The sequence below is a fragment of the Natronococcus sp. A-GB7 genome (assembly GCF_029688865.1).
Taxonomy (GTDB): domain Archaea; phylum Halobacteriota; class Halobacteria; order Halobacteriales; family Natrialbaceae; genus Natronococcus.
Map to the genome: position 1 here is coordinate 54363 of NZ_JARUKV010000016.1, position 53950 is coordinate 108312.

Consider the following 53950-nt stretch of genomic DNA (forward strand, 5'->3'; position numbering starts at 1 on the left):
CGACGATCGCGTAGTCGGGCGCGAACCCGTTCTCGATGGCGTGGCGGGCGCCGATCCCTCCTACCTCCTCGCCGACGAAGCTCGCGAAGACGAGTTCGTCGGCAGGTTCCGCATCGCGGAACGCGATCGCCGCCGCGGCGACCGCTCCCTTCATGTCCGCCGTTCCCCGACCGTACAGTCGGCCGTCTCGCTGTTCGACGACGTACTCGTCGCCGCCCGGGCCGACCTGCGAATCGGCGGGCTCGACGACGTCGTGGTGGCCCACGAGCGCGAGCGAGTCCTCGCCCGTCCCCTTCCTGGCGAGTACGTTGCCGACCTCGTCTCGCGTTACCTCGGCTGCGGTCTCGCGACGGAGCCACTCCTCGAGCAGGTCGCCTGCGGCCGTCTCGTCCTCGTGGCTCGGGGTCCGTACGAGCTCCCGGGTCAGATCGATGACCGACATGGGCGTCCCTTTCACCTCCGGGAAGTTGACTGCATCGCAGTCGTGCGGTCGGTTGACGCGCCTTTCGTGTGCTTGAACACCCTTATTGGCGTTCGGGACCCAGTAGACGGTATGAATGTCGTGCCGGATACGAGCGTGGTCATCGACGGCCGCGTCTCGGCGACGATCGAAGACGGGCAGTTCGAGGGAGCGACGATTTCGGTGCCGGAAGCCGTCGTCGCGGAACTCGAGGCGCAGGCCAACGACGGCCTCGACAGCGGCTGGGACGGCCTCTCCGAGCTCCAGCGGCTCGCGGACCTCGCCGATGAGGGGCGAATCAGCCTTGAGTACGTCGGCGACCGACCGAACGCCATCGAGCGCGGCCACGCCTCCGAGGGCGAGATCGACGCGCTGATCCGCGACATCGCGGAGGACCTCGGCGCTACGTTCCTGACGAGCGACATCGTCCAGGCCGAGGTCGCCCAGGCGAAGGGTCTCGAGGTCGAGCACGTCTCGCCGGAGATCCGGGAGGTCGGCACGCTGACGATCGAGGAGTTCTTCGACGACCAGACGATGAGCGTCCACCTGCGGGCCGGTGCCGTTCCGAAGGCCAAGCGGGGCGAACTCGGCGAGATGCGCTACGAGGAGATCGCGGACGAGCCGCTCGACGAGGAGACGATCGACGAGTACGCCCGCGAGATCGTCGACGGCGCCAAGGAGTCCCACGACGGCTTCATCGAGCTCTCGGAGCCGGGGATGAAGATCGTCCAGTTCCGGGACTACCGGATCGCGATCGGTCGTCCGCCGTTCTCGGACGGCATCGAGATCACCGCCGTCCGCCCGATCGCCCAGACCGACATCGAGGACTACGAGAACGCCGACGAACTCAAAGAGCGGCTGCTCGAGCGCCAGCGCGGCGTCCTCATCTCGGGGGCACCGGGCGCCGGGAAGTCGACGTTCGCCCAGGCGGTCGCCCGCTTCATCTCGAACAACGACTACGCGGTCAAGACGATGGAGAAACCCCGCGACCTGCAGGTCGGCCCGGAGATCACCCAGTACACCGAACTCGCCGGCGAGATGGAGAAGACTGCCGACGCCCTGCTGATGGTCCGGCCCGACTACACCATCTACGACGAGGTCCGCAAGACCGACGACTTCGAGGTCTTCGCGGACATGCGTCTTGCCGGCGTCGGCATGATCGGTGTCGTCCACGCGACCCGACCGATCGACGCGCTCCAGCGACTCGTCGGCCGGGTCGAACTCGGGATGATCCCCCAGGTCGTCGACACCGTCGTCTACATCGAGGCCGGAGAGGTCGACACCGTCTACGACGTCCGCACCGAGGTCAAGGTCCCCGCGGGGCTCACCGAGGAGGACCTCGCTCGACCCGTCATCCAGGTCACCGACTTCGAGACGGGCGAACCCGACTACGAGATCTACACGTTCAACCGCCAGGTCGTCACCGTCCCGCTCAACGACGAGGAGGGCGGACCCGGCAGCGAGTCGGGCGTCGACCGCATCGCCAAACAGGAGATCGAACGCGAGATCCGCTCGGTCGCGCGAGGGTACGTCGACGTCGATCTCAAAAGCCAGGACAAGGCGATCACCTACGTCGAAGAGGACGACATCTCGAGCGTGATCGGCAAGGGCGGCGGCCGAATCACCGACATCGAGAACCGGCTGGGGATCGACATCGACGTTCGGACCCACGACGAGAACCCGAACTACGGCGCCGGAAGCGGCGGTAGCGGCGGCGGGGCGGGCGGAAACGTCGCCGGTTCCCAGCCCGGCGAGATGGTCACGCCAGAGATCACCTCGAGGCACATCGTCATTCCCGTCGACGGCAGTCACGGCGAGACCGTCGAGGTCCAGGCCGGCGGCGACTACCTCTTCACCGCGACGGTGAGTCGCGGCGGCGAGATCCAGGTCTCGCGAGGCAGTGCGATCGCCGACGATCTCGAGCAGGCGATCGATCGGAAGGATCCGATCACGGTCGTTCCCTCCTAAGACTCCGACCGCGAGCGAAGCGAGCGGCTTTTTAATGAAGATTTTTGCGCGAGCGGTCGGCTTGCCGACCCGAGCGGAAAAAGGTCCGTGCGTGAGACCCAGGACTCGCGCGGGAGCGCGATCGTCGACGACCTCGAGCAAGCGATCGATCGGAAGGATCCGATCACGGTCGTCCCCTCATCGTAGAACCGCGAGCGACGCGACCGGATCGAGATGAGCATCGGACTCCGTCGACGCCTCCGTTTCGAAGAGTGGGAGTGGGGTTTCCCAATCCCGAATTGGGGTTTAGATAACCAAATTCTATAGCGTGTATGTTCATATTCTGCCGATCTGTTCCGGCAGCAGTCCGTGATACCTGCACCCAAACCGAGACTACTAGCAATATAATCGCAAAACACTTAACGGAGACAAATGTCTGGCTAGTCGTAGATCAACACCACGTGATTCAACTATGGGTGCTAAAAGGAAAACGTTCGTCTACTCGGAGCTCGAGAACGGTGTCGGACCGTTCATTACTGATCGTGACGCCCTCGAGGCCGTTCGGGATCGGATCACCGACGACCTCCGCCGGACCGTCGCCGACGCCGGCGCGGACGGCGTCGTCGTCGCGATGAGCGGCGGAATCGACTCAACGGTGACCGCCGCGCTGGCCGTCGAAGCGCTGGGCAGCGATCGGGTACTCGGGCTCGGCTTGCCCTGTCACAAGAGCGACCGCACGCAGGTCAACGAGGCCCGGACGATCGCCGACGGGCTCGGAATGGAGTTCCGCGAGATCCAACTCCAGCCGCTTCTGGGTGCCTTCGAGGAGACGGTCGCGGCCGAGTTCGAATCGGAATCAGCCGATCGGCCCAACGAGCGAAATCACGCGATCGGAAACGTTATCGCGCGGCTGCGGATGTGCTGTGCGTACTACGCCGCAAACCGCGACTCGCGGCTCGTCGTCGGAACGGCGAACCGCTCGGAGCTCCTGGTTGGCTACTTCACGAAGTACGGCGACGGTGCCGCAGACACGTATCCGATCGGGGACCTCTATAAAACCGAAGTCTGGGCGCTCGCCAAGCGACTCGGCGTGCCGCGTCGCATCATCAGCAAGACCCCGACCGCCGGCTTCTGGGCAACTCAGACCGACGCCGGCGAACTCGGTGCCCCGTACGACGTCATCGATCCCCTGCTCTACCGCCTCGTCGACGAGGGCCAGACCCTCGAGGAGGCGGTCGCCGCCCTCGAGATCGACCCTGATCTCGCTCGCGAGATCGTCTCGCTGTTCGCCGGGACGGCGCACAAGCGGACGACGCCGCACACGCCGGGAATCGCGAACCGCGACGGGTTCGCGTCGGTCGATCCCTGACCGCTACTCGAGGTAGACGTCCGGGTTCCGCCACCAGAACAGTCCCCACGAGAGCATGAAGCCGACGGCCATCGCGACGATGTCTTGGACGATCTGGGGGAGCCCGAGGTCGACGATCGCGACCAGGACGATCGACGAGCCCAGTGCCGCGCCCGCAACGACGAACGCTACGTCGCCCGCGATCTGTTCCTGCGATCGGTCCCAGTAGTGCTGGCGACTCTCGTCGTACCAGACGCCGACGTAGATCAACACCGGCGACATGAGCGTGATGACCGTGATCGACTGGTACGCTTCCGGCAGTCCGACCGGAAACAACACGAGCTGGTTGAGTATCTGTGCCAGAATCGACATGACGAACAGTCCGGCCAGCAGCCACCCCCACCGCGGCAATCGCTCCTTGTCCATACACGGAGGCGATCACCACTGAAAAATAATCCTGCCGCTTCCGGTCTACTCCGCGCAGCAGGCGTCTTTCTTCGGGGATTCCTCGACGCCGCTGCCGTCGGCTGCGACGGGTTCCTCGAGGCGGTAGAGGCTCTGTCTGGCGTCCGCGAAGTAGATATCCTCGTCGACGATGCCGATATCTTCGAGCCGCTCGAGGGCATAACGGACGGTTCGAGCCGAGAGCATCGACTCCTCGACGATCTGTTTCTGCGTGAGCGGACCGTCGTACTCGAGAACCTTGAAAACGAGTTTCGCGCTCGGTGGCAGATCTTCGAGATCCTCGCCGTCAGTCGCGGTCATATTACGTTTCGAAAGCTCCCAGTAGTATAAAAGTTGAGCCTTACAGGGATAGAGATCGACATAATATATCGTCCACTCGGAGCGAGTAAAATGGAGTTGTGGCTTCTATCGCCCGAAATCTCGACTATTTGACCGACCAGTCAGTCCGGTCCGGTGACTCCTAAAAACGGGTAGCGGGAGCGGGAAGGCCGACCGCGGCTCGGTCGATCGGTGACTCAGATCCGTTCCCAGGCGTCGTCGTCGTCGGGATCAGGAAGTTCGCCGACCGATCCCTTGGCGGGAATCGTGGATCCGTCGCTCGTCTCCGCAGTCTCGTTGCCGAGTTCGAGTTCCGGCCAGGCGGTTCTCTCCCATTTTCCGCGCTCGGAGTGATAGTAGACGACGTCGTCGTTGACGACCGCGAACAGTCCGCGCTGTCGATCGTGGACGACGCGTGCGTTCGTGTCGATGGCGACGTCGACGACGTCCTCGAGGGTGTCGAGTTCGACGTGGTAGTCGCCGACCCACATCGGGATCGATCCCTCCGAGATCCACTCCGCGTAGCGGCGTTCGTGGACGGACCGGCGAGCCGACTCGGCGTCGATCGGACGTCGCGTGTGAACGACTCCGGCTCCGCCAAGCGCGAGCAGTCCGATCGCCGCCAGTCCGGCGACGACCGCCCCGTTCGGCGACTCTCCGACCTCGACCTGTGCCGTCTCGCTGTGGTCGGTCGACTCCGCCAGCTCCGTCTCCTCGAACCAGTAGGCGTCCTCGGTCAGCTCGAGCATACTCGACAGCGTCTGCTCGTCGGCGTGGGTTCCCGTATCGTAGACGGCGACGACCTCGAGCACCGTTCGAACGGTTCCGACGCTTTCGAACTCCGCCTCGACGTCGGCTCGTTCGGCCACGAGTGAGTCGATATCGATCGTCGTTCCCGACCGTGCGACGTCGTCCTCGATAGTTGCGGCGGTCCGCTCCTCCCGTACCGTCTCCTCCCAGAAGACCGCGTCCTCGTGTTCGGCCTCGTGGCGGACGCGAACCTCGTGGACGACGTCGGCGTCGTCGCTCGGAACCGACGTCTCCACAGTGAGGGTCAGCTCCGGCGCCTCGGGCAGCGTGTAGACCGGATTCTCCTCGAGTTCGGTACCGACTTCCCAGGCACCCTCCTCGACGACCGTCGCGCTCGTCGTCGCTTCGGTCGCGACGCTCTCCTGGTCGATCTCCTCGGTCGTCGTCGTCGTTCCCGGCGTCGCTGCAACCCAGCCGGCGCCAACGAGTGCGAGCACTCCCACGAGCGCGAGAGCGATCGCGAGGGATCGACCGCGATCCGCGATCACCAGATCCAGACGCGGGTTATCGATCACGCTTTCCTCCACCCGTCAGCCTCCCCCGGTTTTCGTCACGTGTTCGAACCCGAGTATCCCTCGAGCGAACAGGTCGTTCGGGAGAACTGTTCATACACACGGGAAGAATCCCGATCGTGATAACGGTAGTGGCCCCCCGGATGCCTACCGCCACCGACGCAGTCGACGCCGAAGACGCGTCGAGAGCGAGACGTGGTCGCCGGGACTGCGGATCCGGAAGTCCCCCCGCCCGAACAGGAGTGTGACGACGCCGACGACGACGCCGACGAGGACGAGATCGACGGCGGCGATCGCGGCGAGGGGATGGATCCCGTGTAACCAGACGAGCAACGAAGGGGGAAGAACGGTCAGATAGCGGTACTCTCCGACGTGACTGGTGTACTCGCCGGTCTCCTGGGGAGCTGACACCGACAGCGTCGTCGCGTCCGCCGAGCGGGGACCGAGCGTCTGCGATCCGGGCTCGGCCTCGAGTCCCCCGCCGGCTTCGTGGACGACGACCACCGGGGCGTAGCCCGCGTTCTCGACCTCTCGAGTCAGTTCGCTCGTCTCGCCCGGAGCCAGTATCTGGGGATCGTCGGTCGGCGACTCCGTGACCGCGACCTCGTACTCGTAGGTGCCGGCGGGAACCACCATCGCCGCGGTCGCCAGTGCGACGATCACGAACACTACGAGCGCGACGGTCCCCCAGAACGCGTAGACGTTCTCCCGGGAGGTCGATCGCACCGTCTCGCGTCGCGCAATGCCCGCGTAATCGAGGAGGATTCCCACACCGAACAGCGCCACGCCGAGTCCGACCAACACCGAACCCACGCCGTGGCTGTCCCCCGTCGAGACCCCGATGATCGACGCGGCCGTCCCGTACGCCGACTCGAGTGCACCCTGAACGCCCATTATGCCAGTTCCGAGGTGGGGGACCGTCACGACTTCGCCGCCCGGCTGCCAGGCGACGGCGACGATCTGCTCGTCGCTCACCGGCGGCTCCTCGCCGCCCTGATCGGTGAAAGGGTTCGCGTCGCCCGCCGTCACGTACCCCTCCGGCGTCTCCTCGACGATCCGGTGGGTGGTCAGTTCGCCGCCGTGGAGCGCTTCGGCGTCGAAGACGACGACGTCGCCCTCGCTGGGCGAGCCGGCGACGGCGTCCGGTACGGCGACGAACCCGTCGCCCGCGTCCATCGTCGGCTCCATGCTCCCCGTCGCGACGTAGCCCAGCAGGATCGGCTGGCCGAGCACCTGCCCGACGACGAGCAGGGCGACGGCGAGAACGACGAGTCCGGCCGCGCCTCGAGCGAGGAGCGTTCGCATTTAGTATCTGTCTCCTGTAGCGAGTGTAAAGATATTAAACCTGTCTTGTCGATCGGGAGCGTGTCGAAAGAAGTTGCAACATCGTCAACCCCAGATACGGTTGGTCAAGCCGGGAGCGGGCGGCTCGTCGGCCGGATGAGTCACGATCATAACGGTTCTGCTCCGGAATCACGCCCCTTCGGAGAGGCGAACGGGTCGAGAGCGGTTTCGGTGGGAAGAACTATCCAATGAACTAGTCTCCGGAGTCGTCTTCCGCTTCAGCGACAAACGTCACCTCGCTGTCTTCCGTCGGCGCATCCCCGTCGATGTCAAAGATCACGTCCAGATCGAGATCATCATCAGCGTCGATACTGACCGTCGCTTCCCCGTCAGACAGATCCGTCTCATCGTAGTTGATACGCATATCGTCAGGAACGTCTTCGATACTCAGCTCGACATCGTTCTCACCGTTGTTCTCAACCGTAATCGCCTCATCGAACCTCGTCTTGGCGTCCTCGTTCAGGTCCTGAACATCGATTTCGATCTGTCCGTCGTTGCCGTCTTCTCCCTCGAGCGTGTCGCTGTTGACCTCGAAGGCCAGTAACGCGTCGGCGTCACCCGTCGTCCCGAAGTCGACCGTTCGATCCGCCTCGACGGTACTGAACGCGCCGGTACCAAGTGCTGCGCCGCCGCCGGCGACGATCGTTCCGAGTCCGATGAGCGTGTTTCGTCTATTGAGTTTCATAATAGGATTCGCTTGGTCCGGCCGGCGACTGATATCTCGAGCGAAGTCGCGGGCGGTTCCTGTCTCGATCTATGCCACCCACGCACTTTGTATTTGTGATCCTGAAAGTCTTCTTAGTAAGTTATTAGGGATTCAGGCCGCCCCAGAATCGACTCTCATCCGGCGTCGTACCGTTTCAGTTCCGGAACGAACGGTGAAACGAACCCGTTGGCCAGTAGGCTTATCTATCGGTAGTCGGTACTGTGCGCTGTACTGACGTTCTAATGGCGACGAACACGGCCGCCGATGAGACGCAGACGGATCTCGACGAGCCGACGCCGGACCGCGGCGAGATCTTCGGTTTGCTCTCGAACCAGCGACGCCGGTACGCGATCCACTACTGCAAGCGCGAGGACGGCCCGGTCGAACTCGGGGACCTCGCCGAACACGTCGCCGCCTGGGAGCTCGAGAAGGAGATTCCGGAGCTGACCGCCGCGGAGCGAAAGCGCGTCTACACCTCCCTCCAGCAGAGCCACCTGCCGACCCTCGAGCGGGCCGGGATGGTCGTCTTCGACGACCGAACGATCGAACTCACCGAGGAGGCGGCGGAGCTCGACGTCTATCTCGATATCGTCCCGAGCGACAGCGTCCCGTGGGGGGTCTACTACCTTGGGCTCTCCGCGCTCGCGTCGATCGTGATGGCCGGGTTGTGGCTCGGGGTCGTTCCGACCGAGACGATTCCGGCGCTCGGCTGGACGACACTCGTGGTCGGGCTGTTCGCGGCGTCGTCGATCGTCCACGTCGTTCAGAACCGACGGATGCGGCTGGGGGAGATGGAGCACCCCCCATAGTATGCGAACGACAAAATCTCTGGCCGTACTCTGTGTCGTTCTCGGCGTCGTCTTGCTCGCCGTACCGACCTTCGGATTCGTCACGATCTCCGCCGATCGGGGCGTCTCTATCGGGACTGCCGACGACGAGGAGGCGTACCTCGGCCTCGAGGCGGTCGATACCGTCGTCACCGATCAAAACGACGCCGAAACGGTGCTCGTGATGACGAACAACGCCGACGAGGAGCTGTCGATCGACGCCGACGTCGTGATCCACGAACCGGGCCTCGAGGAGGCGAGCGACTTCGGTGGCACGCTCCCACCGGGCGGGGAGACGACGTACGCGGTGACCTGCGAACCCGGAACTGGTGCCGGAGAAACGAAACTCGAGGTCGCGGTCGACTCCGGTACCGGGGACGGGATCTCGATCGAAGAGTTTGAGCGGACGGTCACGATCGAGCGAGACTGTCCCGGTCGATCCGATCCGGGTCCGCCCGGCGGAGCCGATCCTGGAAACGGGTTCGACTCGGTCACCGTCGACGACGTCTCCGGATCGGTGAACCCGGGCGAGGAGCGCCAGCAGTTCCGGTTCAGACTCGCGGAGAACCGGAAACCCAACGAGGAGATCGAAATTGACCTGAGTAATCCTGAAGGGGGTGGTGTCGACTACACCGAGACGTTCCGAGACGACGACCTCGAGGTCCTCGAAGGCGCTGGTGCCGTCCAGGAGAGCGACGGGACGCTCGTCTACCAGGTCGCCCCCCAGGACGGTCACGACGACGAGATAGTTCTCGAGCTTGGCGGGTACGCGACCGACGGCGACGGTGGTCCCTACGAGGTGACGTTCACGCGAACCGACACGGACGAGACGGCGGTAGAGTCGTTCGAGATCGAGTAGCTCGATCGTTCGCTCCGCAATGCGAACCCCTTTTCACCACCGACGACAGACTTCGAGCCATGTCGACCGAATCGATTAGCGACCGACGCGAGCATATCCGCTCGATCAGCGTAACGGCGCTGTCGGCGCTGCTCGGCGTCGGGGCAGCGTTCGCCTCGCTGGCGATGGCGGGTGACGTGTCGTCCGTCGAGGCGGCCAGCGCTGCCGCGACCGATACGCGGGGGCTGTTGCTCGTTCTGGGGGCGATTCTCGTCCAGTTCGTCCTCTACGACTTCACGGACATCTACGGCGAGGACGAGTTCGGCGTGAAACACTACCTGTTCATCACGTTCATGACGTTCTCGTTCTGGTTCGTAGTTCTGGGAATCCTGCTGACGACGGAGGCGATGGGTTGAGATGGCCGACGACAGCATCGCCGTCGTAGACCTGGATCGGTGCCAGCCCGACCGCTGTAGCTACGAGTGCAAGAACTACTGCCCGCCCAACCGCACGGGCAAGGAGTGTATCACGCTCCGGGGCGAGGAGGCCGACCAGGGCCAGCCCGACCAGATCCACATCTCGGAGGAGATCTGTCTGGGCGAGACCTGCGGGATCTGCGTCGAGAAGTGTCCGTTCGACGCCATAGAGATCATCAACCTGCCCCAGGAGCTCCAGGACGACCCCGTCCACCGCTACGGCGAGAACGCCTTCTCGCTGTACGGCCTGCCGGCACCCCAGGAAGGGAAGGTCACCGGGATTCTGGGCCCGAACGGGATCGGGAAGACCACCGCCGTCCGCATCCTCGAGGGCGAACTCGAGCCAAACCTCGGCCGCGAGGGCGAGGTCGGCTGGGACGACGTCCTCGAGGCCTACCGCGGGACCGAACTGCAGGACTACATCGCCGACGTCCGCGACGGCGAAGTGACCGTCGCCCGCAAACCCCAGTACGTCGACCAGATCCCCGAGAGCTTCGACGGCAACACCCGCGAACTGCTCGAGCGAACGGACGAACGCGGGGCGCTCGACTCGCTGGTCGAACGCCTCGAGATCGGGCCCGTGATGGACCAGGCGATCGAGGACCTCTCGGGCGGGGAGCTCCAGCGGGTTGCGATCGCGGCGACGCTCGCTCGGGACACGGACTTCTACTTCCTCGACGAAGTGACGCCCTATCTCGACATCGGCCAGCGCGTGACTGCGGCACGGCTGATCCGCGAACTCGCCGAGGAGGAGAACCGATCGATGCTGGTCGTCGAGCACGACCTCGCGATCCTGGACCTGCTCGCCGACACCCTCCACGTCGCCTACGGTGAGCCCGGTGCCTACGGCGTCATCACCTCGCCGAAGTCGGTCCGCAACGGGATCAACGAGTACCTCTCCGGGTATCTCGACAACGAGAACATGCGGATCCGACAGGACCCCATCGAGTTCGAGGAACACGCCCCCCGGACCGCGACCCACGGCGACGTCCTCGTCGACTACCCCGACCTCACCAAGAGCTACGGCGACGGCGAGTTCAGCCTCGAGATCGAAGGCGGGGAGATCCACCGTAACGAGGTGCTCGGGATCGTCGGCCCCAACGGGATCGGGAAGTCGACGTTCGCACAGCTGCTGACGGGCAACCTCGAGCCGACCGAGGGCGACGCCGACCTCGATCTGGACATCTCCTACAAACCACAGTACGTCACCATCGACCAGCACATGCGGGTCGACGCCTTCCTCTCTTCCATTACGGACCAGTTCGGCTCCTCGTACTGGAACACCGAGATCGCCCAGCCGCTGCAGCTCGAGCGGATCATGGAACAGAACCTCTCGGATCTCTCCGGCGGGGAGCGCCAGCGGGTCGCGATCGCGGCCTGTCTCTCCGAGTCGGCCGACCTCTACCTGCTCGACGAACCCTCTGCCCACCTCGACGTCGAACAGCGGGTCCAGGCCACCAGCGCGATCCGGCGCTACGCCGAACAGCAGGACGCGACGGTCATGGTCATCGACCACGACATCTACACAATCGACCTGCTCGCCGACCGCCTGATGGTTTTCGAGGGCGAGCCCGCGATGCACGGCCACGCCAGTGGCCCCCAGCCGATGCGGGAGGGGATGAACGAGTTCCTCTCGAACCTCGAGATTACGTTCCGGCGGGACGAGCGCACTTCGCGTCCGCGGATCAACAAGCCGGAGTCGCAGCTGGATCGCGAGCAAAAACGGGAAGGAGAGTACTACTACTCGCCGTAGGTCGATTCGACGGCGCTACTCGGCGTCCGACTTCGAGAGCACGTCACCGAACTGTTCGTCCTTTCGCGTTCGCAGCTCGTCGAGTCGGGACTGGGCGCTCAGCCGGCTCTCGCCGACCGTCGCGCCGACGAGGGCGCCGATCGCCGCCCCGGAGCTCGCGGCGTTTTTGTTGACGAGTCCGCCGAGACCGCCGCCGACGGCGGCACCGATGGCTGCGTACCGTGCACGACTGAGCGCGAGTTCGAGTTGCTGTTTTACCATACGGACAACTCTATCCGGAACGGAAATAAACGTGTTCCCGGAGAATCGCAACCACGAACACGTACGGGGGCCTGAACGGCCGTTCAGCGGTTTTTCCAGTACCGGGCCGAGAATCGTTACACTCGACGACCGTTCCGGAACGCTGGATCGAAACTAGTGATACGGGCCGATCGAGAACAAGGGCGGCTCCCGAGGACGTGGACCGAGTCCTCAGTGAACGTGTCGCTGGCAGCTTCCACAGAGGTTCTCCTCCTTGATGTCGACCTCCCGAACGGTCGGCGAGAAGTTCATCACACAGCGGTTGTTGTCGCAGTGTTCGAGGCCGTAGGTGTGGCCGATCTCGTGGACGATCTCCTTGCGGACGCGGTTCTCGAAGATCTCGCTGGCGCTCTTGTTCGAGAAGCCGCCGTCGCTGGAGGTCTGCAGGCGGTACGTGGAGACGACGCTACCGCTGCCGTCGAGGTAGGCGAGCCCGAAGACGTAGTTGCGACGCCGGTAGAACAGGTCGTGGGGCGTGATGGCGATGTTCTTCTCGCCGCGGCCGACCCGCTCGGCGAGCTGGATGAACGTCTCCGCGCAGTACTGGTTCCGGCCGGAGTCGTACGCGCCGGTCGGAACCGACTGCGAGTCGTTGACCGTGACGTCGCAGTCGTAGACCGATCGCAACGCGGAGGAGGCCGCCCGCTTGACCTCCGCGGAGACGCTGCCGACCGGCACGATATCGACGAGCATGGCAACTGCTATGGTCGCGGGTAGCATAAACGTCCCGCCGTGACTAGTTTCCGCGAGAATCGAGCGACGCTCGAGGAACACCTCGCCACCTACGGTCGGGTCGTCGAAGTGGGGATCGGACGTCGAACCGAGCTGGCAGCGGCCCTCGCCGAGGCGGACGTCTCGGTGACGGCGACGGATATCACCCCGCGAGCGGTCCCCGGAACCGTCGAGTTCGTCACCGACGACGTCGTCGATCCCGATCTCGAGGTCTACGAGGACGCCGAGGCGATCTACGCCCGGAACCTGCCCCCGGAGCTTCATCGGCCGACCCTCGAGGTCGCCGAGCGCGTCGGCGCCGACTTTCTGTTTACGACCCTGGGAGGCGACCAGCCCGCGGTACCGGTCGAACGGCGGACGGTTCGCGAGGGGACGCTGTACGTCGCCCGCGGTGGCGCCGCGCCCCGCTAGAACGGAAGGAGTTACACGGGTCCGCGAGAGTAGCGAGAACGATGGCCGTCGAATCGCTGCCACCCGCCACCACCGTCCTCGCCGTTCTCGCGCTCCTCGTCGCGCTCGCGGTCGTCCTGCGAGGGCTGGGATTCCTCCTGCGGATCGCGATCTCCCTGTTCGTCCTTCCGGGCGTCGTCGTCCACGAGTTCGCCCACGCGACCGCCTGTCGGCTCGTCGGCGTCAGGGTGATCGAGGCCGTCTACTTCCGGTTCGGAAACCCGCCGGGGTACGTCCGCCACGCCACCCCCGATCGGTACCGTCAATCGGTGGTCATCAGCGTCGCCCCGTTCCTACTGAATACGCTCGTCGCGTTTGCCGCCTTCGTCGGCGCCGTCGTCGTCGTCTCGGCGGCGGGCGGCGTTCGGACGGCCCCGATCGAGTACGCGGCCGTCGCCGGCGTCCTCGGCCTGATCGGGCTCTCGGTCGGAATGGCCGCCTTCCCGAGTACGACCGACGCGCGGACGCTGTGGACGCGCTCCCGGCGGGAGTGGCGTCGATCCCCGGTCGTGTTGCTCGGCCTGCCGGTCGTCGCGCTGATCTACGTCGTCAACGTCCTCTCGTGGCTCTGGGCCCACGTTCTCTACGCCGTCGGCCTGTTCGTCCTCGCACTCGTGGCCGTCGGCGCCGTCGCGATCTGAACCGTCCGGCTTTATTTCCGGGGCCACGTTCGTCCCCGTATGAACGCAGACGCAGTCGTCCTCGACATCGACGGCGTGCTCGTCGACGTCGCCGACTCCTACCGGAGAGCGATCCTCGAGTCGATCGAGCACGTCCACGATCGCACGATCCGCAAGGAAGACATCCAGGCGTTCAAAAACGCCGGCGGGTTCAACAACGACTGGGAGCTGACCTACGCCGCAGCGCTGTACGTCCTGGCGACCGGGGAGGGGTACCGCGCGTCGATCGACGAGTTTACCGACGGGATCGCCGAGCGCGGCGGCGGGCTCGAGGCCGCCGAGGCCGTCGTCCGCGAGGCGATCGGCGCCCGGGCAACCCAGCGCGTGACCGATCGATGGGACCGCGAGGGGCTCCGGGACGTCTTCCAGCAGCTGTACCTCGGCAGCGAGCTCTACCGGGGTCTTGAGGGTGGCGAGCCCGACCTCGAGACGCGGGGGTTCATCCACGACGAGCCCGTCGTCCTCGAGCCCGAGGTGCGGGATCACCTCCTCGCCGAGTACGACGTCGGCGTCCTGACCGGGCGTCCCGCCGCGGAGGCCGAGATCGCCCTCGAGCGGGTCGGCCTCGAGGAGGCGGTCCCCCTCGAGCACCGCTTTACGATGGACGACTGGGAGGAGGGGAAACCCCACCCCCGGGCGCTGACCGTCCTCGCCGAGCGCTTCGGCGCGGACGACATCGTCTTCGTCGGCGACACTCTGGACGACGTGCGGACGGCGACCAACGCGAGCGAGGCCGATCCGGACCGAACGTACCGCGGCGTCGGCGTGCTGACGGGCGGGCTCACCGGCGAGGAGGGGCGTCGGGCCTACGAGCGCGAGGACGCCGCGGCCGTCCTCGAGTCGGTCAACGAGCTGCCGGAACTGCTCGAGTAGCGGTTGCCCGACCGAGCGTCCGAGACCGCGCGGCCTGCAGCTCCCCCCATCCGTTTTTTCCGCGCGTTCGGTGTACTCAGTGCAGATTCCGATGTCCGACTTCGAAAGCGGTGACCTCCCCGGTGAGGCGACCTCGGTCTGGCTCGCGAGTACCCGCGAGGACGACCCCGACCCCGAGCCCCTCGAGGGCGATCGAAGCGTCGACGTCGCCGTCGTCGGCGCCGGGATCGCCGGGCTCTCGACGGCGATCGAGCTGCGCGAGCGGGACCTGACCGTCGCCGTCCTCGAACGGGACCGCGTGGCGACGGGGATCACGGGAAAGACGACCGCGAAACTGACCAGCCAGCACGGGGCGATCTACGACCACCTGCGCCGGGAGTTCGGCCCCCAGCAGGCGAGCCGGTACGCCGCCGTCCAGGAGGACGCGATCGATCGCGTCGAGCGGCGGATCGAGGAGCTGGGGATCGACTGCGGGTTCGAACGCCACCCCTCCTACCTCTACAGCAACGAGCCCGACGAGATCGAACGGGAGGTCGACGCCGCCCGCGCGGCAGGACTCGAGGCCAGTTACGTCACCTCCGTCCCGCCGTTCGAGCGCGCCCAGGCTGCGGTCCGGTTCGACGACCAGGCCTGGTTCCATCCCCGAAAGTACCTGCTCGCGGTCGCCGACGAGCTCCGGGCCGACGACGGCGCCCACCTCCACGAGGAGACCCGCGTGACCGATCTCGAGGACGGGACGCCCTGTTTCGTCCGAACCGAGCGGGGAACCGTCCGGGCCAAGCACGTCGTCCTCGCGACAGGTTTTCCGATCCGTGACCGGGCTGGCTACTTCGCCCGAATGCATCCGAAGCGGTCCTACGTCCTCGGGATCCGTCTCGACGGCGAGCCGCCCGAGGGGATGTACTACCGCAGCGGCGACCCCTACCGCTCCGTTCGCACCTACCGCGACGACGGGGAGGAGCTGCTGCTGGTCGGCGGCGAGAACCACAAGACGGGCCAGGGCGGCTCGACCGCCGACCGCTACCGGCGGCTCGAGTCGTGGGCCCGCGAGCGGTTTCCCGTCGACGAGATCGCCTACCGGTGGTCGACCCAGGACTACAAACCGGTCGACAAGGTGCCCTTCATCGGCCGCGCCGGCGCCGGAACCGAGAACGTCTCCGTCGCGACGGGCTTTCGCGGCTGGGGGATGACCAACGGCACCGCCGCGGGGCGACTGCTGGCGGCCGAGATCGACGGCGAGCCGGTGCCCGAACTGGATCTGTTCGACCCGCTCCGGCTGACGCCGAAGGCCTCGCTGGGCAAGACTCTCACCGAGAACGCCGATACCGCGAGCGAGTTCGTCACCGACTGGTTCCAGACGCTCGTCACCCCGGACCTCACCGCCCTTGAGCCCGGCGAGGCCAAGATCGTCCGCAAAGGTGGGAAGCCCATCGCCTGCGCCAGAGACGAGAACGGGGAGGTTCACGCCGTCTCGGCGGTCTGTACCCACATGTACTGTCTCGTCGAGTGGAACGACGCCGAGGAGAGCTGGGACTGTCCCTGCCACGGCTCGCGGTTCGATCCCGACGGCGAGGTCCTCGAGGGGCCGGCGAACGAGGACCTGCCCGCTCGAGAGGGGTGAGCTACCGGGCGGACCCTGTCCCTGCCCGCGCCTCGAGCCCGGGATAATCGGCGACGATCCCGTCGACGCCCGCCGCGGCGAGGTCGTCGAACTGAAGCCAGCTATCGACGGTCCAGACGTTGACCGCCCGTCCCTCCTCGTGGGCCGTTTCGACGATATCGAGGGGCGGCTCGTCGGTCGGAAGCCCGTAGTACGGTTCGCTCGCGAGTGCGGTCCCCGCGATCGCGTTCCGCGGCGGGTGGATCGCCTCGCAGTCGTACCGGCGGGCGATCTCGAGACCCGCCTCGAGGTCGTCCCAGACGAGCGGCGCGGCCGCGTAGTCGGTGGCGTCTCGAAGCGCGGCGAGTGCGCCTTCACAGAACGAGGAAAAGAGGAGTTCGCCGTCGAAGGGCTCGCAGTCCTCGAGGACGCGCTCGACGAACGGCCGCCACAGCTCCCGCCGTTCCTCCCGGGCGTCCGCTGGCAGTGACTCGCCGATACGAAGGTCAGACGCCCCCGGATTCTTCAGTTCGACGTTGATCCCGACCGTCTCCGGGACGGCCTCGAGCAGCGCCGACAGCGTCGGGATCGGTTCGTCGGTTCCCAGCACCGACAGCGACTCGAGGGTCTCGAGGGACGTCTCCCAAACGAACCCCGAGGCATCGGTTACGGGTCGGCCGTCCCGCGTTCCCTCGAGGCGCTCGTCGTGGAAGACCATCGGAATTCCGCAGGCGGCGGGCTGGACGTCGATCTCGAGCATCGCGGTCGCGTCGCGCTCGGCCGCGGCAACGGCCGCAACGATCGTGTTCTCGGGGGCGACGCCGGCGTAGCCGCGGTGGGCGATGAGAGCGGGACTGCGCATACCGACGCCCACGGCTGCGACCCCTATCAGTGGTTGGCAGTGCGGTTCGGTCGGTCGCTATGCAGCTTGCGTTCAGTACAGGCAGAGGCGGTATCACTGCGGTAGTGCAACAACTGCAGCACCCGCGAGCGACCATCGGGAGCGAGCGGCCTTTTTAGCGTAGATTTTTGCGCCCAGCGCGGGACCTGCGGTCCCGCGTGCCATGCGAACGAGCACATAGTGCTCGTGAGCAGAGAGCGGTTCCGAACGCAGTGAGGAATCCCGAGGCCGAAAAAGGTACGTGTGCGTAATTACCGGATCCTACTCCTTGCGCACCGATTCACTGCGACGACGACGCTCCTAGCGTTCGCCTGCCGGGTCGCCTTTCAATACGCTCCCCCTCGAATCGAGGGCGTATGACTGATACGACGCTCGACGACGTCGAACGGAACCTGGGCCGCGTCGAGGACCTCGAGCAGGAGGAGGCGATCTCGGTGCTCCAGACGGCAAAGCGGGACCTCGAGGCGATGAGCACCGACGCCGACGTCGACGAGGAGCGCCGGCAGGCCCTCGAGGACCGCCTCGATCAGCGGATGCGGGAGATCGAGGAGCGCGACGCCTACGACGGCAACGTCGGCGAGGCGATGAACCCGGAGGACCACGACGCGCCCTGATACCAGGGCGTCAGCTGCCGGGCGAGCGCACTTGCCGCGAGCAACCGCAGTGGTCGATATGGCTCGCTATCCCCGCGGAGTGGCACACGTCGGCGTCACCGTTCCGGACATCGAGGCGGCGCTCGAGTGGTACGAGGACGTCCTCGGCTTCGAAACGATCATGGGTCCCGTCGAGGTCGACCACGGCGAGGACCACATCGGGAAGCTCTGTGCGGACGTACTGGGCGAGTTCGACACCGTCTCGATCGCCCACGTCGCGACGGGTAACCAGGTCGCGATCGAGTTCTTCGAGTTCGACGCCACCGAGTCGGGTCCCGATCCGGAGCCGTCCGACGCCGGCTACTTCCACGTCTGTGTCATCGACCCGGAGATCGAGGCGCTCGCGGGCGAGATCGCCGACAGCGGCGGCGAGCACCACACTGAGATCTGGGAGCTGTTCCCCGACCAGCCGTATCGGATGACCTACTGTAAGGACCCGTGGGGCAACATCGTCGAGATCTACACTCACAGCCACGAGCGCATCTACAGCAATCAGAGCGACTACTGATCTCGAGCTGGCGCCCGAGAACCCGGCGAGATCGGCCGACCCCCACCGTTTTATTCGGCTGCCGTCCCGAGAGAGGCGTATGCGAATCGCACTACTGGGCGGCACCGGCGACATCGGCGAGGGGCTCGCGCTTCGGTTCGCGCGAGATACCGACCACGAGATCCTCATCGGCTCCCGGGACCCCGAGAAGGCCCGCGACGCGGTCGCGGAGTACGAGGACGTTCTCGAGGCGATCGGCACCGAGTCGAATCTGAAGGGGTTTGTCAACGAGATGGCCGCGGACCGGGCCGACGTCGTCGTGCTCTCGGTCCCGCCGTACTACGCGGGCGACACGGTCGAGGCCGTCGCGGACGTCCTCGACGAGGACACCGTGCTAGTGACGCCTGCGGTCGGCATGCAGGGCGACGACGACGGACTCCACTACCACCCGCCAAGCGCCGGCAGCGTCACCGAGCTCGTCGCGAAGCGCGCGCCCGACGACGTCCCCGTGATCGGCGCCTTCCACAACCTCGCGGCCGGCGCGCTCTCGGAGCTCGAGCTCGAGCTGGATCTCGATACGCTCGTCGTCGGCGACGATTCCGACGCGAAAGAACGAGTGATCGCACTGGCCGAGGAGATCGAGGGGCTCCGGGCGCTCGACGTCGGTCCGCTGGCCAACGCGGCCGAGGTCGAGAGCGTCACGCCGCTCGTGATCAACATCGCTCGGTACAACGACGACCTCCACGACGTCGGCGTGACGTTCCACTAACGGGCGGGTTCGGATTCGGACTCGGTCGCCGACGCGGGTTCGGTCCCGAGTTCGGTGCGGGACCACGACGCGTCCAGCGAGCGCAGCGTCTCGAGGAACCCGTCGGCGTCGACGGGTTTCGTGATCGCGTCGTCGATGGGAAGCTCGTCGAGTCCGAGCACCCGGTCCTGTGCGGGGTGGCCGGTGAGCACGACTAGGGGAATCTCCTCGATCGAGGGCGTTCCCTCGATTTCGGTCGCGACCTCGTCGCCGTTCAGCCGCGGCAGCTTGAAATCGAGCAGAACGAGATCGGGGCGAGGCGCGTCGGCGAACTCCCCGCGGCGGTGGAGAAAGTCGAGCGCGTCGCTCCCGTCGGTGACGACGTGGAACGTATGGTCGATCGGCGTCGTTCGCAACGACTCCTTCGTCAGCCGCACGTCCCCGGGGTTGTCCTCGACGAGTAAGATCTCCAGCGTAGCTGGCAATCCACCGGCACCATCCGACATGTACGTAGCTGTGAACGCTATCCCCATCCAGTCACGGCCTGTTATTTCAGGCATTGAAATGCCCCCGGCAATCTGGCGGCGGCTCGCCGTCTCCCGTCTCGGCAGAGTCGAAGCTCCACGCCGCGCTATCGACCGAAAACGGTGAAGAAACGTCCGCTTGTCGACGGACTACGCGCCGGCGTCCTCGAGGGCGTCCTCGAGGTCCTCGCGCTGGGTGACGCCGACGAAGCGCTCGACGACGCCGTCGTCGTTCTCGATGATCAGGGTCGGCAGCGAGCGAACCTGGTACTCGTTGGCGACGTCCTGCTGTTCGTCGACGTTTACCTTCTCGACATCGAAGCGCCCCTCCCAGTCGTCCTCGAGCTCCTCGAGGATCGGGTCCTGGGTCTTGCAGGGGCCACACCAGTCTGCGTAGAAGTCCTTGAGCGTGACGGACATGTGATCAGGGGTACTTGCCACGCGCCGCGCATAAGGGTTTCCCACTCGGGGGTTCGCGCCGGTGTCGCGGACGCCGCGGGCCGATCCCCGCCCTCGTCACGCGATCAGTCGGCGAACGAGCCCTCGAGCAGCACCTCCCCTGACGGTCGACTCGGCGAGCGAGCGGCTGTCTCCTCGAACCCGTTCGATCGTCGAAAGCTTTAGTTCAGCCCGACCCGATGGTGTACGTATGGACAGAGGACAGAACTCCGGCGGGCTGATGTCCAGTGCCGGACTCGTCCGGTACTTCGACGCAGAGGACTCGAACGCGATCCGTATCGACCCGAAGACGGTCATCGCTACGGGGATCATGCTGGGCGTACTCGTCCAGTTGCTGATCTTCGTCTCCTGATCCTCACGCCCGCCGTTCTCGACGAGCGCCTCGGTAGCCGCGGCGCCGGAGCGCTCGAGCCGCCTCCGTGACGCGGCGTTTTTGCCCGTCCGCTCCGTACCCGACAGCCATGTCACTGACCGCCGGCGTCGTCGCCGTTCAGGGCAACGTCGACGCACACGCCGACGCGATCGAGCGTGCCGCGCGAGCCCACGGACGCGAAGTTACCGTCCGCGAGATCCGCGAGTCCGGAATCGTCCCCGACTGCGACCTGCTGGCGATGCCCGGCGGCGAGTCGACGACGATTTCGCGGCTCGTCCACGGCGAGGGGATCGCCGGCGAAATCCGCGGCCACGTCGCGGCCGAGAAACCCCTGCTCGCGACCTGTGCGGGCCTGATTCTCGCCTCGAGCGACGCGAACGACGACCGCGTCGACGAGCTCGGGCTGATCGACGCGTCGATCGAGCGCAACGCCTTCGGGCGACAGAAGGACAGCTTCGAGGCACCCCTCGAGATCGACGGACTCGCGGAGCCGTTCCCGGCGGTGTTCATTCGTGCGCCCGCTATCGAGGACGTCGGCGAGGTCGACGTCCTCGCACGCTGGGAGGGACGACCGGTCGCGGTTCGAGACGGCCCGGTCGTCGCGACCGCCTTCCACCCCGAGTTGACCCCCGACAGCCGCCTCCACGGGCTCGCGTTCTTCGAGAACGAGGAGTCGATCGGGCCGGCGCTCGAGGGTCCCGCGTAGGGCCGAATCGATCGGTACGATCGCTCGCCCGCACTCGGTCGTGCAAGCATGTGCGACCGAACACGTTTTTCCGCTGCCCCCCGTCGAACCGAACATGAACGCAGCGATCGACGCCGTCCGCGTCGCGGGAACGCCCCAGGGACCGGTTCCGGTGGTCGTTCTCGAACTCGAGAGCGAAGACGACGTCATCCCGATCTTCATCGGGTTCAACGAGGCCGTAAGCATCGATCGCGGCCTCGAGGCCGAGGACATCGGGCGGCCGCTGACCCACGACCTGTTGCTCGACGTCATGGAGGAGCTCGGTAGCCGGATCGAGCGCGTCGTCGTCAGCGAGATCGAGTCCGGGGCGAACGACCGGGGCGGAACATACATCGCCGACCTTCACCTCCGGACCCCTCGCGGCGAGACGGTGATCGACGCGCGCCCGAGCGACTCGCTGGCGCTTGCCGCCCGGACGAACGCGCCCATCGAGGTCACCGAGGACGTCTTCGAGGACGGCCGAGACGACAGGGAGAAGTTCGAGCACCTCGAATCGATCCGTGACGTCTCCGGTGAGTTCTGAATGGACGACACGCTCGAAGCCCTGTTCGCCGTCATCGAGGATCGCAAGGAAACGCTACCCGAGGACTCCTACACCGCCTCGCTGTTCACCCACGAGAAGGGGGAGAACGCGGTGCTCGAGAAACTCGGCGAGGAGAGCACCGAGCTCGTGCTCGCGGCCAAAGACGACGACCGCGATGAGATCGCGTACGAGGCCGCCGACATCGTCTACCACCTGCTCGTCCTCCTGTCGATGAAGGACATGGATCTCGAGGAGCTCGAGGCCGAACTCGAGGCGCGGCGCTAGAGGGGCTCAGCACCCGACGGCGCGGACGCTTGCAGCCGCCCGGCCCAGATTGATTGTCCCGATCGGTGTGAGAGTGCCTGCATGGCAGTCGAACAGATCGAACACGCCGACGACCACATGCAGGAGTGTATCGACAACTGTCTCGAGGCCGCGCAGGTTTGTGAGTGGTGTGCCGACGCCTGCGTCGACGAGGGCGAGGAGATGGCCCGCTGCATCCGGCTCTGCCGGGACGTGGCCGACATCGCCTCGCTGCACGCCCGGTTCATGGCCCGCAACTCGAGCTACCACGAGGAACTGGGCGAACTCTGTGCGGACCTCTGTGAGGAGTGCGCCGAGGAGTGTGAGGGCCACGACCACGACCACTGCCAGGCCTGCGCCGAGATCCTCCCGAACTGCGTCGAGAGCTGTCGCGAGATGGCCTCCGGCTGACGCGAACGTCGGCGAGGGTTACGCGCCCAGCCAGCTTCCAGTCGAGATCTCGTGGTCCCGTTCTCGACAGATCTTGGCACCCCGTTTTCGGACGTTCCGTGCGGTCGGGAACCGGTTTTTGTCCCGAGTTCGTCCTGAATCCAGTCAGCCAGCCCCCGTGCGGCGTCCTTGCCCGCGACGTCCCGTACCTCGCGGATTCCCTTCTGGTAGGCGTTCCGCCTCGAGCCCTCCTTGCGTTTCGCCGCCTCTCGAGTACCCAGGTCGAACTCCTCCTGGGCCGTCCGATCGATCTCCGCGAGCAATTCTTTGGTGAACTCGCTCATCGCGCCGGGACGGTTGGATCGCAGGCGTCAAAACGGTCTGCGCTCGTACTGTCACGATCTTCGAACCGTCGCTCGAGCGGCCGGTCTATACGCGACGCCCCGGGGCCCCCGGGTCGCTCGAGGAGCCGGAGTTGAAGAGGCCGCCGATAGCCCCGGCGATCGCGCTCTCGAGGGCCATGATAAACGACAGCGCCAGCGCGACGAGGAAGATCCCGAATCCGGCGAGGCCGCCCATGGCGCCGCCGATCGGTCCGCCGGCCCAGCCGGCGACGCCGACGACGAGTGCGACGAGCACGCCGGCGACGATCCCGCCGAGGGCGCCGGCGAGCAGCCCGTGCCAGAACCCGCGCCCGAGCCCGCCACCGGCGAGGTAGCCGGCGACGAATCCGCCGATCAGTCCCGCCGCGAGCTGGCCGACCCCCGGCAGCGTGAGCCCGACGATTCCGAGGACGGTGATGACGAGAAAGCCGATCACGACGGAGCGCCAGTCGGTCATACCGATCCGTCGGACGCGAGGGGACATAAGCCCTCGGCGTTGATATTGCGGGGTACGACCCGTCGAATCCTCGGACGGAAGTTCTCGCGAGGGTCGCGCCATAACGAACGACCTTTTACGACCGCGGGTTCTAGCTGGAGGCATGATTTTCGAAGACCTTCCGACCACGCCCACGTCGGAAGAGCTGATCGACAAGGCGTTCTCGCGGGCGGCGCGGGCCGGCAAGGCCAAGGGCGGCCTCGAGGCCCAGCAGTCGATGCTGCAGACGGCGGCGAACATCATCTCCGACAACCTGGAGAACGTCGTCACGGCCTGGCCCGACTTCGCCTACGAGGACGACGTCGATCCGTTCTACTACGAGATCGCGGACGCGATCGTCGACGTGGACCGCCTGCGCCAGAGCCTCTCGGAGACGATGTGGGCCAGTCGCAAAGCCCGCGAGATCCACCAGGAGTATCAGCCGAAACTGCGCAAGACCGACATCGACACCGCGCGCAAACACCGCAAGCAGGCGTTCGCTCGGCTCGCGGACATCGTCGAGCAGATCGACGACGAGCTGCTGTACATCAACGAGTCGCGCAACGACCTGCGGGACCTGCCCGAGATCAACCCCGACGAGCCGACGATCGTCGTCGCGGGCTACCCGAACGTCGGGAAGTCGTCGTTCGTCAACGACGTCACGAACGCCCGCGGCGAGACGGCCTCCTACCCGTTCACGACGAAGGGGATCGGACTGGGTCACTTCGAACGGGACCACATCCGCTACCAGATCGTCGACACGCCCGGCCTGCTCGACCGCAAGCCCGAGGAGCGCAACGAGATCGAATCGCAGGCGGTCAGCGCGATCGAACACCTCGCCGACTGCATGCTCGTCGTCCTCGACCCGAGCGGGGAGTGTGGCTACCCCCTCGAGTCCCAGCTCGAGTTACGGGACGCCATCGCCGCGCAGTTCGAGGACGTGCCCGTGTTCACGGTCGCGAACAAGGTCGACCGCGCCGAACACTGGACGGCCGACGTCGAGACCGACTACGAGATGAGCGTCGAGACCGGCGAGAACGTCGAGACCGTCCTCGACGCGGCCGTCGAGGCGATCGGCTACGAACCGGAACTGCCGTTCGAGGAGTGAGGACTACGGGACGATGAAGGGACCAGGAATCCTCTGGATGTTACAGACCGCGGCCGGCTTCTCGCTTGCCGGGCCGCTGTTTTTCCTCGCGGCGAACTACCTCTTCGCGGGGCGTTACGCCTGGGGTGTGAGCTTCCTGTTTTTCGGGCTGCTCGTGCTCTACTTCCCAACCTACCTCGTCAACCGTATCGGCGGGCCACGAGCGTGGGTCCGACGGCGGCTCGGACGGGGTGGCGACGACGAAACCGAGGACGAGGACGGGACCGCGACAGACGACGGATCGGAGGCCGACCGATCGTCCGACCTCGATCCCCGGTCGACGCTCGAGCGGCTCCGGAGTCGTTGAGAGCCGGAACGCTTCCGGAGAAGCAGACGTCCGACGGCGGAGTGGGCAACGCTCACTCCTCGACGATACTGACGTATCGGATCTCGATATCGATGTCGCCGTCAGCGTGTTGCTCGACCCGTTGATTGAGTTCCGGTGCCAGTCCGGGCGCGGTCTCACCGGGTGGCCCCCCTATCGTGACGATCACGCGCTCGGGACTCTGGATCGGATAGTCCTCGTCCATGATCACCTCGATCTCGAGCAGGCGGTACTGCTCGAACTCCTCCTCGTCGAGCGCGAGCGTGATCTCCTCGCGGGCGTTCTCCTCGAAGTTCCCCGCCTGGTACGAGGAGTAGGTGATCGCTCCGAGAAACACCGAGAAGACGAGCACGATCACGACGAGTCCGACGACCCGTTTCCGCACCCGCTGTTCGGTCTCCCCGAGCGCGAACAGGTTGTCGGGACGGTAGCCGAGATACCACAGCGTCAACAGCCCGGCGAGGTTCACCGAGAGCACGTTGACGAACACGAGCGCCGTCGAACCGATCGCAGCCGAGGGCTGGCCCCAGGCGATCGCGATCCCCGCAGCCGCAGCGGGCGGGATCAGCGCCGCGGCGATCATGACGCCGACGAGCGCGACGGAGATCCCCGTCGCGATGCTGACGATCCCCGCGACGCCGGCTCCGAGCGCAACCGCAAGCGAGAGCAGATCGGGCGCGAGCCGTTCGGATATTTCGTCGACCTCCGCGAGTTCGAGCCCGGGCGGGACGATGTTCGTGACCTGTACCGACCAGGCAAAGACTGCCGCGGCGCCGATCGCGAAGACGACGCCGATGATCTGGTAGGTTAGGCTCTCGACGAACAGCTCCTCGTCGTCGATCACCGAGCCGACGCTGGCGCCCAGTGCCGGGCCGATCAGCGGGGCGATCACCATCGAGCCGACGACGACCGCCGGCGAGTCGAGCAGCAGTCCGGCGGTCGCGACGATCGCGCTGATGATCGTCATCGTCGAGTAGACGCCGAACGTCGGCGTCAGCGACTCCGCCTCGGTCTGGAGCTCCTGTCTCGAGATCCGATCTGACTCGACGTCACCCTCCTCGTACTCCTCGCGCAACGCCTCGAACCGTCGAGAGACGACCGTTTCCGCGTCGACAACGACCGTGTAGGCGTCCTCTCCGATCCCCGCCTCCTGTAGTTCGTCGAGCACCGGTTCGACCGCCGGCGCCGGCAGCGGAAAGTAGACGACCGCCGTGTAGTCCCGGTCGCTTTCCTCGTCGGTAACGACGTAATCGATCTCCCGATCGTCGAGCGTCTCGAGGATCGTCTGTCGCTTTCCCGTCGGAACCGTCAACTGTACGAGCCGCACAGCAGGTAGGTAGACCCCAGGGGTCATAACTCCGGGCGCTTTCGGTATGCTGTCGGTCGGTTTCGCCGCTACGGCGGCTCCCTGATCGTGCGGTTCGAAGACCGGGGCGAACGCCCGATCGTTCGTGAACTATACCCGTCTCGCGTTCCTTCCGGACGCTATGGCACACCGCGTCACCGTCTCGCTCGACGACGAAACGAAGGCGGCCCTCGAGACCCTCGCCGGCGAGACTGGAAAGGGACGGAGCGAGCTCGTCCGACGCGCGCTCTCCTTCTACGCCGCCAACTTCGAGGCCGCGAGCGAGCGACCGAGCGACAACTTAGAACAGTACTACCAGATGCTCTCCTCCGGCGAACACGTCCTGCTCGACGTGGACTTCCTGCACGCCTTCCTCGAGCATCTCTACGCGGGCGGCGATCCCGATCCGGCGTTCGTCGAGGCGGCCGACCGGGTCTCGGACTATCACGCCCGGGAGTACGAGGAACGGTTCGAGGGCGTCGGCGAACTCCTCGAGTGGCTCTCCTTCTGTGGGTTCCTCGAGGTCCGTGACGAGGCCGGAGGGGTCTACCACGTCGTCTTCCCCTCGGAGGCGATCCAGTGGTTTATGACCCGCTTCATCGAGCGCAGCACCGTCTCGATGCCGTTCGAACTCGACATCGAACGCGGCGTCTCGAAGACGATCGTCGCCGAGCGCTCGAGCGCCGAGTAGCCGGCTCTTCGTACGGGATCATACTCGATCATACAACGGACCGCTCGAGCGACCGCATCGACGAAACCGTATGAGCCGCGCTCAACAACCCTTATGCCGCTCTCGGAGAGCGGATACTGTGTACACTCACCATGGGTATAGTAGACAGGCTGAAAGCGATCGGACCGGGCGCGCTCGTCGCGGCGGCGTTCGTCGGTCCGGGAACCGTTACGACCGCGAGCGTCATCGGCGCGGAGTACGCCTACGTGCTCGTCTGGACGATCGCCTTCTCGATTCTGGCGACGATGGTTCTCCAGGAGATGAGCGCGCGGCTGGGACTGATCTCCCGCGAGGGGCTCGGCGAGGCGCTCCGGGACGAGTTCTCGAACCCGCTCGCGAAGTGGGCGTCGGTTCTGCTCGTCGTCAGCGCGATCGGAATCGGCACGGCGGCGTTCCAGACCGGGAACATCGTCGGCGGCGCGGCCGGCCTCGCGACGATCACCGGCGTCAGCGAGAACGTCTGGGGACCGCTGATCGGGATCGTCGCGGGCGCCCTGCTCTGGTCGGGCAACTACAAGCTGATCGAGCGCGTCTTCGTCGGCCTGGTCGCGATCATGGGTGGGGCGTTCCTGCTCAACGCGGTCATGGTCCGACCGGACCTCGGCGCGCTCGCCGGCGGCCTCGTCCCGACGATCCCGGAGGGGTCAGCGTACCTGATCGCAGGCCTCGTCGGCACCACCGTCGTCGGCTACAACCTCTTCTTGCACGCCAGCACCGTCCAGGAACGCTGGGGCGGGCCCGACGACCTCGCGGAGTGTCGCACCGACACGATCGGGATGGTCGTCGTCGGCGGACTCATCACGACGGCGATCGTCGTGACCGCAGCCGCGGTGTTCCCCGAGGGGACCACGATCGCCGACGTCGGCGAGATGGCCGACCAGCTCGAGCCCGTCTTCGGCGGCTACGCGCTGACCTTCTTCGCGATCGGCCTTTTCGCGGCCGGCTTCACGAGCGCGATGAGCGCTCCACTTGCAGGGGCCTACGCGACCGCAGGTGCGCTCGGCTGGGAACGCGACCTCAAATCGACCCGGTTCCGGGCGATCTGGGTGACGATCCTCTCCGTCGGGGTCGTCTTCTCGGCGATCGGCTTCGATCCGGTACAGGTGATCGTCTTCGCACAGGTCGCCAACGGCCTCCTGTTGCCGATCATCGCCCTGTTCCTGATCTACGCGATGAACAACGAGGGGCTGCTCGGCGAGTACACGAACAGCACGCTCCAGAACGTCCTCGGCGGGCTCGTCACGCTCGTCGTCGTCGCGATCGGGATACAGACCCTCTACGACGTCCTGATCGTTCAGGACGGACTCGAACTCATCTTCGGCGTTCTCTAGCGACCACGTGCCCTCACAAACACGATGAACGACACACCGACACCCGACGAACGCACGGACACGCAATCAACGCGCGCCGACGCCACCCGAGTGGGCGTCGACGTCGGCGGCACCTTCACCGACGTCGCGCTCTCGGTCGGCGACCGCCTCGTTACGGCCAAGGTGCCGACGACGACCGACCGACAGCACGTCGGCGTCCTCGAGGGGATCGCGAAGGCCTGCGACGACGCGGGGATCGACCCCGGTGAGATCGACGCCTTCGCCCACGCGATGACCGTCTCGGTCAACGCCCTGCTCGAGCGCGGCGGCGCGAGGACGGCGCTCGTCACCACCGAGGGGTTCCGGGACGTCCTCGAGATCGGCCGCCAGGATCGGCCCGATCTGTACGACCTCGAGGCGGAGAAACCCGAGCCGCTGGTTCCCCGACGGCGGCGCTTCGAGGTCGACGAGCGGACCACCGCGGCGGGCGTCGAACGGGCGGTCGACCCCGAGGAAGTTCGGGATCTCGCGAGTACCCTGCGCGAACACGACGTCGAGAGCGTCGCAATCTGTCTGCTCCACGCCTACGCCGACGCCGAGAACGAACGGCGGGTCGCCGAAATCCTGCGCGAGGAGCTCGAGATACCGGTATCGGCCTCCCACGAGGTGCTCGCGGAGTTCCGCGAGTTCGAGCGGACCTCGACCACCGCGGTCGACGCCTACGTCCGCCCCGCGATCGACCGCTACGTCGGCCGACTGGTCGACGAGGCCGAAACGTCCGGGATCCCGGCACCACGGATCATGCAGGCAAACGGCGGGATCGCCGACCCCGAAACGGTTCGCGACCACGCCGTAACGACGACGCTCTCGGGGCCGGCGGCGGGCGTCGTCGGCGCCGCCGCCACCGTCGACGACGCCGACGTCGAGGGGCTCGTCACGTTCGACATGGGCGGCACCTCGAGCGACGTGAGCCTCGTCCGCGAGGGCGAGGCCGAGCGGACGACCGACGCCGAGATCGACGGCCTCCCGATCCGCACGCCGATGGTCGACGTCAACACGGTCGGCGCCGGCGGCGGCTCGGTCGCCTGGGTCGACGACGGCGGCGCACTCCGCGTCGGACCGCGATCCGCGGGTGCCGAGCCCGGCCCCGTCTGCTACGGGAAGGGCGGTACCGAGCCGACCGTCACCGACGCTAACGTCGTGCTGGGCTACATCGGTCCCGACACCGCGCTCGGCGGTGAGATGACTCTCGACGTCGAGGCCGCCCGCGACGCGCTCGCCGACCTGGCCGACGAGGCCGGCCTCGAGGGCGCACTCGAGGCTGCGCGGGGAATCTACCGGGTCGCGAACGCGACGATGACCCGCACCATTCGGTCGGTAACCGTCGAGCGGGGCCACGACCCCCGCGAGTTCGCGCTGGTCGCCTTCGGTGGTGCGGGCCCGATGCACGCTGCGGCGCTGGCCGACTCGCTGGGCGTCGACCGCGTCGTCGTCCCCCGGCCCGGCGGGGTGCTCTCGGCGTTCGGGCTGCTCGCGGCCGACGAGAGCTACGACGCCGCCCGAACCGTCCAGCTCGCCCGCGCGGACGCGGAGCCGGACCGCGTCGACGCCGTCTACGACGACCTCGTCGAGCGCGTGCTCGCGGACGCCTCCGACCCCGGCGCCGCGCGGATCGAACGCGCCGCCGACTGCCGGTACGCCGGACAGAGCTTCGAACTAACCGTTCCGGTCGACGACTCCGTCGACCTCGAGGCCGTCACCGAACGGTTCCACGCCGCCCACGAGCGCGCCTACGGCTACCGGATGGACGAGGCGGTCGAGATCGTCACCCTCAGAGCGTCGGCTACCGTCGAGGGCGCCTCGCCGACCGTTCGTCACGAAGGAGGGGGCGACGCCCGTCTCGGTACGCGCGAGGCGTACTTCCCCGACACCGAGGGCGTCCGGACGACGACGGTCTACGAGCGCGACCGACTGCAGCCACGGACGACCGTCGACGGCCCTGCAGTGCTCGAACAGGCCGAGAGCACGACCGTCGTTCCACCGGGCTGGACGGGCGACGTGCTCGAGGACGGTACGGTCGTCATGACGGAGGATGATGCACGATGAGCGAGACCGAAATCGACCCGATCACCCTGGAGGTACTGCGCAACCAGCTCGAAGGCGTCGCCGAGGAGATGGGACAGACGCTCATTCGGGGTGCCTACTCCCCGAACATCAAGGAACGACGCGACTGCTCGACGGCGCTGTTCGACGCCGAGGGCCGGATGATCGCCCAGGCCGAACACATTCCCGTTCACCTGGGTGCGATGCCCGAAGCCGTCGATGCCGTCCGCGAGTACGATCCCGAACCCGGTGACGTGTTCGTCCTCAACGACCCCTTCGCGGGCGGTACCCACCTGCCCGACGTGACGATGGTGTCGCCGATCACCGTTTCGGAGACGGTCGTCGGCTACGCCGTCTCGCGGGCCCACCACGCCGACGTCGGGGGAATGACTCCCGGCAGCATGCCGGCAGGTGCCCGCGAAATCTATCAGGAAGGACTCCGCTTGCCGCCCACGAGACTCGTCGAGGGCGGCGAGGTCCGCGAGGACGTCCGCTCGCTGATACTCGCGAACGTTCGTAACCCGCGCGAACGGCGGGCCGACCTCCGGGCACAGCTCGCGGCGAACGACCGGGCCGCCGAGCGCCTCGAGGCGCTGTTCGACGAGCACGGTCGCGAGACCGTCCTCGCGGGGTTCGACGCCGTAATCGACTACTCCGGGGACCGGATGCGCGCCAAGCTCCGCGAGCTGCCGGACGGCACCTACGAGGCCACGGACGTCCTCGAGGGCGACGGGATCACCGACGAGGATATCGAGATCCGGGTCGCGGTGACGGTCGACGGCGACGCCGTCGAGGTCGACTTCGCGGGGACGGCCGATCAGCTGAAGGGGAACCTCAACGCGCCACTGGCCGTCGCGAAGAGCGCGGTCTACTTCGTCGTCCGCTGTGTGACCGACCCCGAGATCCCGCCGAACGACGGCTGCTACGAACCCGTCACCGTCGACGCGCCGAAGGGGTCGCTGCTGAATCCGACCCCGCCCGCCGCGGTCGTCGGCGGTAACGTCGAGACCAGCCAGCGGACGACTGACGTCGTCTTCGCCGCGCTCGCGGAGGCCGCACCCGAGCGCGTCCCCGCCCAGAGTCAGGGGACGATGAACAACCTGACCGTCGGCGCCCGCGACGGCTCGTTTACCTACTACGAGACCATCGGCGGCGGCTTCGGCGCTCGAGCCGACAGCGACGGGATGGACGGCGTCCAGGTCGGGATGACGAACACGCTCAATACGCCCGTCGAGTCGATCGAAACGGAGTACCCGTTCCGGGTCGACCGCTACGCCCTACGTCCCGACAGTGGCGGTCGCGGCCGATTCCGGGGCGGGCTCGGTCTCGAGCGCAGCCTCACCGTCGAGACCGACGCGACGGTGTCGCTGCTAACCGAACGACGACGGCACGCACCGAGCGGCGTCGCGGGCGGCGAGGACGGCACCGTCGGCGAAAATCTGATCGACGGCGAACCCGTCGCCGCGAAGACGACCGTCGACGTCGAGGCCGGGACGACAATCACCGTCCGGACGCCCGGCGGGGGCGGTCACGGCGACCCCGACGAGCGCGATCCGGCTGCGCTCGAGGACGACCGGGCCGACGGCACGGTCACGGACGGTGAGGGGCCGTGAGCGACGACTTCGGCGCCGAACGACCCATCCGACTCGGGCTGATCGTCCCCTCCTCGAACACGACGGCCGAACCGGAGTTCCGCGAGTTCGCCCCCGAAGGGACGACCGTCCACGCAGCGCGGATGGCCCTCGAGTCGGTCACCGTCGACGAACTCGACGAGATGAGCCACGACGCGGTTCGAGGTGGCGAGTTGCTCGGCCACGCCGACGTCGACGCCGTCGCATACGCCTGTACGACCGGCAGCCTGCTCCACGGTCCCGGTTTCGACGCCGAACTCGAGGCCGAGATCGGCGAAGTGGCGGGCGTTCCGGCCGTCGCGACGGCTCGGTCGGTGTGTCGGGCCCTCGAGGCCCTCGGCGCCGAGCGGATCGCCGTCGTCACGCCCTACACCGCCGACCTCGACGCAAAGGAGCGCGAGTTCCTCGAGGCGGCGGGCTTCGAGGTCGTCGCGATCGAGGGTCGGGGGATCGAGGCAAACACCGAGATAGGCGCGCTCGACCCGTCTGACGCCCGTGAGCAGGTGCTGGCCGTCGCGGCCGATCTCGAGGGGGCCGTCGACGGAGCGCTCGATGCCTCGGTCGACGCCGTCTTCGTTTCCTGTACGAACTACCGGTCGCTCGACGCGGTTGCGGAACTCGAGGCCGAACTCGGCGTCCCGGTGGTCACGAGCAACGGCGCGACGCTGTGGGATCTCTGTCGGCACCTCGACACCACGGTAGACGCGCCGGGAGCGCTGTTCGCGGAGCCGTCGCGCCACGTATAAACCGCGGCGCGACGACGATCGAGTATGTTCGACACCCGTCCCGACCGCGAGGCCGAGGTGGCCCTCGTCGGCCGCTCGAACGTGGGCAAGTCGACGCTCATGCGCGAGATCACCGGTCACACGTTCGACACCGGCGGCAAACCCGGCGTCACCCGCGAGCCGAACCACTACGACTGGACCGCCGAGGACTTCGTCGTCACCGACCTTCCCGGCTTCGGCTTCATGAGCGGCGTCGACGAGGATCGCCGCGAGCAGATCAAGACCGATATCGTCCGCTACCTTGAGGAGTACGCCGACAACGTTCTCGTGGCCGTCCTCGTCGTCGACGGCAAGAGCGTCATCGACATCATCGACCGCCACTCCGGCCCCGACGAGATCCCCTACGACGTCGAGATGTTCCACTTCCTGCGCGAACTCGACGTCCCGACGGTGGTCGCAGTCAACAAGATGGACAAGGTCGACGACCGCGACGAGCGGCTGAACGAACTCTGTGACCGGCTGGGGCTGCTCCCGCCCTGGAAGCAGTGGCAGGAGACGATCGCGCCGATCACTGCCAAGAAGGGACGGATCGATCCCCTGAACGAGGCCGTTCGCGACCACCTCCACGAGCAGGGCCGGGACGACCTGTTCAAGTTCTTCTGATCGAGTCCCTGCTCTTCCGCCGAGTCCCCGCGTCGCTCGAGACGTCTCCAGCCGTCGAATTTGTGACCGCGGCGCGTGCTGACTCCCGACACAGACGTGAACTTATTCTTTAGTTATAGATTATCTTAACTGTATGGTAACAATAGCTCGAACCGCCGTCCCCGCTGGTATGAACGATAATCGCGGGCCCCTCGGAGTGCGGACCAGCCGGCGCGGACTCTTTCGACTCGGCGCGGCGAGCCTGCTCGCACTGGTCGGCGCCGGACCGACTGCGGCCGACGGCGGCAGCGATGGGGAGTCCAACGGACGACTCGTGTTCATCTACGACGACAGCTGGCGCGAGGACTGGGACCAGACGTTCCCGGTTCACCAGGAGGAGGGCGTCCCGGCCTGCTGTGCGGCCGTCACGGAGTACGTCGACACCGGCTGGGGCCTGCTCCCGGAACACCTCCGCGAGATGGAATCGGAAGGGTGGGAGATCATGTCACACACCGCGAGCCACGGAGTCGTCGGAAATCTCTACTTGACTGCGCCCGCAGAGCCGGACGATCGGCGCCTCTCGTTGAACGCGAGCTTTCTGGCCGACCACGACGGCGAACCGATCGTCGTCGGCGACGACGACGGAACCGTCGAGAACGTGATCGCCGGCGGCGGCGAGGACGACGATGGGTTCTACATCGAGCTCGAGGAGCCGATCGGCGAGTCGTTCGCGGCCGAGGAGACGTTCGTGCGCTTTACCGACGAGCGGATCCGCGAGGAGGTCGTCGGCTCGAAGGCGGAACTCGAGGAGATGGGCGTCGACGTCGACTACTTCGTCTCCCCGTTCGGCCGCAGCGAGGGGTTGGTCGAGGAGCTCGTCGCGGAGTACTACGCCGGCTTCGCGAACCGCGAGGGGGACGGGCTGAACGGAATCGCCGACGTCGACCCGTACGATCTCGGACGAACGAGCATCGACGGCCGATCCTCGACCGAAACCGAGATCGAGGCGTTCTACGACCGGGTCGCCGCGGGGAACTACCTCGGGATCGTCGTCGGCCACAGCCAGTTCGACGAGACGACCGAGGAGCGCGTCCGCTTCGCTATCCAGGAAGCGAAAGAACGGAATCTCGAGATCGTCACGCTCCGAGAGGCGCTCTCGGAGCTCGATGCCGGTCCCGACGAGATGCTGGGGACCGAGGATGACGACGAAGAGAACGACGATTCGGAAACCGGGAGCGACGGCGACGGTGGAGCGGACGATGGCAAGGCGGCGACGAACGAGAGCGCGAGCGACTCGAGCGGGGACGGCGCCGGCCCGACCGTCCGGGAGAACGGTCCCGCGATCGCCGCCGGGACGGGACTGCTCGCGACCGTCGCGGTCGCGGGGCGGGCCGCCTACCAGCGGATCCGGGAGTAAGCACGAGAGAGGTAGAGGGGACCCACACCGACCCCCGGCAGACGACAGCCGGCGACGGCTTCTTGGGCCCGACCGTGGTCGGTACGGACGATGGTCGAACTCGGGCAGGTCGCGGTCTGTCATTACACCGGTCGTATCGTCGCCGACGGAGAGGCGGGGGAGCCGTTCGACACCACCGACGCCGATCTCGCGAGGGAGACGGGGATCTACAACGACGAGCGCCATTACGAACCCCTCGAGATTCGCGTCGGCGAAGGGATGGTCGTGCCGGGCGTCGAGCGAGCGCTGCAGGAACTCGAGGTCGACCCCGAGGAGCTACCCGTCGAGACGACGTTCCGTCTCGAGCCCGAGGAGGCGTTCGGCGAGCACGAAGGCGAGTGGGTCGTCGAGTTCCCGCTCGAGGAGATTGACGACTCGCCGGCCGAGGGTTCGCTCGAGACCGAGACGCAGGTTCATACCGATGACGGAAAGACCGGCTGGGTCACGGCCGTCGGCGACGACACCGCCACCGTCGACTTCAACCACGAGCTCGCGGGCGTTCCGGTGGAGATCGAACTCGAGGTGCTCGAGGTCCGCGGGGAACGGACGGCCGACGAGTGAGAGCGGTATCCGATCTCGAGTGAGACCGGTCGGAACGGTCTCGAATGCGACCAGTCGAACTTCCTTGGCCCTCGAGAGGACATCGACCTACTCGACGCCGTGAAATATCGATCGCAACGACTGGTACCGTCCGTTTCAGGTCCAGTACCGTACTATATGTCTGGTCGATGTAACCACCGGTATGACTGTGAACACTCACGGTCGACGGCGGTTTCTGGTGGTGGCGGGCGCGAGCGGAACGGTTCTCGTCGGGGGCTGTTTCAGCGAGTCGGCGGACGACGAAGACGAGAGCGACGACGACGCCACCGAAGCGGAGGAAAACGACGACAACGACGACGAGGACGGCCTTCCCGAGCCGGAGCCGGTCGATGTCGATCGGATTGCGGCCGATCCGACCGACGTCCCTGACCCAGTCGACTGGGACGAACCTCGAGAGCACGAGATCACCCTGGAGTCGATCGAGGCCGTCGCGGAGGTCGAGGACGGCGTCACGCTCCGATACATGACCTACGAGGGACAGATTCCGGGACCGATGATCCGGGTTCGCGAAGGGGATACGATCGACCTCACGTTCGACGTACCCGAGGACGAGAACGCCGACGCGCACAACGTCGATTTCCACGCGGTGTACGGCCCCGGAGGTGGCGCCGCCGACACGACGCTCGCACCCGGCGACGACGTCGCGAACGTCCGGTTCCAGCTGACCTATCCCGGCGTTCATATCTATCACTGCGCGGTCCCGAACATGGATCAGCACAGCAGTCTCGGGATGTTCGGCGCGATCCTCGTCGAACCCGAGGAGGGGCTTCCGGAGGTGGATCGGGAGTTCTACTTCGGGCAACATGAGCTGTACACCGACGGCGATACCGGCGAGGAGGGCCACCACAGCTACGATTTCGACGCTGCGGCGGACGAGAGCCCGACGTACGTCGCCCTCAACGGCGAGTACCTCGCGTTCACCGACGACGGCGCGTACGGACCCGTCGAGGCCGAAGTCGGCGAGACGGCGCGGATCTACTACGCCAACGGCGGGCCGAATCTGGCCAGCTCCTGGCACGCGATCGGGAACGTCTGGAGTCGCTACTACCGGGACGGCGATCTCACGAGCGCTCCCGACGAGAACGTCGAGACGGCGATGGTCGGCCCGGGAACGACCACGGCGGCGGAGGTGGAGTTCCCGGTTCCCGGCCCCGTCAGCCTCGTCGATCACGCGCTGTCTCGAGTCGTCCACAGGGGATCGCTCGGACAGATCGCTGTCGAGGGCGAGGAGAACACCGACGTGTACGACGGCGATCCGTAGACGGCTTCGACCGAGCCGTTTCCGTCGGTTCTCGAGCAGCCTGGACCCGAAACATCGCGTCGGCGTCGCCGACGGTCCGAAACCGGACCTGGCCGTGTCCGGCTCGTTTCGGGGCCCGGCGAGCGTCGTCCCGGCTCAGGAGAGCCGCTTTCGCATCCGAAGGCCCGCGAGCGAGACGTCCGCGGTCATCTCGAGTGCGACCGTCTCGTCGGGGTCGTACCCCCGATCGCGGTAGAAGCCGATCGCGTTCTTCGAGGCGACGAGAACGAGTTCCGCGAGTCCCGCCTCGCGGGCGATCCCCTCGAGTCGCTCGAGGATCGCCGTGCCGATTCCCTCGCGGACGGCGTCCGGGCGGACGTAGACGGCCACGACCTCGCCGGTCGACCCGTCCCGTTCGGCGGGATCGCGGTCGAGCCAGCCGAACCCGACGAGCCGATCGTCGCGTTCGGCGACGACGACGTCGATTCCCGCCTCGCGCTCGCCGATCGGATACCGTTCGGGGTGGACGTTCGCGAGCCAGGCCCGCAGCTCCCGCTCGTCGTACTCGGGGCCGCGATCGCGGATCGCCGCGGCGTGGACGTCAGCGATCGCCTCGGAGTCGTCCGATTTCGCGCGTCGAACCCCGGCGCTCGACACGGTCAGACGACCCGGTTGTGGAACGATTCGCCGCGCTCCGCCCGGTCGACGTTCTCCCGGACGAGGTCACCGACGGCCCGGTAGTAGTCCTCGGAGAAGGCCGCACAGTGGGGTGAGACGATCACTTCCTCCATCTCCCACAGCGGCGACTCCTCGGGGAGCGGTTCGGTCTCGAAGACGTCCAGTGCAGCCCCCGCGATCGACTCGGTCTCGAGGGCCTCGATCAACGCCGACTCGTCGACGACCGGGCCGCGGCCGACGTTGACGAGGTAGGCGTCGTCGCGCATCGCCGCGAAGACGTCGGCGTCGAACATGTGGTGGGTCTCCTCAGTCAGCGGCAGCGTCACGATCACGAAGTCGGCGTCGGCGACGGCCTCGAGCAGGTTCTCGCTCGCGTAGACCTCCTCGAACCCCTCGACGGGGTCGCCCGAGCGACGAACGCCCGTTATCCGCACTCCGAGCGAACCCAGCACCTCGGCGACGCCGCTTCCCAGCGTTCCGGTACCGACGACGCAGGCGGTCGAACCCGGCAGCGTGAAGCCATCGTCCCACTCGGGTTGCTCCCAGCGTCGCTCCTGCTGGTTGGCGACGTGTCGGTGGAGTCGCCGGGCGAAGGCGAGCAGGTAGCTCGCGACGGTCTCGCCGACCCAGCGGTCGTGGATCCCGGTGCTGTTGGTCAGCAGGACGCCGCGCTCCTCGAACTCCTCGAACGGGAAGCGGTCGACGCCGGCCTGGATCGAGTGAATCCACTCGCACTCGAGGAAGGCGTCGCGGTGCTCGAGGGTGACGACGGCGTCACAGGAGTCGATCTCGTCGTCGCCGATAACGGTGACGTCGACGGGAAGCTCCGAGAGGGAGTCGGCGAGCTCCGACGGCGGAAACACCAGTTCGACCGATTCGTGAACGCCCAGTCGCTCGAGTTCGGGTTGCATGGCCGACCGGTACGAACGACTCGGGGTTCAACTTTGTGTCCCGCTCCCACACGGGAGAAACAACTCTGGAACGAGCTCCCGTCCCGGATCCTTCATTCCAGCTCTTCGAGCGCGAGCTGAGACTCCGGAAGCGTCTGTCCGCCGTCGACGACGAGCGAGGCACCGGTGACGTACCCCGCCTCCTCGGAGGCGAGATAGGCGACCGCGTGTCCGATATCTTCCGGGGTGCCGAGCGTCCCCTTCGGAATCGAAGCGCGCATCCGGTCGAGGTACTCCTCGCCCAGGTCGTCGAGTCCGCCAGTCCGGATATTCCCCGGCAACACGGCGTTGATCGTGATGTCCGCATCGGCGACCTCCATCGCTGCCGTTCGCATGAACCCCAGCATCGCGGCCTTGCTCGCGCTGTAGTGGGTCCAGCCGGGGTAGCCGACCATCGGCCCCGTGATCGAGGAGGTGAGAACGATCCGACCGTACTCCTGTGCTTTCATATGCGGAAGACACGCCTGCACCGACAGGAGCACGCTCTTGACGTTGACGTCGAGGACGTCGTCCCAGTCGTCTGTCGACAGCTCGTCCAGCGGTGCGGAGGGGTAGATCCCGGCGTTTGCACACAGGATATCGATCCGACCGTGCTCGTCGACGACGGCCTCCGCGAGCGCGTCCGTCTCGTCGGGATCGGTCACGTCGACCGGGACCGCCATCGCCTCGCCTGGTAGGTCGTCGGCTGTTTCTCGAGCCGCGTCCTCGTCGATATCGGCGACGACGACCGCCGCTCCTTCGTTTGCGAGAACTTCGGCGATTCCCCTTCCGATACCGCTCGCTGCACCCGTAACGATCGCTACCGCATCGTCTCCCGTCATGCGCCTCCGGACCACGAGCAGCGGTATAAAGCTACGATACGCCGGAACTCTCGAGGACGTCTCCACCCGGTCGTGAAAGCGAATACGACAGCTACGGCTGAGGGAAGTAGCGATGGCGGCTCGGGGAAAATCCCTCGTCACAAGGGGCTCGGAGGGGGTAACTCTTCGTCACGGCCGCCACGACCGATCCTATGTCGGTCGCACGCAAAAACCCCACGCAACGGAGCGCTCGAGCGGGCCGAATACCGGCGCGCTCAAGCGGAGCGCGGCTCTCGAACGTCCGCTACTGTCTTCGTCTTACGACCACCACGCCTCGAGTTCGCGCAGCTCCTCGACGATGTCCTCGAGCGTCTCCGGCTCGAGTAACCCATACTCGGTAGCGACCTCGCTCACGCAGTCGGCGGGCGTCACGTCGAACGTCGGGTTCGCTACGTCGATACCGGCGTCGCCGTCGTACACCGCCGAGCGGTCGCCGGACTCGAGGTTCAGTTCCTCGCGGGTCGAGAGCTTGTCCGTCGCGGCGACGACCGTCACCGGGACCGCTTCCCGGGCGGCGGCGACCGCCAGCGCCCGGGTCCCCGTCTTGTTGACGACGGCGCCGTCGGCCCGGATCGTATCCGCGCCGACGAGCACTCGGTCGACGTCCTCGGTCGCGAGCAGGTGGGCCGCGGCCGCGTCGGTGTGGAGCGTGACGGCGCAGTCTTCGGCCAGCGCCTCGGCGACGCCGACGCCCTCCCGGGCGGGTCGGGACTCCGCGACGAACACCCGTGACAGCTCGCCCACGCGGAGCGCCTCGAGGACGGTGCCCGACCGCGACAGCGTCATGACGCTCCCCTCGAGCGAGTCGGCCGCGGTCGCCGCCGCCTCCGTATCGGCCTCGAGCGCGCGGTCGATCCCCGCGAGGGCGGCCTCGAGGACGGCGGGCGCGTCGGCCGTCCCGTCTCCGGCGGTCGCCTCGGCGTCGGCCATCGTCCGATTCACCCGGTTTCGCAGGACCGCCATCGCGGGGCGAGCCTCGAGTAACCGACGGGCGAGTTCGGCGAGTTCGTCCCACTCCTCGTCGGGGTCGCTCGCGGAGTCGCCGGCGTCGCGCTCGGCGACCAGCAAGCCCGCCCGGTCTCGAAGAACCTCGAGTGCTCGGATCGACAGGGAGGCGGCGCCGTGCTCGCCGTCGGCGGCGATCGAGCGAACCGTCGGCGCGACCCGCTCGTAGGCCGTCCACAGCTCCGGCACCGTCTCGCGGTCCGAGTCGGGGTCGGCGATTTCGGTCGGGGGAACCCACTCGGCGGTGTCGTGCTCCTCGCTCAGCTCGAGGTCGCGGCGATCGCAGTCGAAGAGGTAGGGGTGGACGACCCACTCGCGCTCGAGCTCCGCGTCGGCGAACTCGACGGGCCGACCCGAGCGGACGAGCGAGACGGCGTCCTCGAGGCCCGTCTCCTCCCGGATCTCCGTTCGGACCTGCGCGTCCGGATCCCCTTCCGCGAACCCGGAGACGCCGCCCCACCGGCCCGCGTAGGTGCCGACGGCGTCGCTGCGGCACAACAGGAGCACGTCGCCGCCGTGGCGGAGGAAGGCAGTGACGACATGGGTACGGTCGCAATCGTCGGTGGTCCCGGTCATACTCGACTCGAGGTCGGGAGCCCTGGAGTCGCTTTCGGACCGGACGAAAGCTCCGGTGACGGTGCGCTTTTGGCGGCGCTCCCCCACCCTCCGGTATGGAATTGACAGCGGTCACGGATCTGCCCGAGATCCGCCCCGGCGACGACCTCGCCGAACTCGTCGCCGATCGGGCCGCCCTCGAGCCCGGCGACGTGCTCACTATCGCGAGCACGATCGTCTCGAAAGCCGAGGGGCGGACGGCGGATCTCGAGGAGTTTCCCGTCAGCGGCCGCGCGAGGGAACTCGCCGAGCGGATCGGAGCGATCGCGGGCGAACAGAAGGATCCCCGGTTCGCCCAGGCGGTCTTAGAGGAGAGCACCGAACTGCTGATCGAGTGTCCGTTCATGCTCACGGAGACGCGGTTCGGACACATCTGCGTCAACGCGGGGATCGATCGCTCGAACGTGCCTGATCACGATCTCCTCTTGCTCCCGCGAAAACCGACGGAAAGCGCCGAGCGAATCCGGGCGGGGCTCGCGGAACGCGGTCACGAGGACGTCGCCGTGATCGTCACCGACACCTGCGGGCGCCCGTTTCGCCACGGCCAGCGCGGCGTCGCGCTCGGCTGGGCGGGGCTGCCCGCGAGCCGGGACTGGCGCGGCGAGCCCGACCGTGACGGCCGCGAACTCGGCGTCACCGTCCAGTCGGTGGTCGACGAACTTGCAAGCGCCGCGAACCTCGTCACCGGGGAAGGCGCCGACGGCACCCCAGCGGTCGTCGTCCGCGACTGGTCGTTCGGCGACCTCGAGGGAAGCGACGAGCTGTTCAGGGCGGTCGAGGACGACCTGGTTCGCCAGGCCCTGCGGGAGTGGGAATTCGAACAATGACAGACGACACACCAAGCGAGGAGACGACTCGAGGCATCGAACTCACGCCAGAACACGCGCCCGAGCGGATGGGCGAACTCGCCGGCGTCGCGGAACGCGAGGGGTTCGGCGTCGCGTTCGCGAGCAGCCACTACTTCAACCGCGACCCGTTCGTCGCGCTCACGAAGATGGCCGAGGCGACCGAGACGATCGAACTGGGCCCGGGAATCGTCAACCCCTACGACACCCATCCCGTCAGGCTCGCGAGCCAGGCCGCGACGATCGACGAAGTTAGCGATGGCCGCGGGGTCTTCGGGGTCGGCGCGGGCGATCGCTCCGCGCTCTCGAACCTCGGCTACGACCACGAACGACCGCTGCGGCGGGTCCTCGAGGCGTTCGACGTCGCTCGCGACCTCTGGGCCGGCGAGACGATCACCCACGAGGGGACGTTCACTGCTCGCGACGCCTCACTCAACCTCGAGCTCCGCGAGCTGCCCGTCTACGTCGGCGCGCAGGGCCCGCACATGCTCCGGATGAGCGCGAAACACGCCGACGGGGTGTTGATCAACGCGGCCCACCCGGACGACCTCGAGTGGGCCGCGGGACAGCTCGAGAAGGGGCTCGCGGATCGCCCCGAGGAGTACGGGAGCTTCGAGTCGCTCGCGTTCGCCAGCACCAGCGTCGCCGCCGACGAGGACGCGGCCCGTGAGGCGGCCCGTCCGCCAGTCGCCTTCATCGTCGGCGGCGCGGCCGATCCCGTTCTCGACCGTCACGACATCGACCGCGAGGCCGCAGCCGCCGTCGGCGACGCCGTCGAGAACGGCGAGCTGGGCAAGGCGTTCGAGCACGTGACGCCGCGAATGATCGACCGGTTCTGTGTCGCCGGCACGACCGAGACCGTCGCAGATCGCTTCGCGGCCGCCCTCGAGCACGTCGACGGGATCGTCGTCGGCTCGCCGCTGGGGCCGGAGCTCGAGGAGTCGATCGAACGGGCGAGCGAAGCGCTCGACCGGGCGACTAGTTCGAAGTAAAGAGATCGCCGACGGCGCCCAGCGTCAGGGCGCCGAAGACGCCCAGCGAGAAGACGATCAGCAACGTGCCGACGAGAACGAGCAGCGGGGCGAGCCCCTCGCCCATCGCGACCTCGGTGAAGTACTCGTTCATCTCCCGAACGTTGTCCACGATCACGTTCATCACTACGGCGGAGTCCATAGCTGCGTGTTGTCAGGGATGGTACTTGGGGGTGCCGATCCCGGAACCGAACGGTCGAACTTAACCCGTCGCCGATCGTACGCGAGAACGATGACCGACGACGCGACGCTCTCGTCGTTCACCGGGCCGACGGATCGAGCCGACGACGGCGACCGCGGTCAAGAATGCGACGGGTCCGACGGGGACGGAGCCGATCGGGCGAGCGACGGCGACTCGAGCGGGCACGGAACGGCACTGTCAACCTACGCCTGGGGCTCGTACACCTGCCAGCGCTGCGAGGAGGGCGTCGAGCGCGTCTGGCGCGATGAGGGCGCGTTCGTCTGTCCCGCGTGTAAGTCCTGGTAACCGTCGAAGATCCGGAGTGCGGTACTCCCTCCCGAACATTTATATCTCTGTCGCGGTTCTATGAACTTGCAATGGCGAAAGGTACGGTCGCATTCTTCAACGACACGGGCGGTTACGGCTTCATCGAAACCGAGGACGCAGACGAGGACGTGTTCTTCCACATGGAAGACGTCGGTGGCCCCGACCTCGAGGAGGGCCAGGAAGTCGAGTTCGAGATCGTGGAAGCCGAGAAGGGCCCGCGGGCGAACGACGTCGAACGGCTCTGAGGTGTCACGACGGAGGTATCGTTTTCTGACTGTCACACCCCCGTAGTGGCCGCGCTCGATCTGGACCGATCGAGTCGGCGTCGAGTACGTACCGCCGACCGTACCCCCCGTCAACACAAAACATATGGTTCCAACTCCCTGATACCGTACTGATGAGTAGCTTGCGGGTTCCCGAGGGAGATCGTCTCGAGCCATGACTGAGCCGACCCCCCAGTCCGCGGCCGACCGCGGCCCCTCCCGACCCGAACCCCTCCCCGTCTCGACGATCGAAGAGCTCTGTGCGGACGTCGAGGCGAACGTCTCCCGCGTCATCGTCGGGCACGAGGACGCGATCGAACACGTAATCACGGCGCTTCTCGGACGCGGACACGTCCTGCTCGACGACGTTCCGGGCGTCGGTAAGACGATGCTGGCCCGCTCGATCGCCCGCTCGGTCGACTGCACGTTCCGTCGAATCCAGTTCACCCCTGACCTCCTCCCCGCGGACGTCACCGGGGTCAACGTCTTCAACCAGAAGAGCCGGGAGTTCGAGTTCAATCCGGGACCGATCTTCGCCAACGTCGTCCTGGGCGACGAGATCAACCGCGCGCCGCCGAAGACCCAGTCGGCCCTGCTCGAGGCGATGGCCGAGGAACAGGTCACCGTCGACGGCGAGACCCGCGCGCTACCGGACCCCTTTACCGTCATCGCGACACAGAACGCCGTCGAACCCAACCAGACCTACGAGCTGCCGTTCGCCGAGATCGACCGCTTCATGAAAAAACTCAGCCTGGGGTATCCAGATCCCGAGGAGGAGACCGAACTGCTTGGCCGGGCGGTCGGCCACCACCCGATCGACTCACTGGGCCCCGTGACCGACCTCGAGACGCTCGTTCGCGCCCGCGAGACCGTCGCCGAGATCCGCGTCGAGGAGCCGGTCCGAGCGTACGCGACGCGGCTGGCCGGCTACACCCGCGAGCACGCCCGCATCGGCGTCAGTCCGCGGGCAACGATCTCGCTGTTGCGGGCCGCACAGGCTCGGGCCGCCCTTGCGGGCCGCGAATACGTCGTCCCTGACGACGTCCAGACGGAAGCGCCCGTCGTGTTGAGCCACCGGATCAGGACCGAGAGCCGGGATCGGGACGGCGACTCGGTCGTCGCCGACGCCCTCGAGTACACCACAGTCGAATGAGATTCACGAGCCGCGGCTGGGGAGCTATCGCGGTCGTCGCGTTCGGAGCCGTGATGAGCTGGCAGTACGGGCCGCGCTCGCTCGACGCCGTCGTTATCCCGCTGCTGGTGATCGTCGTCGCCGCCGTCCTCACGACGGTCAGAGCCGACAGACCCTCCGTCAGGCGAGCCCCGGTTCCGGAGGGGTTCCTCGGCGAGAGTCGAACCGTTACCGTCGGGATCGAAACCGACTCGAGCGTCGCCGCGACCGTCCGAGACGAGGTCGGCGACGGGCTCGCCGCACCGGACCCGAGCGTCGAGACGACCCTCGAGGGCGAGACCGAGTTGGAGTACGATCTCACCCTCGAGCAGCGGGGCGAACACCGGATCGGACCGCTGTCGATCACAGTGCGGGACGTCTTCGGACTCTGCGAGCGACGGTTCGAGTACGACGAGACGACGACGGTGCTCGCCTACCCGCGGATCTACGACCTGCAGAACGGAGCGAGTCGCGACCTCGAGGCACTCGCCGGCGTCGCGCGGGAGGCTAACCGCGAGGAGTTCGACCACCTCCGGGAGTACCAGCGCGGCGATCCGCTCCGGGAGGTCCACTGGAAGTCCGCTGCCAAGCGGCCGGACGACGACCTCGTCGTCAGGGAGTTCGCCGCCGACGAGACCGCCGGCGCCGCCACGGTCGCCGCCGAGTGTATCTCCGGTCGGGAAGACGAACTGGCCGCGGCCGTCGCCAGCGTCGCGACCTACCTGCTCGAGTGTGAGATACGGGTCGGGCTGACCGTCGGAGCCGAGGGACACCCGCCGAGCACCGGTCGTCGGCACCACCGGTCGCTGCTCCGATCGCTCGCCGTCCTCGAGGCCGAGGAGCTCGACGAGCGGAGCCGAACCGAGGCCGACGTCCTGGTCCAGTCGGACGCCAACGGGACGACGGTCGTCGTCGAGGGCCACGAGATCCCGTTCGATCGACTCCACAGCGCGGACAGTCGAGCGACGAGTAACAGCCGAACCGACGACGACGAGCCGACAACCGAAGAGACGGGGACCGATACGGACGGCTCGCGGGGGGTGGCCGCGTGAGCACCGACTCGCGCGGACGGACCGTCGACGTCGACCTCGAGCGGTCGGTCGGCGCCGGCCCGTTCCGACTCCTCGCACTGGCCTGCGTGGCGGCGCTGATCGGCTCGTACGTCTGGGTGTTGCGCGAGGTGACCCAGGTCGTCGGCGGAACCGGATCGCTGCTCCTGCTGGTCGGATCGATGCTCGTCGCGGCGACGGTCCTCGCGCGGGCGATCCGTCCTCGGACGGCGACGGCGGCGGCGATCGTCGTCGTCGTCGTCGGCTTCGCCTACTACCTCGAGGCTACGGGGGTCGGCGTCGACGCCGCACTCGCTGCGACGGGAACGATTCTCGACGACACCGCCGCGCTCGCGACCGGGCTCCCCCTGCTCCGGATGGTCGAGGCGGGGCTCTGGACGCTCGGATTCGCACCCGGTCCCGCCTTCCTCTCGTGGTATCTCGCCGTGCGCGGTCGGTACGCGCTCGCCGTCGTTCCCGGAGGGTTCGCGCTGTTGTTCCTCGTTCTGACCGGTGACGCCGGGACGACGATCACCCTGGTCGGAACCGCCTGTGGGATCGGTGCCGTCGGCTTCGGCGAACTCGAGCGCCGCGGCGGCTCGGTCGCCCAGGCCGACCTGCTCGCCGTGGTGTTCGCTGCGATCATCGTCCTCTCGCTATCGGTTACGATCCTTCCGGGCGAGGACGGGGGAGCGACGTTCTCCGGCGGCGGGGACGGGACGCTCGAGGGGACGATCGACACCGCCGACGAGCAGTCCGGGATCAGCGGTCAGGTCGACCTCTCTCCGGAGGTCCGGTTCACGGTCGAATCCGAGGAGCGGTCGTACTGGCGCACCGGCGTCTACGACCGGTTCGCTGGCGACGAGTGGATCCGGTCGGGCCCCCTCGAGGAGTACGACGGCTCGATCGACGGACCGCCGGGCGATCCCGAGACGGTCAACCAGCACGTCACCGCACAGACCGAACTGGGCGTGCTCCCCGGCGCGGCCCAGCAGGTCGGACTCGAGGGCCCACCCGTGAGACACGCCGAGGTCTCGGCTCACGGCCAGCCCCAGCCGGCCGACACACTCGTCGAGGGCGACGAGTACGCTGTCGAGAGCGCGATCGTCGACCCCGATCCCGACGAGCTCCGGGCGGCGGGGGCCGACTACCCGGACCACGTGATCGACGACAGCGACTACCTCCAGCTCCCCGAGGACACCTCGAGCGAGTTCGAGGAGTACTCCGCCGAGGTGACGGCGGACGCGGAGACGAACTACGACGCCGCCGTCGCGATCGAACAGTACCTCCGCTCGTCGAAGGGGTACTCCCTCGAGGTCGACCAGCCCTCGGGGAACGTCGCCGAGGAGTTCCTCTTCGAGATGGACGAGGGCTACTGCGTCTACTTCGCGACGTCGATGGTCCAGATGCTGCGTGCCGAGGAGATTCCCGCCCGGTACGCGACGGGTTACACCAGCGGGCAGGAGATCGACGACGGCGAGTACGTCGTGCGCGGACTGGACGCCCACGCCTGGGTCGAGGTCTACTTCCCCGACCACGGCTGGGTCGCCTTCGAGCCGACGCCGGGCGACGCCCGCGAGGACGAGCACAACGACCGCCTCGAGGAGGCCCGCGAGGACGGCCACGACGGCGTCGACATCGAGGAGAGCGAGGACGTCCCGATCTCCGACGACGAAGATGACGACGAGTCGGAGGGCAACGAGGAACCAAACGAGTCCGACGACGACGGCCAGGCGGACGACGACGATCCCAACGACACGGAACCCGACGACGCTGACGACGGGGCCAACGTCGACGACGGCAACGGCGACGACGGCGCGAGCGCTGACGCGGGAAGTGACGACGGCTTCGATCCGCGCGAGGTCGTAACGATCACTCGCGAACAGCTCGCGATCGGGCTCCTCGCGCTGGTCGGGCTGGCGGCAGGGGTGCGGCGAACCGGCGCGACTCGCCGGGTCCGGCGGGAGTTCCGCCTCTACTGGCACGGCCGCCGCGGTGACCCCGACGAGGACGCCCAACGGGCGTACCGCCGGCTCGAGCGACTGCTGGCCCGCGAGTACCGTCCGCGGCGCCGCGGCGAGTCGAGCCGGCAGTACCTCTCGGCGCTGTCCGCGGCCGAGTCGGTAGACCCGCGCACAGAGCGGGTCGCACGCTGTTACGAACGGGCGACCTACGGCGGCGGCGTCGATCGAGAGGCGGCCGACGAAGCGATCGAGATCGTCGACGAACTGGCTCGAGAGCGACTCCCGCTCCTCGACCGATTTTAAAAAGACCGCCCGACGCGGCGCGGGTCCCGATAGTGTTTAATATGCCCATTCCGTACTTTCGATCGTAATGTCGGAAGTCTGCTCGACGTGCGGGCTGCCCGAAGAGCTTTGCGTCTGTGAGGACGTAGCCAAGGGACAACAGCAACTCAACATCCGCATTGACGAGCGCAGATACGGAAAAGAGGTAACGATCGTCGAAGGATTCGATCCGAAGGACGTCGATCTGGACAGTCTCTCGTCGGATCTCAAATCGAAGTTCGCCTGCGGAGGCACCGTCGAGGACGGTCAGATCGAACTCCAGGGCAACCACACCGGTCGCATCGAGGACTTCCTTCGGGACCGCGGCTTCAACGTCGCCTGATCCAGCCCGCGATGCTCTAAGACGACTTCCGAACTCCACGACTCGCGCACCGTGTCTCTCAGCGATCGATCTTTTTCGGCGGAGAAACCGGCGAGCCGACGGCTCGAAAGTCCGGTGAGCGAGGCGCCGAACCGAACTCAGAACGGCGACTCCGGCGGCTCGGCGTCCGTAGCGTTCTCGGACTCGGCGTCATCGCCGCGGGCGAGCCCGTATCTCATCCCGTACTCCTCGAGTCCACCGGCCATGCTCTCGACGCGGGCGTCGGCGGTTCCCTCGTAGGAACCGATGAGCTGGGCCGCCTGGACGCTTGCCTTCCCGTGTGGACAGACGGTAACGACGTGGTCCGCCCCCTCGAGCTCCTCGATGCGTGCCGAAAGCTGCTGAAACGGGAGGTTCTCGCTACCCGGGATCCGGCTGTGCGCGAAGCTGTGCTGGTCGCGGATGTCGACGACCCGAACGTCGGCGTCGTCCTCCAGTAGCTCACGTACCTCCGCCGTCGATATTTCGCCATCCATTATCCCGGAGTTGGAACGCCGATCGAATAAGCGCCACGGGTTCCGGAACCGGTTCGTGATCAGAGCAGACCGTCTTCCTTCGCGAGCAACAGCGCGGTCAGCGTCGAGTCGTTGGCCGGCTGTTCCCGGGCGCGCTCGAGGGCCTCGTCGATCGGTACCGTCGTCACCTCGAGGAACTCGTTGTTGTCGAGTTCGCGCTCGCCGGGTTCGAGCCCCTCGGCGTAGACGACCGCCCGGTCGTGGCGAAGCACGCCCGTCGCGACCGCGTACTCCTGGAGGAGTGCCGTACTCGAGGGGCGGAAGCCGGTCTCTTCCTCGAGTTCGCGGGCGGCGGCGGTCGTGTAGGACTCGCCGTCCTCGACGATCCCCGCGGGAAGCTCGAGGTGGGTCTCGCGGATCGTCGGCCGGTACTGCTCGACGAACAGCAGGTGGTCTCCCTCGCCGTCATCATCGTCTTCGAGGACGCCGGCGTCGACCCGGGCGACCACGACGACCGCGGGCGGGAGGTCGGCCCAGTAGTACTGCTTCTCGGAACCGTCCGGCTGGCGGAGCCGATCGTAGCCGCCCTCGTACCAGGGGGTATCGTACTCGGTCACTTCCTCCAGGAGCTCCCAGTCGTCGATGTCGGTCATGAAAAACGGCTGCGTGCTCGAGGGGGGAATAGGTACCGTCTCCGCGCTCGAAGACGTTATCATACGGTTTACTGTAGGTCAGTTCCGGCGCAATCGCGACCCGGGTGTCGGTACATCGTCACAGCAATCCGTATCAGTCCTCGAGAAGTTCCCGGTAGAGCCGACCGAACGCCTGACGGCGAAGCGTCGCGACGGCAGCCTCCTCCTCGTCCTGAAAGGTCGCCGCGACGGCCTCGTCGGTCGGCCCGGCATGCCAGACGACGCGATCGACGCGCTCGTGGCCGACCTCGGTCACCTCGCCGTCGTAGCCCTCGCGCCACTCCTCGTACTCCTCGCGAGAGCCGATCCGAACCTCGAGTAAGCTCGCGAACAGCGCGTCGCGCGCGCTCTCGACGACGTCACCGTTGACGCGCTCGTCGTACTCCTCGCGGTCGAACGCCATCGCCTTCGCGACCTCGCGGACGACCGTCTGTGCCGCCGGGCCGACCGATTCGTAGCGCTCGCGTGCTTCCGCGGCCGACTCGAACGTGAACGTTCCCGTCGTCTCCATACGAGGATCCTCGCGGGTCCGGCAGTTACGCGTTTTCGTTTCCGTTCTCGGGCTCCGCCTCCTCGTCTGACCCGCCGTCCGCGTTCCCGGCCATCTGCTCGGTCAGCTCTCGGGCCTCCCGGAGCACCTGTTCGGCCTCGTCCGTCATCGAGCCGCGACCCGGCTGACGGCTCTGGCGGGCGAGGTCCCCCTCGAGCCCGCCCGGTCGGCCGTGGTCGGCGTGATCGTGATCGTCGAACTCGGGCGTCTCGACGGTCTCGGCGTGCTCGCTGACGATCTCACCGAGTTCCGCTGGAGTACAGTCGCCCCAGTTCGGGGCGTGGTCCTCGAGCCAGGCTTCGTGATCGGGCCGTCCCAGCGAGGCGGTGACGGCGAGGTGGTTCGCGAGGTGGACGGCGTCGGCCTCCTCGGTCTCACAGACCGGACAGCGATATCCCATACTCGGCGGTAGGGTCGTCGGTCCTAAAACCTCCCCGCTCCCGACGGCAGATCACTCGAGCTTTCGAACCATCACGATCGCGTCTTCGTCGTCGTAGTAACCCGGTACTCGCCGGAGCGGTTCGAAACCGAACTTTCGGTAGAGCCGTTTGGCCGCGTCGTTGGACTCCCGGACCTCGAGTTTGATCGAGTCGGCACCGTGGGAGAGGAGGACGGCGACGATACGCGACAATAACGCGGAGCCGACGCCACTTCCCCGCCGCTCCGGATGGACCGCGATGTCCTTGATGTGGCCGCGGTTGCGGCCGTACTGACGGTTCACGTCGGCGACGACGTACCCCGCTACCGCGCCGAGAGAGTCGACGGCGACCAGGAACCCGGGTTCGTCGAGAAAGCGCTCGAACGCGTCGTAGGGCCAGGGCTGGGGAAACGACTCTCGCTCGATACGAACGACCGCGAGCAGATCCGCACGCTCCGCGGGTCGAATCGAGCACTCCTCGTCGGGGGCCGGGGCCGACGTGGTCACACTCGGTCTACCCCCTCGAGTACCAAAAGCCCTCCCGCTCAGATCCGCTCGAGGCGATCGACCTCTTCGTCGGACCAGTCGTAGAACCGCCTGTCGGTCTCCTCGAGTGCCTCGATGCACTCGTTGTGTCGGCGACGGGCGTCGTCGACGAGCGGATCGTCCGGGTTGGCCCGGATCCACTCCCGGAGCTCCGCCAGCGCCTTCGGCGAGTAGGTGTCCATCCGATCCTGATGCTCGAGGATCTCGACCTTGCGGCCCTCCTGGCGCATCGTTCGGACGAGCGACCAGGTCGCCAGACCCCAGAACGCCGCCAGCGTGAAGACGAGCATTCCGATGACTTCGGCGGTCAGCACCATCAGTCGTCACCTCCGGTCACGTCCGTAGTGTCGGGACCGCCGCCGCGGCCCTCGAGAACCGACATGATTCCGTAGCCGATGATCGGGAACAGCACGATGACGAGCATCCCGCCGATCATCTCCGGCGAGCCGAAGTCCTCCCAAGCGAAGTAGGCCATGATGAAGATCATCACCGCCGGGATAACGTACTTGATGACCGGGTCCCACCACTTGCCGACGTAGATCCCCGCGTTGCGGTTGACCGCCAGCAGGCGGAGCCGCTCCGGGCCGAGGACCCACCCGATGACGCCGATGATAGCCAGTGTCGCGAGCGGGAGTCCCCAGTTGCCGAAGACGAAATCGAGGTAGTCGAGGATGTCAGCGGAGTATGCACTCGGGATGCCGAGCAGCCAGATTAGCCCGCAGACCCCGAGAACCGTCTGTTTCCGGCTAAATTTCGTTTCCTCGGTGAGCGTCGTGACACTGACCTCGGTGATGACGACCCCCGACGTGAAGGTCGCGAGGAAGAACCCGACGAAAAACAGGATCGCGACGAGCCCACCCAGCGGAATTTCCGGAAAGACCTGGACGAGCGAGACGAAGGCGAGTCCCGCGCCGGCGTCGGGTTCGACGCCGACCGCGAAGACGACGGGAAAGATCGCCAGCGCCGCGAGGATACCGATGCTCGACTCGCCGATCGCGGTGAAGACGCCGCCACCGAGGGGGACGTCGTCGTACTCCCGCAGGTAGCTCCCGACGGTCAGAGCGATTCCCCAGCCCAGTCCCGTCGAGAACAGCGCCTGGCCGAGCGCGGCGATCCACGTCGAGCCCTCGAACAGGTACTCCCACTGGATGCTGAACGTGAAGGCGATCCCCTCGCTCGCACCCGGGAGGGTAAGTCCGCGAACCGTCATGATCACGAGCGTGATCACGAGCGCCGGCACGGCGTAGACGACGAGCTGTTCGACGCCGCGCCGGATTCCCAACAGGAGGACCGCCGCGACCGAAGCCATGACGGCGGTGTGGAGTCCGATCATCAGCGCCGGGTTCGCGAAGAACGCCTCCATGAACGGCTCGGCTTCGAACCCGGTTGCCGTAAACGTGAACAACAGTGAGTGGACCGCGTAGTACAGCGTCCACCCGATCAACGGCGAGTAGTACGACATCAGCGCGATGTTGACCAGTAGGACGATCACTCCGAGCCCGACCAACCCGCCGCGACCGAGGACGTCGCGGAACGCGCCGATGATCCCCTTGTTCGTGTATCGTCCGAGCGCGACCTCCGCCATCAGCCCCGGTACTGCCAGCAGGAACAACAGGACGAGGAAGGCGAGAACGAACGCACCCCCGCCGTTTTCGCCCATTACGTACGGAAACCGCCAGATGTTCCCGGCGCCGACCATGGCGCCGATCATCGCCATCAGGAAGCCGAACCGTGTCCCCCACTCCGCTCGAGCCGTCTTGGCGTCTGCCATGTTGTGTTCCTCCGCAGGAGTCTACCTCGAGCAGGACTATATGTGTTATGTGCCATCACGGGCCTGGGCAGGGGAGCGGGAAACAGCCACTCGGGACCGCTGTCTGTCGGAGATTCAGTCGCCCACCACCGGCGCGGAGCAGTTCACTCGTAACGAAGGATCGAAAGAATCATCGTGCCTACAGCACCCGTCGAACTCGAAAAGCGGTGGCCTCGGGAGGGCAACGCGCTACGCTTCGTCGTCTTCGTCGATCGACGTCTCGGGCTGTTCGTCTTCGGTCCCGCCGTACTGTGTCTCCTCGTCGGCCTCGTCCTCGGTGTCGTCGCTCATGACTGTTACTCCGCTGGAATCGCGTCCATCTCGAAGGATTCGGTCAACTCCGTCAGCTCGTCGAGGGCCTCCTGTTCCTCCCGGAGGTTCTCCTCGAGGAGGTCGGCCGCCTCGTCCATCCCGAGCTGATCCGCGAGCGGGATGAGGTTCCCGTAGGCCGCGATCTCGTAGTGTTCGGTCTTCTCCGCGGCGGCCATGCTGTGGTAGTCGAGTACCTCCTGGGAGGGATCCTCGGCGGTAAACTCCTCGTACTCCTGAATCAGACCCTTGATACCCTCACACTCCTCTTTCTCGGGTGGCTCGCCGAAGATCTCGAACACCTCCTCGAGGCGGTCGATCTGTTCCTCGGTCTCCTCGCGGTGCTCGGCGAACGCCGACGAGATCTCCTCGCGTTCGGTGTTCTCCTCGAGGTCCTCGAGCGCGTCAAGCAGTTCGTGCTCGGCATGGTAGATGTCCTCGAGACCGTGTTCGAACAGCTCCTGAATGGTTTCGACTGTCATCGTTCCGCCAGCGTCTCCGCCGGCCGAAAGAAAAAATCGACTCCCTGCGAGGGCAGGCGGTAGCCGAGCTCGCAGTCCGGCCGATCGACCGGGTCGAGGTGTGTGCACGCAGGTCCCGAAATCGAGTCGTCGTCGGCTCGAGATTCTCGTTCCGGTCCGGGTCGGCCAGTTTCTCGGCGACTCCACACTTATCGGCCAAATTCGCCTCCTCTCTGCCCCACACGTCGACCCGAGAAACCGGTTCTCCTGTCGCCTCTGGTGGGATCGGGGTCCGAACCGACGCCGATCCGGAGCGTCGGGGGTTCGAACGCGCGATTCAGCTCGAACACGTCGTTCGATCGCCACTAGCACCTCGTTGCCGGCGTCGGCCCGCCACGGGGCCAACCGTC

General features: G+C 66.7%; 63 protein-coding genes (1 of these 63 running past the window's edge). 37 read left to right on the forward strand and 26 right to left on the reverse strand.

Annotated features, from left to right (window positions below; translation table 11 throughout):
* Positions 1-442, reverse strand: partial view of a M20/M25/M40 family metallo-hydrolase gene (locus QA609_RS15050; protein WP_278303429.1) — the start only. It extends 638 nt beyond the left edge of the window; the window shows 442 of its 1080 coding nt (coding positions 1-442); its start codon is at positions 440-442; the stop codon falls past the left edge of the window.
* Positions 443-553: 111 nt separating this feature from the next.
* Between QA609_RS15050 and QA609_RS15055 the strand changes: the two genes are divergently transcribed.
* Positions 554-2428 (forward strand): PINc/VapC family ATPase, encoded by a 1875-nt coding sequence (locus QA609_RS15055; RefSeq protein ID WP_278303430.1) that lies wholly within the window; start codon positions 554-556, stop codon positions 2426-2428.
* A gap of 451 nt (positions 2429-2879) precedes the next feature.
* On the forward strand, positions 2880-3776 hold the full coding sequence (locus QA609_RS15060) for an NAD+ synthase (RefSeq protein ID WP_278303431.1): 897 nt from the start codon (positions 2880-2882) through the stop codon (positions 3774-3776).
* Positions 3777-3779: 3 nt separating this feature from the next.
* On the opposite strand, the gene QA609_RS15065 is transcribed toward QA609_RS15060, so the two are convergent.
* The 5 genes from QA609_RS15065 to QA609_RS15085 all read right to left on the reverse strand — a co-directional run bounded on the left by QA609_RS15065 (position 3780) and on the right by QA609_RS15085 (position 7889).
* Positions 3780-4181: a hypothetical protein gene (locus QA609_RS15065; RefSeq protein ID WP_278303432.1), complete on the reverse strand. Its 402-nt coding sequence runs from the start codon at positions 4179-4181 to the stop codon at positions 3780-3782.
* Between the two features lie 45 nt (positions 4182-4226).
* The gene (locus QA609_RS15070; protein ID WP_005553305.1) at positions 4227-4520 is read right to left on the reverse strand and encodes a winged helix-turn-helix domain-containing protein; all 294 of its coding nucleotides are present in this window, start codon (positions 4518-4520) and stop codon (positions 4227-4229) included.
* Between the two features lie 215 nt (positions 4521-4735).
* Positions 4736-5863 carry a DUF5305 domain-containing protein gene (locus QA609_RS15075; RefSeq protein ID WP_278303433.1) on the reverse strand — a complete coding sequence of 376 codons (1128 nt, stop codon included), beginning with the start codon at positions 5861-5863 and terminating at the stop codon, positions 4736-4738.
* A 144-nt stretch (positions 5864-6007) separates the two neighbouring features.
* Positions 6008-7165, reverse strand: coding sequence for a S26 family signal peptidase (locus QA609_RS15080; protein WP_278303434.1), 1158 nt, complete (start codon positions 7163-7165; stop codon positions 6008-6010).
* 232 nt (positions 7166-7397) lie between these two features.
* Positions 7398-7889 (reverse strand): hypothetical protein, encoded by a 492-nt coding sequence (locus QA609_RS15085; protein ID WP_278303435.1) that lies wholly within the window; start codon positions 7887-7889, stop codon positions 7398-7400.
* A gap of 263 nt (positions 7890-8152) precedes the next feature.
* Between QA609_RS15085 and QA609_RS15090 the strand changes: the two genes are divergently transcribed.
* From QA609_RS15090 to QA609_RS15105, 4 genes are read left to right on the forward strand one after another with little or no spacing between them, the layout of a single operon-like run.
* Positions 8153-8719: a hypothetical protein gene (locus QA609_RS15090; protein WP_278303436.1), complete on the forward strand. Its 567-nt coding sequence runs from the start codon at positions 8153-8155 to the stop codon at positions 8717-8719.
* 1 nt (position 8720) lies between these two features.
* Positions 8721-9596, forward strand: a complete 876-nt coding sequence (locus QA609_RS15095) for a hypothetical protein (protein ID WP_278303437.1) — start codon at positions 8721-8723, stop codon at positions 9594-9596.
* Positions 9597-9655: 59 nt separating this feature from the next.
* The gene (locus QA609_RS15100) at positions 9656-9991 is read left to right on the forward strand and encodes a hypothetical protein (protein ID WP_278303438.1); all 336 of its coding nucleotides are present in this window, start codon (positions 9656-9658) and stop codon (positions 9989-9991) included.
* Between the two features lies 1 nt (position 9992).
* Complete coding sequence (locus QA609_RS15105; RefSeq protein ID WP_278303439.1) at positions 9993-11804, forward strand: ribosome biogenesis/translation initiation ATPase RLI; 1812 nt, start codon at positions 9993-9995, stop codon at positions 11802-11804.
* A gap of 15 nt (positions 11805-11819) precedes the next feature.
* On the opposite strand, the gene QA609_RS15110 is transcribed toward QA609_RS15105, so the two are convergent.
* Together QA609_RS15110 and QA609_RS15115 are read right to left on the reverse strand one after the other, a co-directional pair.
* Entirely contained in the window at positions 11820-12065 is a 246-nt protein-coding gene (locus QA609_RS15110) for a YMGG-like glycine zipper-containing protein (RefSeq protein ID WP_278303440.1), read from the reverse strand.
* A 210-nt stretch (positions 12066-12275) separates the two neighbouring features.
* Positions 12276-12797, reverse strand: coding sequence for an archaemetzincin family Zn-dependent metalloprotease (locus QA609_RS15115; protein WP_015321632.1), 522 nt, complete (start codon positions 12795-12797; stop codon positions 12276-12278).
* Between the two features lie 39 nt (positions 12798-12836).
* Here QA609_RS15115 and QA609_RS15120 point away from each other — a divergent pair, with 39 nt between their 5' ends.
* From QA609_RS15120 to QA609_RS15135, 4 genes are all read left to right on the forward strand, one after another.
* A complete protein-coding gene (locus QA609_RS15120) occupies positions 12837-13247 on the forward strand; it encodes a UPF0146 family protein (RefSeq protein WP_278303441.1) in 411 nt (136 codons plus the stop codon).
* A 41-nt stretch (positions 13248-13288) separates the two neighbouring features.
* Positions 13289-13927, forward strand: coding sequence for a DUF3267 domain-containing protein (locus QA609_RS15125; RefSeq protein WP_278303442.1), 639 nt, complete (start codon positions 13289-13291; stop codon positions 13925-13927).
* 39 nt (positions 13928-13966) lie between these two features.
* Complete coding sequence (locus QA609_RS15130) at positions 13967-14839, forward strand: TIGR01548 family HAD-type hydrolase (RefSeq protein WP_278303443.1); 873 nt, start codon at positions 13967-13969, stop codon at positions 14837-14839.
* Between the two features lie 91 nt (positions 14840-14930).
* On the forward strand, positions 14931-16460 hold the full coding sequence (locus QA609_RS15135) for an FAD-dependent oxidoreductase (protein ID WP_278303444.1): 1530 nt from the start codon (positions 14931-14933) through the stop codon (positions 16458-16460).
* Between the two features lies 1 nt (position 16461).
* On the opposite strand, the gene QA609_RS15140 is transcribed toward QA609_RS15135, so the two are convergent.
* Positions 16462-17301: a glycerophosphodiester phosphodiesterase gene (locus QA609_RS15140; RefSeq protein ID WP_278303445.1), complete on the reverse strand. Its 840-nt coding sequence runs from the start codon at positions 17299-17301 to the stop codon at positions 16462-16464.
* Positions 17302-17696: 395 nt separating this feature from the next.
* On the opposite strand from QA609_RS15140, the gene QA609_RS15145 reads away from it, so the two are divergent.
* The 3 genes from QA609_RS15145 (at position 17697) to npdG (ending at position 19249) form a co-directional block, all read left to right on the forward strand.
* On the forward strand, positions 17697-17954 hold the full coding sequence (locus tag QA609_RS15145; protein WP_278303446.1) for a hypothetical protein: 258 nt from the start codon (positions 17697-17699) through the stop codon (positions 17952-17954).
* A 58-nt stretch (positions 17955-18012) separates the two neighbouring features.
* Positions 18013-18501 carry a VOC family protein gene (locus QA609_RS15150; RefSeq protein WP_278303447.1) on the forward strand — a complete coding sequence of 163 codons (489 nt, stop codon included), beginning with the start codon at positions 18013-18015 and terminating at the stop codon, positions 18499-18501.
* A 79-nt stretch (positions 18502-18580) separates the two neighbouring features.
* Entirely contained in the window at positions 18581-19249 is a 669-nt protein-coding gene (gene npdG / locus QA609_RS15155; protein WP_278303448.1) for an NADPH-dependent F420 reductase, read from the forward strand.
* Here the strand turns inward: npdG and QA609_RS15160 are convergent.
* Both QA609_RS15160 and QA609_RS15165 read right to left on the reverse strand, forming a co-directional pair.
* Positions 19246-19734, reverse strand: coding sequence for a response regulator (locus tag QA609_RS15160; RefSeq protein WP_278303489.1), 489 nt, complete (start codon positions 19732-19734; stop codon positions 19246-19248). The genes npdG and QA609_RS15160 overlap by 4 nt on opposite strands.
* 168 nt (positions 19735-19902) lie before the next feature.
* Complete coding sequence (locus QA609_RS15165) at positions 19903-20172, reverse strand: thioredoxin domain-containing protein (RefSeq protein WP_278292869.1); 270 nt, start codon at positions 20170-20172, stop codon at positions 19903-19905.
* Positions 20173-20401: 229 nt separating this feature from the next.
* Between QA609_RS15165 and QA609_RS15170 the strand changes: the two genes are divergently transcribed.
* From QA609_RS15170 to QA609_RS15190, 5 genes are all read left to right on the forward strand, one after another.
* Positions 20402-20563, forward strand: coding sequence for a preprotein translocase subunit Sec61beta (locus tag QA609_RS15170; RefSeq protein ID WP_005553336.1), 162 nt, complete (start codon positions 20402-20404; stop codon positions 20561-20563).
* Positions 20564-20672: 109 nt separating this feature from the next.
* A complete protein-coding gene (gene pdxT, locus QA609_RS15175) occupies positions 20673-21290 on the forward strand; it encodes a pyridoxal 5'-phosphate synthase glutaminase subunit PdxT (protein ID WP_278303449.1) in 618 nt (205 codons plus the stop codon).
* 94 nt (positions 21291-21384) lie between these two features.
* Complete coding sequence (locus QA609_RS15180; protein WP_278303450.1) at positions 21385-21852, forward strand: bifunctional nuclease family protein; 468 nt, start codon at positions 21385-21387, stop codon at positions 21850-21852.
* On the forward strand, positions 21853-22137 hold the full coding sequence (gene hisE, locus QA609_RS15185; RefSeq protein WP_278303451.1) for a phosphoribosyl-ATP diphosphatase: 285 nt from the start codon (positions 21853-21855) through the stop codon (positions 22135-22137).
* 81 nt (positions 22138-22218) lie between these two features.
* On the forward strand, positions 22219-22566 hold the full coding sequence (locus QA609_RS15190) for a four-helix bundle copper-binding protein (protein ID WP_278303452.1): 348 nt from the start codon (positions 22219-22221) through the stop codon (positions 22564-22566).
* Between the two features lie 408 nt (positions 22567-22974).
* Here the strand turns inward: QA609_RS15190 and QA609_RS15195 are convergent, their stop codons facing one another.
* Positions 22975-23385: a DUF5518 domain-containing protein gene (locus tag QA609_RS15195; RefSeq protein WP_278303453.1), complete on the reverse strand. Its 411-nt coding sequence runs from the start codon at positions 23383-23385 to the stop codon at positions 22975-22977.
* A 142-nt stretch (positions 23386-23527) separates the two neighbouring features.
* Between QA609_RS15195 and QA609_RS15200 the strand changes: the two genes are divergently transcribed.
* Both QA609_RS15200 and QA609_RS15205 read left to right on the forward strand, forming a co-directional pair.
* Complete coding sequence (locus QA609_RS15200; RefSeq protein ID WP_278303454.1) at positions 23528-24511, forward strand: GTPase; 984 nt, start codon at positions 23528-23530, stop codon at positions 24509-24511.
* A 13-nt stretch (positions 24512-24524) separates the two neighbouring features.
* On the forward strand, positions 24525-24857 hold the full coding sequence (locus QA609_RS15205; RefSeq protein WP_278303455.1) for a hypothetical protein: 333 nt from the start codon (positions 24525-24527) through the stop codon (positions 24855-24857).
* A gap of 52 nt (positions 24858-24909) precedes the next feature.
* Here the strand turns inward: QA609_RS15205 and QA609_RS15210 are convergent, their stop codons facing one another.
* Positions 24910-26202 (reverse strand): TIGR00341 family protein, encoded by a 1293-nt coding sequence (locus QA609_RS15210; protein WP_278303456.1) that lies wholly within the window; start codon positions 26200-26202, stop codon positions 24910-24912.
* Positions 26203-26362: 160 nt separating this feature from the next.
* Here QA609_RS15210 and QA609_RS15215 point away from each other — a divergent pair, with 160 nt between their 5' ends.
* The 9 genes from QA609_RS15215 to nirK all read left to right on the forward strand — a co-directional run bounded on the left by QA609_RS15215 (position 26363) and on the right by nirK (position 36678).
* The gene (locus tag QA609_RS15215; RefSeq protein ID WP_278303457.1) at positions 26363-26911 is read left to right on the forward strand and encodes a ribbon-helix-helix protein, CopG family; all 549 of its coding nucleotides are present in this window, start codon (positions 26363-26365) and stop codon (positions 26909-26911) included.
* A 131-nt stretch (positions 26912-27042) separates the two neighbouring features.
* Positions 27043-28281 (forward strand): Nramp family divalent metal transporter, encoded by a 1239-nt coding sequence (locus QA609_RS15220; protein ID WP_278303458.1) that lies wholly within the window; start codon positions 27043-27045, stop codon positions 28279-28281.
* A gap of 24 nt (positions 28282-28305) precedes the next feature.
* Complete coding sequence (locus tag QA609_RS15225) at positions 28306-30366, forward strand: hydantoinase/oxoprolinase family protein (protein WP_278303459.1); 2061 nt, start codon at positions 28306-28308, stop codon at positions 30364-30366.
* The gene (locus tag QA609_RS15230; protein ID WP_278303460.1) at positions 30363-31976 is read left to right on the forward strand and encodes a hydantoinase B/oxoprolinase family protein; all 1614 of its coding nucleotides are present in this window, start codon (positions 30363-30365) and stop codon (positions 31974-31976) included. The genes QA609_RS15225 and QA609_RS15230 overlap by 4 nt, the downstream gene beginning before the upstream one ends.
* On the forward strand, positions 31973-32740 hold the full coding sequence (locus QA609_RS15235; protein WP_278303461.1) for an aspartate/glutamate racemase family protein: 768 nt from the start codon (positions 31973-31975) through the stop codon (positions 32738-32740). The genes QA609_RS15230 and QA609_RS15235 overlap by 4 nt, the downstream gene beginning before the upstream one ends.
* A 24-nt stretch (positions 32741-32764) precedes the next feature.
* Complete coding sequence (gene engB / locus QA609_RS15240; protein WP_278303462.1) at positions 32765-33382, forward strand: GTP-binding protein EngB; 618 nt, start codon at positions 32765-32767, stop codon at positions 33380-33382.
* Between the two features lie 169 nt (positions 33383-33551).
* Positions 33552-34778, forward strand: a complete 1227-nt coding sequence (locus QA609_RS15245) for a polysaccharide deacetylase family protein (RefSeq protein ID WP_278303463.1) — start codon at positions 33552-33554, stop codon at positions 34776-34778.
* 90 nt (positions 34779-34868) lie between these two features.
* Positions 34869-35378 (forward strand): FKBP-type peptidyl-prolyl cis-trans isomerase, encoded by a 510-nt coding sequence (locus QA609_RS15250; RefSeq protein WP_278303464.1) that lies wholly within the window; start codon positions 34869-34871, stop codon positions 35376-35378.
* A 181-nt stretch (positions 35379-35559) separates the two neighbouring features.
* Entirely contained in the window at positions 35560-36678 is a 1119-nt protein-coding gene (gene nirK, locus QA609_RS15255) for a copper-containing nitrite reductase (RefSeq protein ID WP_278303465.1), read from the forward strand.
* A gap of 135 nt (positions 36679-36813) precedes the next feature.
* Here nirK and QA609_RS15260 read toward each other — a convergent pair whose 3' ends face one another.
* The 4 genes from QA609_RS15260 to QA609_RS15275 form a co-directional block, all read right to left on the reverse strand.
* Complete coding sequence (locus tag QA609_RS15260; protein ID WP_278303466.1) at positions 36814-37314, reverse strand: GNAT family N-acetyltransferase; 501 nt, start codon at positions 37312-37314, stop codon at positions 36814-36816.
* Between the two features lie 2 nt (positions 37315-37316).
* Positions 37317-38246 (reverse strand): D-2-hydroxyacid dehydrogenase, encoded by a 930-nt coding sequence (ddh, locus tag QA609_RS15265; RefSeq protein ID WP_278303467.1) that lies wholly within the window; start codon positions 38244-38246, stop codon positions 37317-37319.
* A 92-nt stretch (positions 38247-38338) separates the two neighbouring features.
* Entirely contained in the window at positions 38339-39106 is a 768-nt protein-coding gene (gene fabG, locus QA609_RS15270; protein ID WP_278303468.1) for a 3-oxoacyl-ACP reductase FabG, read from the reverse strand.
* Between the two features lie 297 nt (positions 39107-39403).
* Entirely contained in the window at positions 39404-40726 is a 1323-nt protein-coding gene (locus QA609_RS15275) for an NUDIX domain-containing protein (protein WP_278303469.1), read from the reverse strand.
* Between the two features lie 95 nt (positions 40727-40821).
* On the opposite strand from QA609_RS15275, the gene QA609_RS15280 reads away from it, so the two are divergent.
* Together QA609_RS15280 and QA609_RS15285 are read left to right on the forward strand one after the other, a co-directional pair.
* Entirely contained in the window at positions 40822-41592 is a 771-nt protein-coding gene (locus QA609_RS15280; RefSeq protein ID WP_278303470.1) for a coenzyme F420-0:L-glutamate ligase, read from the forward strand.
* Positions 41589-42602, forward strand: a complete 1014-nt coding sequence (locus QA609_RS15285; protein ID WP_278303471.1) for a 5,10-methylenetetrahydromethanopterin reductase — start codon at positions 41589-41591, stop codon at positions 42600-42602. Before QA609_RS15280 ends, QA609_RS15285 begins: the two co-directional genes overlap by 4 nt.
* On the opposite strand, the gene QA609_RS15290 is transcribed toward QA609_RS15285, so the two are convergent.
* Positions 42589-42783, reverse strand: a complete 195-nt coding sequence (locus tag QA609_RS15290; protein ID WP_278303472.1) for a hypothetical protein — start codon at positions 42781-42783, stop codon at positions 42589-42591. The genes QA609_RS15285 and QA609_RS15290 overlap by 14 nt on opposite strands.
* A 90-nt stretch (positions 42784-42873) precedes the next feature.
* Between QA609_RS15290 and QA609_RS15295 the strand changes: the two genes are divergently transcribed.
* The 6 genes from QA609_RS15295 to yciH all read left to right on the forward strand — a co-directional run bounded on the left by QA609_RS15295 (position 42874) and on the right by yciH (position 48260).
* Entirely contained in the window at positions 42874-43128 is a 255-nt protein-coding gene (locus tag QA609_RS15295; protein WP_278303473.1) for a hypothetical protein, read from the forward strand.
* A gap of 71 nt (positions 43129-43199) precedes the next feature.
* A complete protein-coding gene (locus QA609_RS15300; protein WP_167939217.1) occupies positions 43200-43394 on the forward strand; it encodes a cold shock domain-containing protein in 195 nt (64 codons plus the stop codon).
* Positions 43395-43587: 193 nt separating this feature from the next.
* Positions 43588-44565 carry an AAA family ATPase gene (locus QA609_RS15305; RefSeq protein ID WP_278303474.1) on the forward strand — a complete coding sequence of 326 codons (978 nt, stop codon included), beginning with the start codon at positions 43588-43590 and terminating at the stop codon, positions 44563-44565.
* On the forward strand, positions 44562-45635 hold the full coding sequence (locus QA609_RS15310; RefSeq protein WP_278303475.1) for a DUF58 domain-containing protein: 1074 nt from the start codon (positions 44562-44564) through the stop codon (positions 45633-45635). Before QA609_RS15305 ends, QA609_RS15310 begins: the two co-directional genes overlap by 4 nt.
* Positions 45632-47899 carry a DUF3488 and transglutaminase-like domain-containing protein gene (locus tag QA609_RS15315; protein ID WP_278303476.1) on the forward strand — a complete coding sequence of 756 codons (2268 nt, stop codon included), beginning with the start codon at positions 45632-45634 and terminating at the stop codon, positions 47897-47899. The genes QA609_RS15310 and QA609_RS15315 overlap by 4 nt, the downstream gene beginning before the upstream one ends.
* Positions 47900-47966: 67 nt before the next feature.
* Positions 47967-48260: a stress response translation initiation inhibitor YciH gene (gene yciH, locus QA609_RS15320; RefSeq protein WP_005553381.1), complete on the forward strand. Its 294-nt coding sequence runs from the start codon at positions 47967-47969 to the stop codon at positions 48258-48260.
* 137 nt (positions 48261-48397) lie between these two features.
* On the opposite strand, the gene QA609_RS15325 is transcribed toward yciH, so the two are convergent.
* The 8 genes from QA609_RS15325 to QA609_RS15360 form a co-directional block, all read right to left on the reverse strand.
* Positions 48398-48775 carry a rhodanese-like domain-containing protein gene (locus tag QA609_RS15325; RefSeq protein WP_278303477.1) on the reverse strand — a complete coding sequence of 126 codons (378 nt, stop codon included), beginning with the start codon at positions 48773-48775 and terminating at the stop codon, positions 48398-48400.
* Positions 48776-48834: 59 nt separating this feature from the next.
* Complete coding sequence (locus tag QA609_RS15330; RefSeq protein WP_278303478.1) at positions 48835-49407, reverse strand: NUDIX hydrolase; 573 nt, start codon at positions 49405-49407, stop codon at positions 48835-48837.
* Positions 49408-49540: 133 nt separating this feature from the next.
* Complete coding sequence (locus QA609_RS15335) at positions 49541-49957, reverse strand: DUF5809 family protein (RefSeq protein ID WP_278303479.1); 417 nt, start codon at positions 49955-49957, stop codon at positions 49541-49543.
* 25 nt (positions 49958-49982) lie between these two features.
* Complete coding sequence (locus tag QA609_RS15340; protein WP_278303480.1) at positions 49983-50396, reverse strand: DUF5810 domain-containing protein; 414 nt, start codon at positions 50394-50396, stop codon at positions 49983-49985.
* A 51-nt stretch (positions 50397-50447) separates the two neighbouring features.
* A complete protein-coding gene (gene rimI, locus QA609_RS15345; protein WP_278303481.1) occupies positions 50448-50921 on the reverse strand; it encodes a ribosomal protein S18-alanine N-acetyltransferase in 474 nt (157 codons plus the stop codon).
* Positions 50922-50959: 38 nt separating this feature from the next.
* Positions 50960-51277, reverse strand: coding sequence for a hypothetical protein (locus tag QA609_RS15350; RefSeq protein WP_278303482.1), 318 nt, complete (start codon positions 51275-51277; stop codon positions 50960-50962).
* Positions 51277-52731 (reverse strand): sodium-dependent transporter, encoded by a 1455-nt coding sequence (locus QA609_RS15355; RefSeq protein ID WP_278303483.1) that lies wholly within the window; start codon positions 52729-52731, stop codon positions 51277-51279. The genes QA609_RS15350 and QA609_RS15355 overlap by 1 nt, the downstream gene beginning before the upstream one ends.
* A gap of 335 nt (positions 52732-53066) precedes the next feature.
* Complete coding sequence (locus tag QA609_RS15360; RefSeq protein WP_278303484.1) at positions 53067-53561, reverse strand: DUF892 family protein; 495 nt, start codon at positions 53559-53561, stop codon at positions 53067-53069.
* Positions 53562-53950: the final 389 nt, after the last annotated feature.

What these genes read in the sequence shown, in the direction of transcription:
- QA609_RS15150 (WP_278303447.1), top strand. Translation starts at nt 18,013, where the DNA reads ATGGCTCGCTATCCCCGCGGAGTGGCACACGTCGGCGTCACCGTTCCG.
- QA609_RS15085 (WP_278303435.1), bottom strand. Translation starts at nt 7,889, where the DNA reads ATGAAACTCAATAGACGAAACACGCTCATCGGACTCGGAACGATCGTC.
- QA609_RS15110 (WP_278303440.1), bottom strand. Translation starts at nt 12,065, where the DNA reads ATGGTAAAACAGCAACTCGAACTCGCGCTCAGTCGTGCACGGTACGCA.
- QA609_RS15360 (WP_278303484.1), bottom strand. Translation starts at nt 53,561, where the DNA reads ATGACAGTCGAAACCATTCAGGAGCTGTTCGAACACGGTCTCGAGGAC.
- QA609_RS15300 (WP_167939217.1), top strand. Translation starts at nt 43,200, where the DNA reads ATGGCGAAAGGTACGGTCGCATTCTTCAACGACACGGGCGGTTACGGC.
- QA609_RS15090 (WP_278303436.1), top strand. Translation starts at nt 8,153, where the DNA reads ATGGCGACGAACACGGCCGCCGATGAGACGCAGACGGATCTCGACGAG.
- QA609_RS15335 (WP_278303479.1), bottom strand. Translation starts at nt 49,957, where the DNA reads ATGGAGACGACGGGAACGTTCACGTTCGAGTCGGCCGCGGAAGCACGC.
- QA609_RS15350 (WP_278303482.1), bottom strand. Translation starts at nt 51,277, where the DNA reads ATGGTGCTGACCGCCGAAGTCATCGGAATGCTCGTCTTCACGCTGGCG.
- QA609_RS15095 (WP_278303437.1), top strand. Translation starts at nt 8,721, where the DNA reads ATGCGAACGACAAAATCTCTGGCCGTACTCTGTGTCGTTCTCGGCGTC.
- QA609_RS15230 (WP_278303460.1), top strand. Translation starts at nt 30,363, where the DNA reads ATGAGCGAGACCGAAATCGACCCGATCACCCTGGAGGTACTGCGCAAC.
- QA609_RS15125 (WP_278303442.1), top strand. Translation starts at nt 13,289, where the DNA reads ATGGCCGTCGAATCGCTGCCACCCGCCACCACCGTCCTCGCCGTTCTC.
- npdG (WP_278303448.1), top strand. Translation starts at nt 18,581, where the DNA reads ATGCGAATCGCACTACTGGGCGGCACCGGCGACATCGGCGAGGGGCTC.
- QA609_RS15205 (WP_278303455.1), top strand. Translation starts at nt 24,525, where the DNA reads ATGAAGGGACCAGGAATCCTCTGGATGTTACAGACCGCGGCCGGCTTC.
- QA609_RS15275 (WP_278303469.1), bottom strand. Translation starts at nt 40,726, where the DNA reads ATGACCGGGACCACCGACGATTGCGACCGTACCCATGTCGTCACTGCC.
- QA609_RS15215 (WP_278303457.1), top strand. Translation starts at nt 26,363, where the DNA reads ATGGCACACCGCGTCACCGTCTCGCTCGACGACGAAACGAAGGCGGCC.
- QA609_RS15165 (WP_278292869.1), bottom strand. Translation starts at nt 20,172, where the DNA reads ATGTCCGTCACGCTCAAGGACTTCTACGCAGACTGGTGTGGCCCCTGC.
- QA609_RS15305 (WP_278303474.1), top strand. Translation starts at nt 43,588, where the DNA reads ATGACTGAGCCGACCCCCCAGTCCGCGGCCGACCGCGGCCCCTCCCGA.
- QA609_RS15140 (WP_278303445.1), bottom strand. Translation starts at nt 17,301, where the DNA reads ATGCGCAGTCCCGCTCTCATCGCCCACCGCGGCTACGCCGGCGTCGCC.
- QA609_RS15160 (WP_278303489.1), bottom strand. Translation starts at nt 19,734, where the DNA reads ATGTCGGATGGTGCCGGTGGATTGCCAGCTACGCTGGAGATCTTACTC.
- yciH (WP_005553381.1), top strand. Translation starts at nt 47,967, where the DNA reads ATGTCGGAAGTCTGCTCGACGTGCGGGCTGCCCGAAGAGCTTTGCGTC.
- QA609_RS15340 (WP_278303480.1), bottom strand. Translation starts at nt 50,396, where the DNA reads ATGGGATATCGCTGTCCGGTCTGTGAGACCGAGGAGGCCGACGCCGTC.
- QA609_RS15290 (WP_278303472.1), bottom strand. Translation starts at nt 42,783, where the DNA reads ATGGACTCCGCCGTAGTGATGAACGTGATCGTGGACAACGTTCGGGAG.
- QA609_RS15355 (WP_278303483.1), bottom strand. Translation starts at nt 52,731, where the DNA reads ATGGCAGACGCCAAGACGGCTCGAGCGGAGTGGGGGACACGGTTCGGC.
- QA609_RS15115 (WP_015321632.1), bottom strand. Translation starts at nt 12,797, where the DNA reads ATGCTCGTCGATATCGTGCCGGTCGGCAGCGTCTCCGCGGAGGTCAAG.
- QA609_RS15080 (WP_278303434.1), bottom strand. Translation starts at nt 7,165, where the DNA reads ATGCGAACGCTCCTCGCTCGAGGCGCGGCCGGACTCGTCGTTCTCGCC.
- nirK (WP_278303465.1), top strand. Translation starts at nt 35,560, where the DNA reads ATGACTGTGAACACTCACGGTCGACGGCGGTTTCTGGTGGTGGCGGGC.
- ddh (WP_278303467.1), bottom strand. Translation starts at nt 38,246, where the DNA reads ATGCAACCCGAACTCGAGCGACTGGGCGTTCACGAATCGGTCGAACTG.
- hisE (WP_278303451.1), top strand. Translation starts at nt 21,853, where the DNA reads ATGGACGACACGCTCGAAGCCCTGTTCGCCGTCATCGAGGATCGCAAG.
- QA609_RS15060 (WP_278303431.1), top strand. Translation starts at nt 2,880, where the DNA reads ATGGGTGCTAAAAGGAAAACGTTCGTCTACTCGGAGCTCGAGAACGGT.
- QA609_RS15285 (WP_278303471.1), top strand. Translation starts at nt 41,589, where the DNA reads ATGACAGACGACACACCAAGCGAGGAGACGACTCGAGGCATCGAACTC.
- QA609_RS15170 (WP_005553336.1), top strand. Translation starts at nt 20,402, where the DNA reads ATGGACAGAGGACAGAACTCCGGCGGGCTGATGTCCAGTGCCGGACTC.
- QA609_RS15055 (WP_278303430.1), top strand. Translation starts at nt 554, where the DNA reads ATGAATGTCGTGCCGGATACGAGCGTGGTCATCGACGGCCGCGTCTCG.
- QA609_RS15280 (WP_278303470.1), top strand. Translation starts at nt 40,822, where the DNA reads ATGGAATTGACAGCGGTCACGGATCTGCCCGAGATCCGCCCCGGCGAC.
- QA609_RS15295 (WP_278303473.1), top strand. Translation starts at nt 42,874, where the DNA reads ATGACCGACGACGCGACGCTCTCGTCGTTCACCGGGCCGACGGATCGA.
- QA609_RS15325 (WP_278303477.1), bottom strand. Translation starts at nt 48,775, where the DNA reads ATGGATGGCGAAATATCGACGGCGGAGGTACGTGAGCTACTGGAGGAC.
- QA609_RS15100 (WP_278303438.1), top strand. Translation starts at nt 9,656, where the DNA reads ATGTCGACCGAATCGATTAGCGACCGACGCGAGCATATCCGCTCGATC.
- QA609_RS15250 (WP_278303464.1), top strand. Translation starts at nt 34,869, where the DNA reads ATGGTCGAACTCGGGCAGGTCGCGGTCTGTCATTACACCGGTCGTATC.
- fabG (WP_278303468.1), bottom strand. Translation starts at nt 39,106, where the DNA reads ATGACGGGAGACGATGCGGTAGCGATCGTTACGGGTGCAGCGAGCGGT.
- QA609_RS15225 (WP_278303459.1), top strand. Translation starts at nt 28,306, where the DNA reads ATGAACGACACACCGACACCCGACGAACGCACGGACACGCAATCAACG.
- QA609_RS15145 (WP_278303446.1), top strand. Translation starts at nt 17,697, where the DNA reads ATGACTGATACGACGCTCGACGACGTCGAACGGAACCTGGGCCGCGTC.
- QA609_RS15220 (WP_278303458.1), top strand. Translation starts at nt 27,043, where the DNA reads ATGGGTATAGTAGACAGGCTGAAAGCGATCGGACCGGGCGCGCTCGTC.
- QA609_RS15180 (WP_278303450.1), top strand. Translation starts at nt 21,385, where the DNA reads ATGAACGCAGCGATCGACGCCGTCCGCGTCGCGGGAACGCCCCAGGGA.
- QA609_RS15200 (WP_278303454.1), top strand. Translation starts at nt 23,528, where the DNA reads ATGATTTTCGAAGACCTTCCGACCACGCCCACGTCGGAAGAGCTGATC.
- QA609_RS15105 (WP_278303439.1), top strand. Translation starts at nt 9,993, where the DNA reads ATGGCCGACGACAGCATCGCCGTCGTAGACCTGGATCGGTGCCAGCCC.
- QA609_RS15245 (WP_278303463.1), top strand. Translation starts at nt 33,552, where the DNA reads ATGAACGATAATCGCGGGCCCCTCGGAGTGCGGACCAGCCGGCGCGGA.
- QA609_RS15135 (WP_278303444.1), top strand. Translation starts at nt 14,931, where the DNA reads ATGTCCGACTTCGAAAGCGGTGACCTCCCCGGTGAGGCGACCTCGGTC.
- engB (WP_278303462.1), top strand. Translation starts at nt 32,765, where the DNA reads ATGTTCGACACCCGTCCCGACCGCGAGGCCGAGGTGGCCCTCGTCGGC.
- QA609_RS15130 (WP_278303443.1), top strand. Translation starts at nt 13,967, where the DNA reads ATGAACGCAGACGCAGTCGTCCTCGACATCGACGGCGTGCTCGTCGAC.
- pdxT (WP_278303449.1), top strand. Translation starts at nt 20,673, where the DNA reads ATGTCACTGACCGCCGGCGTCGTCGCCGTTCAGGGCAACGTCGACGCA.
- QA609_RS15070 (WP_005553305.1), bottom strand. Translation starts at nt 4,520, where the DNA reads ATGACCGCGACTGACGGCGAGGATCTCGAAGATCTGCCACCGAGCGCG.
- QA609_RS15065 (WP_278303432.1), bottom strand. Translation starts at nt 4,181, where the DNA reads ATGGACAAGGAGCGATTGCCGCGGTGGGGGTGGCTGCTGGCCGGACTG.
- QA609_RS15190 (WP_278303452.1), top strand. Translation starts at nt 22,219, where the DNA reads ATGGCAGTCGAACAGATCGAACACGCCGACGACCACATGCAGGAGTGT.
- QA609_RS15330 (WP_278303478.1), bottom strand. Translation starts at nt 49,407, where the DNA reads ATGACCGACATCGACGACTGGGAGCTCCTGGAGGAAGTGACCGAGTAC.
- QA609_RS15310 (WP_278303475.1), top strand. Translation starts at nt 44,562, where the DNA reads ATGAGATTCACGAGCCGCGGCTGGGGAGCTATCGCGGTCGTCGCGTTC.
- QA609_RS15195 (WP_278303453.1), bottom strand. Translation starts at nt 23,385, where the DNA reads ATGACCGACTGGCGCTCCGTCGTGATCGGCTTTCTCGTCATCACCGTC.